At 61.5% G+C, this 57,671-nt stretch carries 43 protein-coding genes and 3 pseudogenes (2 of these 46 cut by a window edge); 10 read left to right on the top strand and 36 right to left on the bottom strand.

Annotated elements, in window-relative coordinates:
* Positions 1-177 carry the 3' portion of a hypothetical protein gene (locus RXV79_RS28040; protein WP_316704601.1) on the top strand. It extends 24 nt beyond the left edge of the window, so 177 of the gene's 201 nt are visible here — the last part of the coding sequence; its start codon lies beyond the left edge, outside the window; it ends in the stop codon at positions 175-177.
* Between the two features lie 15 nt (positions 178-192).
* On the opposite strand, the gene tnpC is transcribed toward RXV79_RS28040, so the two are convergent.
* The 3 genes from tnpC to tnpA form a co-directional block, all read right to left on the bottom strand.
* On the bottom strand, positions 193-1,716 hold the full coding sequence (gene tnpC / locus RXV79_RS28035; RefSeq protein WP_413816721.1) for an IS66 family transposase: 1,524 nt from the start codon (positions 1,714-1,716) through the stop codon (positions 193-195).
* Between the two features lie 62 nt (positions 1,717-1,778).
* On the bottom strand, positions 1,779-2,111 hold the full coding sequence (gene tnpB / locus RXV79_RS28030) for an IS66 family insertion sequence element accessory protein TnpB (RefSeq protein ID WP_316704599.1): 333 nt from the start codon (positions 2,109-2,111) through the stop codon (positions 1,779-1,781).
* Entirely contained in the window at positions 2,108-2,452 is a 345-nt protein-coding gene (tnpA, locus tag RXV79_RS28025) for an IS66-like element accessory protein TnpA (protein ID WP_316704596.1), read from the bottom strand. The genes tnpB and tnpA overlap by 4 nt, the downstream gene beginning before the upstream one ends.
* A 429-nt stretch (positions 2,453-2,881) precedes the next feature.
* Here tnpA and RXV79_RS28020 point away from each other — a divergent pair, with 429 nt between their 5' ends.
* Complete coding sequence (locus RXV79_RS28020; protein WP_316704594.1) at positions 2,882-5,104, top strand: UvrD-helicase domain-containing protein; 2,223 nt, start codon at positions 2,882-2,884, stop codon at positions 5,102-5,104.
* A 41-nt stretch (positions 5,105-5,145) separates the two neighbouring features.
* On the opposite strand, the gene RXV79_RS28015 is transcribed toward RXV79_RS28020, so the two are convergent.
* The 6 genes and pseudogenes from RXV79_RS28015 to RXV79_RS27990 form a co-directional block, all read right to left on the bottom strand.
* Positions 5,146-6,579, bottom strand: a complete 1,434-nt coding sequence (locus RXV79_RS28015; RefSeq protein WP_316704592.1) for a hypothetical protein — start codon at positions 6,577-6,579, stop codon at positions 5,146-5,148.
* 171 nt (positions 6,580-6,750) lie between these two features.
* Positions 6,751-7,437, bottom strand: a complete 687-nt coding sequence (locus tag RXV79_RS28010; protein ID WP_316704590.1) for a hypothetical protein — start codon at positions 7,435-7,437, stop codon at positions 6,751-6,753.
* A 65-nt stretch (positions 7,438-7,502) separates the two neighbouring features.
* Positions 7,503-7,940 carry a DUF7829 domain-containing protein gene (locus RXV79_RS28005; RefSeq protein ID WP_316704588.1) on the bottom strand — a complete coding sequence of 146 codons (438 nt, stop codon included), beginning with the start codon at positions 7,938-7,940 and terminating at the stop codon, positions 7,503-7,505.
* 254 nt (positions 7,941-8,194) lie between these two features.
* Positions 8,195-10,897 (bottom strand): Tn3 family transposase, encoded by a 2,703-nt coding sequence (locus RXV79_RS28000; RefSeq protein ID WP_196996221.1) that lies wholly within the window; start codon positions 10,895-10,897, stop codon positions 8,195-8,197.
* A 145-nt stretch (positions 10,898-11,042) separates the two neighbouring features.
* Positions 11,043-11,291, bottom strand: a pseudogene (locus RXV79_RS27995) (IS91 family transposase); the annotation flags it as partial.
* Positions 11,292-11,399: 108 nt separating this feature from the next.
* Positions 11,400-12,683: a dihydrolipoyl dehydrogenase family protein gene (locus tag RXV79_RS27990; protein ID WP_316704734.1), complete on the bottom strand. Its 1,284-nt coding sequence runs from the start codon at positions 12,681-12,683 to the stop codon at positions 11,400-11,402.
* Between RXV79_RS27990 and RXV79_RS27985 the strand changes: the two are divergent.
* Positions 12,573-13,562: pseudogene (locus tag RXV79_RS27985) on the top strand (NAD-binding protein); the annotation flags it as partial. The gene RXV79_RS27990 and the pseudogene RXV79_RS27985 overlap by 111 nt on opposite strands.
* 121 nt (positions 13,563-13,683) lie before the next feature.
* On the opposite strand, the gene RXV79_RS27980 reads toward RXV79_RS27985, so the two are convergent.
* The 9 genes and pseudogenes from RXV79_RS27980 to RXV79_RS27940 all read right to left on the bottom strand — a co-directional run bounded on the left by RXV79_RS27980 (position 13,684) and on the right by RXV79_RS27940 (position 27,586).
* Positions 13,684-14,676 (bottom strand): Bug family tripartite tricarboxylate transporter substrate binding protein, encoded by a 993-nt coding sequence (locus tag RXV79_RS27980; RefSeq protein WP_187723858.1) that lies wholly within the window; start codon positions 14,674-14,676, stop codon positions 13,684-13,686.
* 119 nt (positions 14,677-14,795) lie between these two features.
* Positions 14,796-16,445 (bottom strand): carboxylesterase/lipase family protein, encoded by a 1,650-nt coding sequence (locus RXV79_RS27975; protein ID WP_316704581.1) that lies wholly within the window; start codon positions 16,443-16,445, stop codon positions 14,796-14,798.
* A 269-nt stretch (positions 16,446-16,714) separates the two neighbouring features.
* Positions 16,715-17,869 (bottom strand): annotated as a pseudogene (locus RXV79_RS27970) (IS91-like element ISPps1 family transposase); the annotation flags it as partial.
* Between the two features lie 143 nt (positions 17,870-18,012).
* A complete protein-coding gene (locus RXV79_RS27965) occupies positions 18,013-20,928 on the bottom strand; it encodes a Tn3-like element IS1071 family transposase (protein WP_003049965.1) in 2,916 nt (971 codons plus the stop codon).
* A 302-nt stretch (positions 20,929-21,230) separates the two neighbouring features.
* Positions 21,231-23,783, bottom strand: coding sequence for a DNA phosphorothioation-associated putative methyltransferase (locus RXV79_RS27960; protein WP_316704580.1), 2,553 nt, complete (start codon positions 23,781-23,783; stop codon positions 21,231-21,233).
* A 17-nt stretch (positions 23,784-23,800) separates the two neighbouring features.
* The gene (locus RXV79_RS27955) at positions 23,801-24,157 is read right to left on the bottom strand and encodes a hypothetical protein (RefSeq protein ID WP_316704578.1); all 357 of its coding nucleotides are present in this window, start codon (positions 24,155-24,157) and stop codon (positions 23,801-23,803) included.
* A gap of 264 nt (positions 24,158-24,421) precedes the next feature.
* Positions 24,422-26,383, bottom strand: a complete 1,962-nt coding sequence (locus RXV79_RS27950) for a site-specific integrase (protein ID WP_316704577.1) — start codon at positions 26,381-26,383, stop codon at positions 24,422-24,424.
* Positions 26,384-26,429: 46 nt separating this feature from the next.
* Positions 26,430-26,906 (bottom strand): hypothetical protein, encoded by a 477-nt coding sequence (locus tag RXV79_RS27945; RefSeq protein WP_316704575.1) that lies wholly within the window; start codon positions 26,904-26,906, stop codon positions 26,430-26,432.
* A 5-nt stretch (positions 26,907-26,911) separates the two neighbouring features.
* Positions 26,912-27,586, bottom strand: a complete 675-nt coding sequence (locus tag RXV79_RS27940) for a DUF7673 family protein (RefSeq protein ID WP_316704573.1) — start codon at positions 27,584-27,586, stop codon at positions 26,912-26,914.
* Between the two features lie 438 nt (positions 27,587-28,024).
* Here RXV79_RS27940 and RXV79_RS27935 point away from each other — a divergent pair, with 438 nt between their 5' ends.
* Together RXV79_RS27935 and RXV79_RS27930 are read left to right on the top strand one after the other, a co-directional pair.
* Positions 28,025-28,453 carry a hypothetical protein gene (locus RXV79_RS27935; protein ID WP_316704571.1) on the top strand — a complete coding sequence of 143 codons (429 nt, stop codon included), beginning with the start codon at positions 28,025-28,027 and terminating at the stop codon, positions 28,451-28,453.
* A gap of 68 nt (positions 28,454-28,521) precedes the next feature.
* On the top strand, positions 28,522-29,232 hold the full coding sequence (locus RXV79_RS27930) for an NYN domain-containing protein (RefSeq protein ID WP_316704570.1): 711 nt from the start codon (positions 28,522-28,524) through the stop codon (positions 29,230-29,232).
* 139 nt (positions 29,233-29,371) lie between these two features.
* Here RXV79_RS27930 and RXV79_RS27925 read toward each other — a convergent pair whose 3' ends face one another.
* The 6 genes from RXV79_RS27925 to RXV79_RS27900 all read right to left on the bottom strand — a co-directional run bounded on the left by RXV79_RS27925 (position 29,372) and on the right by RXV79_RS27900 (position 34,375).
* The gene (locus RXV79_RS27925) at positions 29,372-29,629 is read right to left on the bottom strand and encodes a hypothetical protein (protein WP_316704568.1); all 258 of its coding nucleotides are present in this window, start codon (positions 29,627-29,629) and stop codon (positions 29,372-29,374) included.
* Between the two features lie 81 nt (positions 29,630-29,710).
* Positions 29,711-30,076 carry a hypothetical protein gene (locus RXV79_RS27920; RefSeq protein ID WP_316704566.1) on the bottom strand — a complete coding sequence of 122 codons (366 nt, stop codon included), beginning with the start codon at positions 30,074-30,076 and terminating at the stop codon, positions 29,711-29,713.
* A 3-nt stretch (positions 30,077-30,079) separates the two neighbouring features.
* Positions 30,080-30,436 carry a hypothetical protein gene (locus RXV79_RS27915; RefSeq protein ID WP_316704565.1) on the bottom strand — a complete coding sequence of 119 codons (357 nt, stop codon included), beginning with the start codon at positions 30,434-30,436 and terminating at the stop codon, positions 30,080-30,082.
* A gap of 33 nt (positions 30,437-30,469) precedes the next feature.
* The gene (locus RXV79_RS27910; protein WP_316704563.1) at positions 30,470-32,167 is read right to left on the bottom strand and encodes a phospholipase D-like domain-containing protein; all 1,698 of its coding nucleotides are present in this window, start codon (positions 32,165-32,167) and stop codon (positions 30,470-30,472) included.
* Positions 32,168-32,837: 670 nt separating this feature from the next.
* Entirely contained in the window at positions 32,838-33,830 is a 993-nt protein-coding gene (locus tag RXV79_RS27905) for an AAA family ATPase (RefSeq protein WP_316704562.1), read from the bottom strand.
* A gap of 167 nt (positions 33,831-33,997) precedes the next feature.
* The gene (locus tag RXV79_RS27900) at positions 33,998-34,375 is read right to left on the bottom strand and encodes a hypothetical protein (RefSeq protein WP_316704560.1); all 378 of its coding nucleotides are present in this window, start codon (positions 34,373-34,375) and stop codon (positions 33,998-34,000) included.
* A 164-nt stretch (positions 34,376-34,539) separates the two neighbouring features.
* Between RXV79_RS27900 and RXV79_RS27895 the strand changes: the two genes are divergently transcribed.
* Genes RXV79_RS27895 through RXV79_RS27880 form a run of 4 tightly spaced genes read left to right on the top strand, consistent with a single transcriptional unit; the run spans position 34,540 to position 40,193 of the window.
* On the top strand, positions 34,540-37,647 hold the full coding sequence (locus RXV79_RS27895) for a type VI secretion system Vgr family protein (protein WP_316704557.1): 3,108 nt from the start codon (positions 34,540-34,542) through the stop codon (positions 37,645-37,647).
* Complete coding sequence (locus tag RXV79_RS27890; protein WP_316704554.1) at positions 37,647-38,888, top strand: hypothetical protein; 1,242 nt, start codon at positions 37,647-37,649, stop codon at positions 38,886-38,888. The genes RXV79_RS27895 and RXV79_RS27890 overlap by 1 nt, the downstream gene beginning before the upstream one ends.
* Before the next feature lie 4 nt (positions 38,889-38,892).
* Positions 38,893-39,570 carry an AHH domain-containing protein gene (locus RXV79_RS27885; RefSeq protein ID WP_316704552.1) on the top strand — a complete coding sequence of 226 codons (678 nt, stop codon included), beginning with the start codon at positions 38,893-38,895 and terminating at the stop codon, positions 39,568-39,570.
* A gap of 2 nt (positions 39,571-39,572) precedes the next feature.
* Positions 39,573-40,193 carry an imm11 family protein gene (locus RXV79_RS27880; protein WP_316704551.1) on the top strand — a complete coding sequence of 207 codons (621 nt, stop codon included), beginning with the start codon at positions 39,573-39,575 and terminating at the stop codon, positions 40,191-40,193.
* A gap of 304 nt (positions 40,194-40,497) precedes the next feature.
* On the opposite strand, the gene RXV79_RS27875 is transcribed toward RXV79_RS27880, so the two are convergent.
* From RXV79_RS27875 to RXV79_RS27835, 10 genes are all read right to left on the bottom strand, one after another.
* Positions 40,498-41,394: a plasmid partitioning protein RepB C-terminal domain-containing protein gene (locus tag RXV79_RS27875; RefSeq protein WP_316704548.1), complete on the bottom strand. Its 897-nt coding sequence runs from the start codon at positions 41,392-41,394 to the stop codon at positions 40,498-40,500.
* A complete protein-coding gene (locus RXV79_RS27870) occupies positions 41,394-42,290 on the bottom strand; it encodes a plasmid partitioning protein RepB C-terminal domain-containing protein (RefSeq protein WP_316704546.1) in 897 nt (298 codons plus the stop codon). Before RXV79_RS27870 ends, RXV79_RS27875 begins: the two co-directional genes overlap by 1 nt.
* Positions 42,287-43,852 (bottom strand): recombinase family protein, encoded by a 1,566-nt coding sequence (locus RXV79_RS27865; protein ID WP_413816726.1) that lies wholly within the window; start codon positions 43,850-43,852, stop codon positions 42,287-42,289. Before RXV79_RS27865 ends, RXV79_RS27870 begins: the two co-directional genes overlap by 4 nt.
* 143 nt (positions 43,853-43,995) lie before the next feature.
* Complete coding sequence (locus RXV79_RS27860; RefSeq protein WP_316704725.1) at positions 43,996-44,787, bottom strand: TniQ family protein; 792 nt, start codon at positions 44,785-44,787, stop codon at positions 43,996-43,998.
* Positions 44,784-45,764 carry a TniQ family protein gene (locus RXV79_RS28230; protein ID WP_413816725.1) on the bottom strand — a complete coding sequence of 327 codons (981 nt, stop codon included), beginning with the start codon at positions 45,762-45,764 and terminating at the stop codon, positions 44,784-44,786. Before RXV79_RS28230 ends, RXV79_RS27860 begins: the two co-directional genes overlap by 4 nt.
* Before the next feature lie 2 nt (positions 45,765-45,766).
* A complete protein-coding gene (locus RXV79_RS27855) occupies positions 45,767-46,717 on the bottom strand; it encodes a TniB family NTP-binding protein (RefSeq protein WP_316704724.1) in 951 nt (316 codons plus the stop codon).
* A gap of 37 nt (positions 46,718-46,754) precedes the next feature.
* A complete protein-coding gene (locus RXV79_RS27850; RefSeq protein ID WP_316704722.1) occupies positions 46,755-48,719 on the bottom strand; it encodes an integrase catalytic domain-containing protein in 1,965 nt (654 codons plus the stop codon).
* On the bottom strand, positions 48,649-49,341 hold the full coding sequence (locus tag RXV79_RS27845) for a TnsA endonuclease N-terminal domain-containing protein (protein WP_316704721.1): 693 nt from the start codon (positions 49,339-49,341) through the stop codon (positions 48,649-48,651). Before RXV79_RS27845 ends, RXV79_RS27850 begins: the two co-directional genes overlap by 71 nt.
* Complete coding sequence (locus RXV79_RS27840; RefSeq protein ID WP_316704719.1) at positions 49,338-49,538, bottom strand: hypothetical protein; 201 nt, start codon at positions 49,536-49,538, stop codon at positions 49,338-49,340. The genes RXV79_RS27845 and RXV79_RS27840 overlap by 4 nt, the downstream gene beginning before the upstream one ends.
* A gap of 449 nt (positions 49,539-49,987) precedes the next feature.
* Entirely contained in the window at positions 49,988-50,395 is a 408-nt protein-coding gene (locus RXV79_RS27835) for a helix-turn-helix domain-containing protein (RefSeq protein ID WP_316704717.1), read from the bottom strand.
* A 217-nt stretch (positions 50,396-50,612) separates the two neighbouring features.
* On the opposite strand from RXV79_RS27835, the gene RXV79_RS28225 reads away from it, so the two are divergent.
* Positions 50,613-51,047: a helix-turn-helix domain-containing protein gene (locus RXV79_RS28225; RefSeq protein ID WP_413816724.1), complete on the top strand. Its 435-nt coding sequence runs from the start codon at positions 50,613-50,615 to the stop codon at positions 51,045-51,047.
* Between the two features lie 263 nt (positions 51,048-51,310).
* Here RXV79_RS28225 and mads8 read toward each other — a convergent pair whose 3' ends face one another.
* On the bottom strand, positions 51,311-56,887 hold the full coding sequence (gene mads8 / locus RXV79_RS27830; RefSeq protein WP_316704714.1) for a methylation-associated defense system ATP-binding protein MAD8: 5,577 nt from the start codon (positions 56,885-56,887) through the stop codon (positions 51,311-51,313).
* Positions 56,884-57,671, bottom strand: partial view of a methylation-associated defense system protein MAD7 gene (gene mads7 / locus RXV79_RS27825; protein WP_316704712.1) — the end only. Its footprint extends 886 nt past the window's final position; the window shows 788 of its 1,674 coding nt (coding positions 887-1,674); its start codon lies beyond the right edge, outside the window; the stop codon is at positions 56,884-56,886. The genes mads8 and mads7 overlap by 4 nt, the downstream gene beginning before the upstream one ends.

The raw sequence follows: 57,671 nt of genomic DNA, 5'->3' as shown, positions 1-57,671 counted from the left end.
TGGTCGCTCTATCTGGAAGGGGAGGTGTTGACCTTCGAAGCGAGCGAGTCTCACGGCAATCGATTGGAGATCGCTCCGGAAACGCTGACGGTCCGCTTAGGAGTTTTGTGGGCAACGGTTACTTTCACCGAAGCCAATCGTCATCAACACCGTAAGCGTCCGGCGAACCCGTCTTGACGACAGGCGCGGTGATCAGGCCGAAGCAGTCGGTCGCCAGTGATGCGGCAAGAGTTCGCCGATCCGGCTGGCCGGCTGCGCGGGTAGCCGATCGAGCACGTCTCGGATGTAGGCGTACGGGTCGATCTTGTTGAGCTTGGCCGAGTGGATCAGACTCATAGCGGCGGCGGCACGCTTACCCGCGCGCAGTGACCCAGCGAACAGCCAGTTCTGCCGCCCCAGTGCAATCGGCCGGATGCGGTTTTCCACCCAGTTGTTGTCGATCGGCAGATCACCGTCATCGAGGAAGCGCGTCAGCGCCTCCCAGCGGTTCAGGCTGTAGTCGATCGCACGCGCGGTAGCCGATCCATCGGGGATCTTCTGTCGCTGCTGCCGCAGCCACTGGTGTAGCGCGTCGGCCACCGGTCGTGACCGTCGTCGCGCTTCGAGCCTGGCCTTGCTGTCGCCGGTCGCTGCCTCGCGCTCCACCTCGTACAGCTGGCCGAAGAACTTCAGCGCCTGCTCGCCCACCTGGCTGCCATGGTTGGCCCACAGCTCGTGGAACTTGCGCCGTGCGTGCGCCATGCAGCCGACCTCGGTCACGCCCAGATCGAAGCAAGCCTTGTAGCCGCTGAAGTCGTCGCACACGAGTTGGCCGCGCCAGCCTTGTTCGCCCGGCAGGCCGAGGAAGGCTCTTGCATGTTGGCCGCCGCGGCTTTCAGCGAAGTCGAAGACGACCGCCTTCAGCGGATTGAACTGCGTGGAGCAGTAGCTCCACAGGTACGCCCGGTGCGTCTTGCCATGGCCAGGCTTGAGCATGGCCACCGGCGTCTCGTCAGCATGCAGCACCGGCTGGCGCAGCAGCTCAGCGGCCAAGGCGTCCACCAGCGGCTGCAACTGCACGCCGCACTCGCCCACCCATTGCGCCAGTGTCGAGCGGGCGATCACGTGCCCGGCGCGCTCGAAGATCGCCTCCTGGCGGTACAGCGGCAGGTGATCCAGGTACTTGGCCACCAACACCTGGGCGAGCAGGCCAGCCGTTGGCAACCCCTTGTCGATGACGTGTGGCGCCACCGGCGCCTGGATCAGCTTCTCGCAACACTTGCACGCCCACTTGCCGCGGATGTGGCGCTCCACCGAGAACACGCCGGGCTGGTAGTCCAGCTTCTCGGCCACGTCCTCGCCGATGCGCTGCATCGGCTTGCCGCAGCCGCAGGTGGTGCTCTCGGGCTCGTGGTGAATCTCGCGGCGCGGCAGGTTCGCCGGCAGCTTTTCGCGCCTGGGCACCTGCTTGTTGCCTGCGGGCTTGGTCGAGGGGTTCAGCGCCTCGATCTCGGCCGCCACCGCCGCCAGATCGCTGTCCAGCGTCTCTTCGAGCAGGCTCTTCTGTTCGGCGCTGTAGCGCTCGCTCTGCGCCGCGAACTTCAAGCGCTTGAGGATCGCGTTCTCGTGCGTGAGCTTGTCGATGACCGCCTGCTTGAATGCCACCTCGGCGCGCGAGGCGCGCAGCCGCTCGCGCAGTTGCTCAGGATCCAGCGTGTCGAGGTCGTCGGCGATCACGGAGCGTGATCGTGCCTGGGTCCACATTCGCCAGCACATCGGCAGATGCCGCAATGGACGCGCTACAGCAGCGTGATCACACCGGCCTCGCCGATGCGTTGCCAGGGCAGGCCCAGCACGAGCGCATCGAACTGGGCCTGGTTCAGCGTCAGCGTGCCGGTGATATCCCGGGGCCAGGCGAACTTGCCGCTGTTGAGCCGTCTGGCTGCCAGCCACACGCCGATGCCATCGTGCACGAGCACCTTCATGCGGTTGGCACGGCGGTTGGCGAAGAGGTAGGCGTGATGGGGGCGCGCGGCACCGAACACCGAGATCACACGGGCCAATGCGGCCTCGGTGCCGGCTCGCATGTCCAGCGGTTCGATCGCCAGCCACATCGCATCGATGCGGATCACTGGAGCAGCTCGCGCATCCAGGCCGACAGGTCCATCGCCGCGCTCATCGGCCAGCGCAGCTTGACCGTGATGCCGCCGCGGCGCAACTCGACCTCGATGGCGCGTTCTTCCGTTGGCCGGGGCGCCACCGGTGGCACGGCTACGGGAACGAACGACCCGGTCACCGAGATCGCCCCAGCCTCGCGTGCCAGCTTGCGCCAACCGTGCACGATGTTGGCGTTGATCCCATGCGCCATCGCCACCTTGGCCACTGACGCACCTGGCTGATCGCACTCGGCCAGGATCTGCGCCTTCAATTCCTGCCCGTAGCGTCGGCGCTTGCGACTGTTCTCCGTTCCCATCGTGTCCAGCTATTCGTTAACTGGACAGGATCGTTATCGCCGGCTCACCGCAATTCAAGACGGGTTCGGCGGACGCTTACTCAACACCTTCTTGACGGCCTTCCAAATGCGCAGGCCCGTAAGCTCAGGCAAGCGGTCGGACTGGTCGTCGCTGCGATACGGCGCCGAATTCGGACAGCCGAGCTGGCGAGCCAGTTTGCGCCCGCGCTCAACGAGGTCGTTCGATGGGCTGCTGACACCAAGGCAGCATGCCTTGAGCAACTGCGGCAGCGTGGCTGGCTCAGTGAAGAGTTCAAGAGCCGCGTCTCAGCAGGGCAGCCTTCTGCGCTTACACATCTCCTCATAGAGCCTGAGGTAGCCGGGTTTCTCAAGGCAGAGTCGAGTGGTGCCCAGGAGAGTGTTGCCTTTTGGCAGAAGCCATTCTCTACAGTGGCCGATGCGATCAACCAACGTCAGATGAGGCAAGAGCTCGTCGAGTCGAGAGCCTTCTTCGACTCTGTTGAGAAGTCGCCCTTGACGCAGGAGCAGGCCGAAGCCGTGATCTGCTTTGATAGTCGAGTGTTGCTGGTCGCGTCGGCCGGTTCAGGCAAGACATCGACGATGGTGGCCAAGGCGGGCTACGCACTAAAACGGAACTACTTTTCTCCCGATGAGATGCTGCTCCTGGCATTCAACAACGATGCTGCGGTGGAGATGCGGGAGCGAATCAAAGCGCGTTTGAAGCCTTTGGGCTTGCCGGCAGAGCGCGTCGCAGCAAAGACGTTTCATGCCTTCGGTCTGGAAGTCATCGGCAACTCCACCGGAAGACGTCCGTCTGTTGCTACATGGGTGCAGACCGGCCAAGAGCAGGAAGCACTCTTGGAAATGGTGGATGAACTTAAAAGCGTTGACCCTGTTTTCCGGACGCAATGGGATTTGTTCCGTCTCATCTTCGGCCAAGACCTGCCCCGCTTTGGAAGCGAGGCCTCGAACCCAGATGCTTGGGACAAGCAGGCGAGCAGAGATGGGTTTCGAACCTTGAACAACGAGGTCGTTCGCAGTCGCGGTGAACTCGTGATTGCGAACTGGCTGTTCTACAACGGCGTCCGCTACTTGTACGAGGCGCCCTACAGGGTGGACACCGCAGATGCATCGCATCGTCAGTATCAGCCAGATTTCTACCTGCCAGATGCCGATGCCTATCTCGAGCATTGGGCGCTCGATGCCAATGGTGAACCTCCGTCGGAGTTCGTCGGCTACAAGGAGGGCATGACCTGGAAGAAGCAGCTGCATGCGCTGCATGGCACCCGCCTTCTCGAAACGACGATGGCTGATCTTTGGTCCGGCCGGGCCTTCATCTACCTGGAGCACGAACTCAGGCGGCTGGGCGTCACCCTTGACGCCAACCCAGATCGGCCGATACCCGGGCGGCAGCCCGTAGAGAGCCCTCGACTTGTTGGGACGATTCGGTCATTCCTGACCCATGCGAAGAGCAACAGACTGTCGATCAGAGAGCTTCACCAGCGCCTCAATGCAGGCACGGCCGGGCACTTCAAGTACCGCCACGCGCTTTTCCTCAGCATCTTTGAGAAGCTTTGGGCACGCTGGGAGGAGCGGCTGCGTGCGCACAAGGCGATTGACTTCGAGGACATGCTGAATCTTGCATCGGAGTTCATCGAACAAGGTCGATGGGACAGCCCGTACAAGCTGGTGATGGTCGACGAGTTTCAGGATGTCAGTCATGCCCGGGCTCGCATCCTCTCTGCTTTGACTAGCAAGCCGTACACGCATCTCTTCGCGGTTGGAGACGATTGGCAGAGCATCAACCGGTTTGCGGGTGCGGATCTCTCGGTGATGACGGGGTTCGAGTCCATGTTTGGCAAGGCCGTCACGATGACTTTGGCGACGACCTTCCGATGCCCGCAGGCGCTTTGCGACATCAGCAGCCACTTCGTTCAGAAGAATCCTCGGCAACTACGCAAGAACGTGAAGTCGCCAAAGCCGAACGTGGTTGACCCGGTGCGCATCGTCCGCGCCCGTGATGAATCTGAAATGCGCTCGGCGATCGAGGCGGTGGTCGACAAGATCGCATGCGAGCAGTCCGACGGCACGAAAGCCTCTGTGTTGGTGCTCGGGCGCTATGGGCGCGATGCGGCCAATCTTCCATCGCGCTTTGATGCTGACAGGGTGGAGGTGAAGTTCCACACGGTGCACTCATCGAAAGGCCTAGAGAGGGATCATGTGATCGTGCCTCGAATGAGCTCGGAGACCCTCGGCTTCCCCAGCCAAGTGGTTGACGACCCTGTGCTGCAGCTGGCCATGCCCGGTGGTGATTCGTATGTGTTTGCCGAAGAGAGGCGTCTCTTCTACGTTGCGTTGACCCGCGCTCGGCAAACGGTGACGCTGGTGACGATCGCGCGCAAAGAGTCGGCTTTCATAACCGAGTTGATTCGAGACCACCGCATCAGAGTGCAAGACGTCGATGGAATGGAGAGTGACTCTGACTTGTGCCCAACGTGCGGTATCGGCTTTGTCATTCCAAAGACAGGACGCTATGGACGTTTCTTTGGTTGCTCAAACCATCCCAGATGCAAGTACTCCCGGAATGCCGAAACGAATAGCGGTCGACTTCCAGATGGAGCCGAGAGGACCACGCGGTTTAGTGGTCGGTAGACCGGTTTTGCAAGAGGCCGGTCCTCATACGGTCGATGTCGCTAGAGGTCAGAGCGGCCACGAGAGCAAATCACGCCTGCGCTGTAGAAGCAGCCCTCGGTTGCCGCAGGACTGAAGGACTCCCATGGGCGGCGTCCACAGATTTCGGGGCTCGCTGTGGCGAGAGGTGCTCGACAAGCTTTGAAAAACGGGCAGGCACGGCTGACAGCCGGAGGCGTCTCTGAGAACACTCCGTTGAAGGTATGGGCATCCGTTAGATGGAATAGTGCTTGTGCTGCTCCGATTTCTCGGGTCAGCTCGACCGGAACCTCAATCTCTGAAAAGTACAACAGCTCCTGCGAGTCCGTGCTGGTATCAATCTCCTGAACGACGGGGCAAGTAGGCAGCGAACGGAGCATCGCAACCATGGGTACTAAGTCCGGCATGGTTTCGACAGGGCCCAATTCAAAGAACTCGTCCTCCAGTCTCCTGTTGAACAAGTCGTTTGCCCAACCGGCCATCCGTTGAAGGCCCCGTCCGGCAAGGCCGCGCGTTGCAAAGGGTGCAACTTCTCGCTGTAAGCTCTCCTCGAGAATGAGTTGGACGGCCGAGCGGAAGAAGTCCTTGCTGTTTGCCAAGAAGATGCGGATGAGGTCGGACTCACGGACACTCAAGTCGGCTATCTTGCAGGCTTCAGCGAGCTGCACGAATGCAGCACCAGGATCTGTGCTTTGAAGCGCAAGAACACACACACGGCAGAGAAATCCGCTGGTAGGACTGAAGCCGGCAATGCCCTCGAATACCGCTCTAGCAGTTAGGTATGGGTAGGCAGGTAGCTGCTTTCTTACCTCACCTGCCGATGCTCCGAACTTCTCGTACAGAAGACACTCGGCCTCAATCGCGCAACCTTCCATTAAAACGTCGCCGCCAAGCTGGATCTCGATGCTCGCGAGTCCGACTCCAAGTTCGCTTGCATCAAAGATGGCACTGACGTGATGAGCATCAATCTTCTGGGGCCCGATCACTAGCTGAAAGTCGCTACTCTCTATTCGCATAAGCGGTGGATGTGCCTTCGCTCGGCGAAGCGCGTTCAACGCGTTGCCTCCGGCACTACCGCGGAGGTGCCGCCGCCATGCCAGCACGCTTCGCGACTCCTCCTGTTCCCCCGACGACAGAACCCGTTCTCCGTGTGACTTGCCTTCACTGTCGACCGTGCTGCAATAGAGGCGCACTAAGCGCAGCTGCACGAAGAAGTCATAGAGCCCTACAACGGTCGAATAGTTGTGGATAAAGTGCAAATATTCGTGCACAAACACCGCGAACCTATGCAGCGTAGGCTCGTTTTCTGGATGCCAGAACGACGCATCGCGACCAAGTCGAATAAGAGAGTGGTTTCGAGCGTAGCTCCCCAGCGCGACGCCACGGAGATACTCAGAGAACTCAGCCTCCTCTGCCCCTATGCGGGGTTGAGCAACTGCACGAGCCTCGAGGATCATGAACGTCTCCTATAGATTGCGCCTAGCGCTAAGTCGTTGGTCGATTTGAGGAGTGCGGATGGTGAGGCTTTGCGTAAACGACTAGCCTTCGTATTGCCGCTCTGGCACGCTCCGCAACTGTCTTGCGCGTGCAGGCGCAGAGCGCGGAGTTGGTGACCGTTGCGTTTCAGCCTAAAGCTCTTTGGCGCCGCGTGGAAACTTCTCGGCCACGAGCTTGTCGACGATCGGGTACAGGGCACTGAGCACAGCATCGATTGCGCCATAGAGGTTGTCTAGGCTGGCTTGGCCGATATCCCAGACTTGATCTGAATGCTCATAGTTGTCCCCCACGAACCCGAAAAAGATCTTCAGAGGCGATCCCCCAGGTGGCGTGACTTCCACCATCTTCCTTTCGTGCTCGCTGCCGCCAGGAAGGCGATCTGCGAAGTGCTCGAAACTGTGTCTCGCAGCTTTGTAGTGATGCCACATCTTGGCATTCTTCGTGTATGCCTTTCGAGCCTCCCGGAATGCGGGGTCTTTGGTGAGTGTCTCAAGCATCTCCGAGCAGTTGTGCCACGCAATAAAGTAGAAATGAGTCTCGTAGATGAGTGAGGCTGCGGCGTCGCGATATCCCTCAACGAAATTCTTCATTGCCAGCCAGCCATCAGCGGCCCTTGGCTCGTTCGCCACGATGTATCGCGCAGAAACGGCCTTTGCTTCTTGCATACGCTCAAGTTGCTTTGCGGCGGCCGCCTTATAGGTGAGCAGGCGGTTGTAGGCATAAGACGCAGCTTGAGCGTATTCGTCGGACGCGATGGCGTTGATCTTGTCGGCATAAGGTGCCTGTATCAATAACTCTGCGAAGCTCAGTTGTTCCATCGGATCCTTTCTTGCCCTTGAAACCTGGACTCGGACGTCTTGTTAGGTACTTAGGCGGCAATCATTTACGGCCACACAGGCAGCGGCACAAGTTCGGGGAATAGAAACTCAACCAGAAGTTGATGCGACTGATCTGACGCGAACTTCTCCGGGTCCTCTTTCATCTCAAACAAGTACGACCGTACCCGTTTTGCCCAGTTGCCACTTCGATCTTGTTCCTTTAGCAGGCCTGCGCGGCCATACACCTGCAACGCCCTACGGAACCACAAAAGGTATCGAGGGTGCGAAGCCGCAACGTAGTGCGCGACTTCGATAAAGTGCTTGCGATTGAGGCCGATTGGCTTACCCAGCTTCGCCGAATACATTGCGTTGAGGATGGCGACCGGAAGGCGAAACTCTTCGCCATAGAAGCGCAGGGGGGTGTCCACAAGCATGCCCCAATCTCCCCAGTGTTTGGGAGTGTCCGCAGGAAACGCCACAAGGGCGTCCTCTTGGTCATACATGGAAGAGTGTTCGGCCGCGATCTGCAAGAACCATCGCTCGAACTCCTGCGGCCAGCCATCCCGCCCAGCGGCTGCATCAAGAGCCTCCTGCTTAACAGCCTCGGAATAGTCGGGGTCTCCTCGTTTTCAGTGCAATAAGTGACGGTACGAAAAGCTAGCACTGGCGCGGAGGTGGTGTTGGTAGATCGTTGATTTCATTGACTTTCCTGTTCACTTTCAAATCTGCGATTCGTGGCGTCAAACCGTGGTCGGTTTCATCCATTGGTGCCAGTTATCGATGCATTTGGCCGCGAAGGCAGGATTTGGTCAGCATAGCGGTCAACCGGGAAGCGAAACACACCCCGCAAGTTGATGCTCTCCAGCCTGGTGGGCGCAATCTTCCCGATCAGTTCCGGTGGAATGACCTGGCGGCGGTTCGACCAGCGATCCAGGACCGCCTGCATCTGTGAGGTATTCCACGCCATCACGATGTTGGCCATCAGGCTCAACGCATCGGCCACAGCCTGCATTTCATCGACACGTTTGGCCTGCGCCGGGCTGATCCGGCCGGTATAAATGGCGCGCTTGAGGGCGTTAACAGCCTCGCCCCGATTGAGCACCCGGCGCAACTCGTTCCTGAAAGCGTCCTTGACAAAGTAGTCAGCCAAAAACGCCGTACGCAGCAACCGCCCCAATTGCACGCCAGCCTCATAGATTGGATCGCCCTGGGCGGCAGAACCGAACCGCGCAAGAGCTGCCACCGCACTGGCATGTCCGCTCATGACCGAGGCTGCCAGGTGCACCAGACTATCCCAATGCTTTTCGATCAAAGCGACGTCGACATTGGCTTCGCACACCGCAGCGATTTCTGCGGGCACTTTGGTGCCGCGTGGCACAAAGAGGTGGCGCTGTTTGAGTTCCTTCAACCGCGGGCAAAGATCAAAACCAAGCAAACGGGCATGTGACATGGCAAAGTCGGTGTAGCCATGGGTATCCACAGCAAGCTGGCTGGTCTCCAGCTTTTCTTGGCGGATGACACCTTCAATGGCCACGCCCGCCTGGCGCTCATTGAGCACAAAGGGCTGCGCATGGAAGATGCCCCACCGGTCTTTTACATGGGAGTAGATTCCAATGGAAGGTGTGTTGCGCCGAGGATCAAGCCGGGCTTGCCACACCCGTTTGGTGGTCTCCATGCTCATCATGTCAGAAGATGCCAAATCGGACCGCCCCCAGGTGGCGGCAATCGGGTGTCGCTGCATGAATTCCAGCACAGCCTGGCAGGCCTGGCTCAGACGCCGTTCGTCCCGCGCCCAGCGCATGGCCTGGCGAATGCTGGTGGCAGACAATTGCGGAATCATGCGCGCGCATTCGACCGCAGTCAGACTGGTGCCGTGGGCCATGATGCCGGCATAGACCATCAGCAGCTCGTCGGTAGAGCGCGGCTCACGTCCGAGCATGATCCAGCTAAAGCGCACCTGGGCGTCAACGGCCAGAATCACTTCCGGCAATTGAACCTCACCGATGCGGTGATCCAAAGCCGCGCGCAGCTTGGTCACTTCTGGGTCTTCGTCCTCTGCGGGCAATGGCGACAAATGGAGTTCATCATCCACGCGCAGTACGCCACTGCGGGCTGCAGCGGCCACCGCATCGACACCGGCAGTTACTCTGGCCAGCAAAGGCTTCAAGAAAGTGGCAGCCTTGCTGGGTAACGATAGACGGGCATAGTGTTTCTTGGACTCTGCCTGCCAACGCTCGTCCGTGAAGAACAAGCGCGCACGACCCCGAAAGCTCAGGCTGTGCTCAATCCAGACCGAGCCATTGCGCACCGCGCGGCGCAGGGCAAACAGGGTGGCCACCTCCAACGCCTGAAACGCCCGTTCCCGGTCTGGGCTGGAGATCGAAACCTGCCAGATCATTCCCAGACTTGGTGCCACCACTTCAACTGGCAGCTTTCTGGATCCTTTGAGATATAAAGCTTGCAGCTTGGCAAGGTACTCGATGGCAGGATGCTCGCCGGTGGCCTGCCAGGGCAGCTTTGCAATGGCGACGAGCAACGACCGCACGGGGCGAATTCCATCAATCAATCCCTCGCGGACCAGGGAGGCCCTGCTCGGTGGTTTGCGTTTCTGGGTTTCGGTGATCAAGGCTTCAAGACGGGCACGCAACTCAGCATCTGGCACCGCACCTTGCGCGCTCAAGGCAACAAGTTCGCCGAGCAGCGTTTTGTACATTGCGGCCCAATTGACGGTAGCGGGGACATCGGCGGCAGCCTGACGCCACAGATCGGCGATCCGGCGCTGCACCATAAGGATCAACTGGTCTGTGGTGGTGAACAGGCAATACCGAAGAAAGCATGCGACCTCCACGGTGCGCGCTGGCTCTTTGATCTTGGCTCCGGCTGAGGGCGGCCTGGAGACAAGTCGGCGCGCGTAGCGGCGCAAGATGAGATCGGGGATGTCTGCCAGGTGCTTATGAACGTCCAGCGTGTAAAGCAGGTCGATGCGCTCCAGTACCTCGCTGATTTGGCGGGTTGAGTGTTTCGCCGGTGCAGCCCATAGCCAACTCTGCTGGGTTTGTCCATCTGGGCGCAGCTCTGAAACTGAGGCTCGCCAGCGATCAAGTGTTGCTGGATCAACGCTGGCGGCGATGGCGGTGCCTGTTTCAACTTCAAGCTGGGCAAGTGCCGCCGCAATCAGTGTCCGAATTGCCCGCTCGTGCACGATCACCAGCTTGTTCTTGTACAGCCATTGACGCGCCCGCACGAGTACTGGAATTACCCGAAAGGCACCGAGCAAACGCCCACTCATGCGCAGGAAACCAATATGGAGCGCCAGACCAAGCTTGTGGGAATCACCTCGGCGTGCATTGATTGCGTCGCGCTCGGCACCATCGAAGGTGAAAAATGCCTTCATCTCGAAGTCGCTGATATCGCGGGGGAGCCCACGCATCCCCAAAAACGTTGTGTGCCAACCCTGCATCGTGAACCTCAAAAGTGGGAGGCCACCATACCCGTTTACAAAGCGAACAGGAAAGTCAATGAAATCAACGGTCTACCCAGACCACCCCCGCGCCAGTGCTAGCTTTGCGTACCGTCACTTATTGCACTGAAAACGAGGAGACCCCAAAGTAGTCGTGCCCACAGTCGCCGCAGCGAGCGCGGGCAAAGCCATGGGCAAAGATGCCGCACTCAAGATACTTGGCAAACGCTTTGCGCACGAAGGGCTTGGGGGTGTGGTGGTCGCCCTGGCCGTCGAACTGACCCGCGCTGGCCAACTCTAGCCAGGTCTCGTAGTGCTCGGCTACCATTTGGTAGAGCAGCGTGCGTTCGGGGTGGCGTGGGTTGTAGAGCTTGGGCTTGGAAGTGGCTGACATGAATACTGTACAAATGCACAGTATTCTGCGGCGATTGTTTGGGTACGCAAAGCACAAGGCCCGAACCGTCGCCAGTTCGGGCCTTGTCAGGGTAGCTTGGCTGCGGACTTACTTGCGCGCAGGCGGCACATCCGTGCAGCTGCCATGCGCCACTTCCGCCGCCATGCCGATGCTCTCGCCCAGCGTGGGGTGCGGGTGGATGGTCTTGCCGATGTCCACCGCGTCGGCGCCCATCTCGATGGCCAGGGCGATCTCGCCGATCATGTCGCCGGCGTGCGTGCCGACGATGCCGCCGCCCAGGATCTTGCCGTGGCCCCGGCCAGCATGGCCGTCTCCTGATCCTGCTTCGGGGCTGTCGTCGAACAGCAGCTTGGTGACGCCTTCGTCGCGGCCGTTGGCAATGGCGCGGCCCGAGGCCGCCCAGGGGAACAGGCCCTTCTTGACCTTGATGCCCTGCTGCTTGGCCTGGTCTTCGGTCAGGCCCACCCAGGCCACTTCGGGGTCGGTGTAGGCCACGCTGGGGATCACGCGGGCGTTGAAGGCGGCGCTGGCCAGTTCCTTGTTGCCCTGCAATTCGCCGGCGATCACTTCCGCCGCCACATGCGCCTCGTGCACCGCCTTGTGCGCCAGCATGGGCTGGCCCACGATGTCGCCGATGGCGAAGATGTGCGGCACATTGGTGCGCATCTGGATGTCCACGTTGATGAAACCGCGGTCCGTCACAGACACGCCGGCCTTGTCGGCAGCGATCTTCTTGCCGTTGGGGGTGCGGCCCACGGCCTGCAGCACCAGGTCGTAGGTGCCTTCGCTCTTCGTGCCGTCCAGGCCCTCGAACTGCACCTGGATGCCTTCGGGCGTGGCCTGGGCGCCCACGGTCTTGGTCTTGAGCAGGATGTTGTCGAAGCGGTGCTTGTTCATCTTCTCCCAGACCTTGACGAGGTCGCGGTCCGCGCCCTGCATCAGGCCGTCCATCATCTCGACCACGTCCAGGCGGGCGCCCAGCGTGCTGTACACCGTGCCCATTTCCAGGCCGATGATGCCGCCGCCGACGATGAGCATCTTTTGGGGCACGCCCTGCAGCGCCAGTGCGCCGGTGGAGTCCACCACGCGCGGATCGTCGGGCATGAAGGGCAGGCGCACGGCCTGGCTGCCAGCGGCGATGATGGCCTTCTTGAACGCCACCACCTTTTTGCTGCCGGTCTTGTCCTGGCCGGTGCCGGTGGTTTCGCGGGATCGGCGCTGTTGGTGAGCAGGGCGGCAGCGGAGGCTGCGGTGGCCGACAGCGTGATCCTGCGCACGCCCTGGGGCATGCTGGCGCTGCTGCTGGGCTTCCTGGGCATCAAGGCACTGGTGATCTGGACGCTGGCGCGCGTGACCGCCATGCCCTACCAGGAGCGGCCGGTGTTCACGCTGCTGCTGGCGCAGGGCGGCGAGTTCGCCTTCGTGGTGTTCCAGGCCGGCGCGGGCTTTCGCGCGATTCCGGCCGAGATGGCGTCGCTGCTGATCGGCGCGGTAGCCTTGTCCATGCTGATCAGCCCGCTGCTGCTGGTGCTGCTGGACCGGGTGCTGCTCAAGCGCTTTGCCACGCTGAAGACCGCCCCGCAGGCGCAGGAGATCTCCGAGCCGCAGTCGGCGCCGGTGATCATTGCCGGCTTCGGGCGCTATGGGCAGATCGTGGCGCGCATGATGCTGGCGCAGGGCGTGCCCGCCACGGTGCTGGACCACAGCGTGGAGATGCTGGAGGTGGCCCACACCTTTGGCTACCGCGTGTTCTATGGCGACGCCACGCGCGTGAACCTGCTGCGCATGGCCGGCGCCGAGCATGCGCGCATCCTGGTGGTGGCGGTGGACGCGCCGGAGCAGTCGCTCAAGATCGTGCAACTGGCGAAGAAGCACTTTCCCCAGTTGCAGATCGTGGCGCGCGCGCGCGACGTGACGCACTGGCACGCGCTGCGCGATCTGGGCGTGGAGCATGTGGAACGCGAGGTGTTCGAGTCCAGCCTGCGCACCGCACGCACGGTGCTGGAGCTCAACGGCCTGTCGCCGCAAGAGGCCGACACCTTGGCCGAGCGCTTCCGCGCGCACAACATGGCGCTGTCCAACCGCATGTACGAGCACCACAACGACCGCGAGGCCATGATCGCCGTCGCCAAGCAGGGCCGCGCCCAGCTGGTGGAGCAGATGGCCAAGGAGCGCCAGGAACGCATGGCCGCGGCGGAGGCTGGCGCCGGCCTGCCGCCCGATGTGCCCCAGGCACCCAAGGCTCCATAACAAAAGAGCCTGTAGCGCCCACCTATCAAGCGCTACAAGCTCTCGTATCAATAGCAGATTACCGCTACCCCTCCACACGCCGTGTGAGGGAGGGTAAGGGGCTGAACCGCTCAGCGAAGGGTCAGTCGGCCGTCGCGCCGGACTCCTTCACCACCTTGCCCCACTTCACGCTTTCGGCCTTGATGAAGGCGGCGAACTGCTCGGGTGTCTCGGCCACTACGTCACCGCCCTGCTCGGCGATCTTCTTCTTCACGTCGGCCTGGTTCAGCACCTTGATCAGCGCGGCGTGCAGCTTGTCCAGCACCGGCTTGGGCGTGCCGGCCGGCGCAAACATGCCGAACCAGGAGGTTGCCTCGTAGCCGGGCACGCCGGCTTCGGCGATGGTCGGCACGTCAGGCAGCTCGGGCGAGCGCTTGGCGGTGGTCACGGCGATGGGGCGCAGCTTGCCCGAGCGCACGTGCTGGATGGCCGAGGGCATGTTGTCGAACATGACGGAGGTCTGGCCGCCCAGCAGGTCGGTCATGGCGGGGGCGCTGCCCTTGTAGGGGATGTGCAGCAGATCGGTGCCGGTCATGCTCTTGAAGAGCTCGCCCGACACGTGGGGCGACGCGCCGCTGCCGGGCGAGCCATACGTGATCTTGCCGGGGTTGGCCTTGGCATAGGCGATCATTTCCTTCACGGTCTTGAACGGCTGGCTGGGGTGTGCGACCAACAGGTTGGGCACCGTGGCCACGCGCGACAGCGGCGCAAAGTCCTTCACCGGGTCGAAGGGCATCTTCTTGTACAGCGACTGGTTGATGGCGTGCGTGCCCACCGTGCCCATGAACAGGGTGTAGCCGTCGGCCGCGGCCTTGGCGGCCAGCGATCCGCCAATGTTGCCGCCCGCTCCGGGCTTGTTGTCCACCACGACGGACTGGCCCAGCTCGGTGGTGAGGCCCTGGCCCACGATGCGCGCCAGGATGTCGGTGGTGCCGCCGGCCGAGAACGGCACGATGATGGTGATGGGCTTGGTGGGGAAGTTCTGCGCCAGGGCGCCCAGGGGCAGCGCGCCGGCGGCGGCCACGGCCAGGGAGGCCAGCAGCGTGCGGCGGGTGGTGTGATGAAGGTTGGTCATGCTTGTTTCCTCTTTCTCTAGGATTGGATGAATGGAAGGAAGCGGCGTGGGCAGCGCAGCAAGCCGCACTGCATCGCCGCCCGCGGTCTCAGCCGCGCAGGAACTGCGCCAGGGCTTGATCAAAAAGTCAGTGATGTCCAGGCCGTGTTGCACTTGTGGTCGGTCTCGAACGTGGCCAGTTCCCTGATGCCGCCAGCGGAGGCGACGTCCAGTCCGAGCACCTTGGTCGGTCCCGTAAATGCAGGCCATGACGTCGCCACCGGGTCGCCATTATTCGGATTGCTGGTGCGGGCAAAGTTGGTCCAGTAGCGTGCCATGCTGGCCTGCAGGTCGCGGTGTTCCGCGGTCTCCAGGTCACGCAGGTTGAACAGGTACTGGAGCTCATACGTGTGACCTGCCCCCTGGTTGAAACTGATGGTGTTGCGGCCGATCGACGGGATCGCAGTCCGGTCCCGGAACTCGTACATGAAGATTGGCGTTGCCTGGCTCAGTACCCGCTTCGACAGGTTCAACGCCGGACAGGAAAAGCGCACGTCGGTGCCGGCCGCCGTCGCCGCGAGGCTGGGTTGCTGCGCGGTATTGGTGCCGTAATCCGTCAGTGGATATACCGTGGCGAGCGATGGTGGCAGACCGAGCGAGGTCTGCAGATAGGAAGGGTACTGGGCAGCGGTCAGCGGCCCCGCCACCAGTTCGCGCGATGCAACGAAGTACGACCACTCGTCTTGGTTGGAGCCATTGACCAGCGGCACCTTGTTGTTCTCCCCGGCGACGAAAGTCGCCTTGATGGACTTGGGCAAAACCTTGCCATCCACCGAAGGCACGGGGCTCCAGTTGGCCGTGGTGAAGGCGGTCGCGAGCTGGTTGTTGACAAGCTCGGCGGACAAGCCGCGCAAACATGCCGCGTCGACGGTGGGGCAGCTAACGCCGGCTGCGGCCAGCGCGCTGTTGACGATCGACGTGCTCTGCGCTTCAAGCTGCGCCTGTGTCAGCTGGCGATCGAATCCGTAGCCGCCGCTTTGGACGATGGCCTTGGCGAACAGACCCTTGGATAGCGGTGACGCCAGGTGTGTCATCACGCTGAAGCCGCCGGCGGATTCGCCGAAGATGGTGACATTGGACTTGTCGCCGCCGAACGCGGCGATATTGTCCTGCACCCAGCGCAGTGCTGCCTGCTGGTCCATGATGCCGTAGTTGCCGACCGTGCCGTCCGCGGCGCGCAGCGACGGATGGCCCAGGAAACCCATGGCGCCCATGCGGTAGGCGATGTTGACAACGATGACGCCCTTGCTGACCAGGGGCGACGGGTCGGCATAGGTGATGGTGCCGCCGATGCTGAAGGCGCCGCCGTGGATCCACACCATGACAGGGAAGGGGCCTTCGCCGGTGGCAGGGGCATGGACGTCGAGGTAGAGGCAGTCCTCGGTGCCGTTGGGCAGGCGGAGGGGATCGGTGGCGCCGCCGGTTTGCAGGCAGGGCGCATTAGACTGGGTCTTCGCCAGCGGGGCGGCCCAGGATTGAGGCGGCGCCGGCGGCATCCAGCGCAGGTTGCCCACCGGAGGCGCGGCAAAAGGTATCCCGAAATAGCTGCGCATGCCGAGGCGGTCCACAGCCTGGACCTGGCCTGCGACCGTAGTGGCAACGGCGGGTGCGCCCTGGTTGTTACTACTGCTGTCGTTGTCGCTGCCACCGTATGCAGCAAGTACGCTGAGGCCGGCGAGTGCAAGAATTGTGGGAAATCGGATCGCTTTAGTTAGGGAACGGCTATTCATTCAATGTCTCCTGAAGGATCTTGGTATGTGTTTTACCCTGCGAAATGTTGTTTTATTTATTTCCGCGCGAACGATGCTACCACGGATAGGAAATTCAACCGCATGAGGCCAAGTATGGCACGAGTTTTGGGCCTCGAAACACGTTCGGCCAAGGAAGGTTGAGCGCTCGCTTGCCGCTCAATGGCAAGAGCTTGGGAGGCAGTATGCATTTGGGCCTGGCGCGCGCGCAGCTGCTTCCCCGCAGCGATGGATACCGCCGCTTCACTGGGTCACCAATTGACGCGCTGGTCTACCTCGTCGGGTTGAGCTGCCAGATCCCAATCCGGCTCGCCTTGCGCACCATCATCCACCGGCGCGTCGCAGCCCTCCCACAGCGGTGGCCCGCGTGCCGGGGTGATGTGCGGGGGGGCAGACTCCACCCCGATGTGGTTCAGGATGTGGCGGATTTCGGCGCTGTGGGTGATGAAGGCAATGATGCGCATCTGCCCACCGCACATGGGGCACAGCAGCGGAAATGCCTCGTAGATGCGGGCAATCAGCACCGCCCACAAGTAATGCGCCGCTCGCTTCGGGCGTGCTTCAGGTTCGGGTGTGGGTGTGGCCGCGTTGCCCGGCGCCGCCACCCCAGGTACGCCCGCGCCAGGTTGTGCAGTCTCCACCGTGGCTGGTTGCGACGCAGCAGGCTGAGCCAGCGCCGTTACCGCCGCTCTCAGCGGCGAGTTTGGTGCCAGCACACCAAAGTAGCGGTGCCGGTGGGTGCGTGGCGGTGGCACCAGCGCGGCGATGCGGTCGATCAGTTCCAGCGGTGTGAGGTGCAGCTCATCTGCCTTGGCACCACGCTTGTCACTGGTGGGCTCGCTGCGCTGTTTGGCACAGCGGTACACCAGTTTGCTTCCCTCTTTGCGTAGGCGCTCCATGGAAAACGGTGGACGCGCGCAATAGCGCAGCAGCCGCTCCAGCGCAGCGCGGTCGTGGGCTTCGATGCAGACACCGGCGTCCACCGAGAAGCCGCTGTGTTTGTAGCCCAGCATGTCTTTGGCGTCACAGTTCTCCAGCAGGCCCCGAGCAACGAAGGCGCGCAGGATGCGTTTTTGCAGTGTGGTCTGCACTGGGGCCACGGTAGCCGCATCGATGCCGGTGGCCGCGTGAAAGATGACACCCGGCGATGAGATTCGAGGGGTCGCATCAGCATCGCCCTCGCCCTCCACTTCCTCAAACACCCCGTCCACCACACAAACGTGGAAGTGGACGTGTTCATTGAGGCTGGAGCCGAATCGGTGAATGAAGGCGATGGCACCGATGTGCAGGCCTGCCTTGTCCATATGGGCCGCACCGGGGCTGTGGGTCTGCAGAGTTTGTGCGATCACCCGCAGAAAGATGCGCAGCACCATGCTCAGCACCGCTCCGTCGCGTTGCATGAAGTAGGGGTCTCCTCGTTTTCAGTGCAATAAGTGACGGTACGAAAAGCTAGCACTGGCGCGGAGGTGGTGTTGGTAGATCGTTGATTTCATTGACTTTCCTGTTCACTTTCAAATCTGCGATTCGTGGCGTCAAACCGTGGTCGGTTTCATCCATTGGTGCCAGTTATCGATGCATTTGGCCGCGAAGGCAGGATTTGGTCAGCATAGCGGTCAACCGGGAAGCGAAACACACCCCGCAAGTTGATGCTCTCCAGCCTGGTGGGCGCAATCTTCCCGATCAGTTCCGGTGGAATGACCTGGCGGCGGTTCGACCAGCGATCCAGGACCGCCTGCATCTGTGAGGTATTCCACGCCATCACGATGTTGGCCATCAGGCTCAACGCATCGGCCACAGCCTGCATTTCATCGACACGTTTGGCCTGCGCCGGGCTGATCCGGCCGGTATAAATGGCGCGCTTGAGGGCGTTAACAGCCTCGCCCCGATTGAGCACCCGGCGCAACTCGTTCCTGAAAGCGTCCTTGACAAAGTAGTCAGCCAAAAACGCCGTACGCAGCAACCGCCCCAATTGCACGCCAGCCTCATAGATTGGATCGCCCTGGGCGGCAGAACCGAACCGCGCAAGAGCTGCCACCGCACTGGCATGTCCGCTCATGACCGAGGCTGCCAGGTGCACCAGACTATCCCAATGCTTTTCGATCAAAGCGACGTCGACATTGGCTTCGCACACCGCAGCGATTTCTGCGGGCACTTTGGTGCCGCGTGGCACAAAGAGGTGGCGCTGTTTGAGTTCCTTCAACCGCGGGCAAAGATCAAAACCAAGCAAACGGGCATGTGACATGGCAAAGTCGGTGTAGCCATGGGTATCCACAGCAAGCTGGCTGGTCTCCAGCTTTTCTTGGCGGATGACACCTTCAATGGCCACGCCCGCCTGGCGCTCATTGAGCACAAAGGGCTGCGCATGGAAGATGCCCCACCGGTCTTTTACATGGGAGTAGATTCCAATGGAAGGTGTGTTGCGCCGAGGATCAAGCCGGGCTTGCCACACCCGTTTGGTGGTCTCCATGCTCATCATGTCAGAAGATGCCAAATCGGACCGCCCCCAGGTGGCGGCAATCGGGTGTCGCTGCATGAATTCCAGCACAGCCTGGCAGGCCTGGCTCAGACGCCGTTCGTCCCGCGCCCAGCGCATGGCCTGGCGAATGCTGGTGGCAGACAATTGCGGAATCATGCGCGCGCATTCGACCGCAGTCAGACTGGTGCCGTGGGCCATGATGCCGGCATAGACCATCAGCAGCTCGTCGGTAGAGCGCGGCTCACGTCCGAGCATGATCCAGCTAAAGCGCACCTGGGCGTCAACGGCCAGAATCACTTCCGGCAATTGAACCTCACCGATGCGGTGATCCAAAGCCGCGCGCAGCTTGGTCACTTCTGGGTCTTCGTCCTCTGCGGGCAATGGCGACAAATGGAGTTCATCATCCACGCGCAGTACGCCACTGCGGGCTGCAGCGGCCACCGCATCGACACCGGCAGTTACTCTGGCCAGCAAAGGCTTCAAGAAAGTGGCAGCCTTGCTGGGTAACGATAGACGGGCATAGTGTTTCTTGGACTCTGCCTGCCAACGCTCGTCCGTGAAGAACAAGCGCGCACGACCCCGAAAGCTCAGGCTGTGCTCAATCCAGACCGAGCCATTGCGCACCGCGCGGCGCAGGGCAAACAGGGTGGCCACCTCCAACGCCTGAAACGCCCGTTCCCGGTCTGGGCTGGAGATCGAAACCTGCCAGATCATTCCCAGACTTGGTGCCACCACTTCAACTGGCAGCTTTCTGGATCCTTTGAGATATAAAGCTTGCAGCTTGGCAAGGTACTCGATGGCAGGATGCTCGCCGGTGGCCTGCCAGGGCAGCTTTGCAATGGCGACGAGCAACGACCGCACGGGGCGAATTCCATCAATCAATCCCTCGCGGACCAGGGAGGCCCTGCTCGGTGGTTTGCGTTTCTGGGTTTCGGTGATCAAGGCTTCAAGACGGGCACGCAACTCAGCATCTGGCACCGCACCTTGCGCGCTCAAGGCAACAAGTTCGCCGAGCAGCGTTTTGTACATTGCGGCCCAATTGACGGTAGCGGGGACATCGGCGGCAGCCTGACGCCACAGATCGGCGATCCGGCGCTGCACCATAAGGATCAACTGGTCTGTGGTGGTGAACAGGCAATACCGAAGAAAGCATGCGACCTCCACGGTGCGCGCTGGCTCTTTGATCTTGGCTCCGGCTGAGGGCGGCCTGGAGACAAGTCGGCGCGCGTAGCGGCGCAAGATGAGATCGGGGATGTCTGCCAGGTGCTTATGAACGTCCAGCGTGTAAAGCAGGTCGATGCGCTCCAGTACCTCGCTGATTTGGCGGGTTGAGTGTTTCGCCGGTGCAGCCCATAGCCAACTCTGCTGGGTTTGTCCATCTGGGCGCAGCTCTGAAACTGAGGCTCGCCAGCGATCAAGTGTTGCTGGATCAACGCTGGCGGCGATGGCGGTGCCTGTTTCAACTTCAAGCTGGGCAAGTGCCGCCGCAATCAGTGTCCGAATTGCCCGCTCGTGCACGATCACCAGCTTGTTCTTGTACAGCCATTGACGCGCCCGCACGAGTAGCTGATCGCGGTCGGCGCAGCGCGCCACTTCGTCGCGCAGTTCACGTACCAGTGAGCGGCGCTGGTGCTCGCTCATCCACTGGAATCCAAGGACCGTGCAGGCTACTTGTTGGTGATCGAATAGCGTGCGCCCGCGTTCATACATGGCTCTCAGCGAGGCGACTTCTGGTGCTGCAATGCCAAGCTCGTTGCCAAGGTGGCGCCACAAGGCTACTGGAATTACCCGAAAGGCACCGAGCAAACGCCCACTCATGCGCAGGAAACCAATATGGAGCGCCAGACCAAGCTTGTGGGAATCACCTCGGCGTGCATTGATTGCGTCGCGCTCGGCACCATCGAAGGTGAAAAATGCCTTCATCTCGAAGTCGCTGATATCGCGGGGGAGCCCACGCATCCCCAAAAACGTTGTGTGCCAACCCTGCATCGTGAACCTCAAAAGTGGGAGGCCACCATACCCGTTTACAAAGCGAACAGGAAAGTCAATGAAATCAACGGTCTACCCAGACCACCCCCGCGCCAGTGCTAGCTTTGCGTACCGTCACTTATTGCACTGAAAACGAGGAGACCCCAAGGTGAGTTGGCCGGACGGTTACGGTCTTCCTTCGACGCCCGGACCTCTGCGAGCAGCTTTCGACGAGGCCTTCGCGTCGAGACCGTGACGAGCCAGTGGCGGCCCGAGGCTCGCCGGCCCGTAGCATCGTCCAGCGCCAGTTTGCTCTCTGACGGTTACGCTGCACTTCCCCTCGGCTTGTATCGGCGCGGCACCAGGCGCCCGGAAGGACCCGCCCGCATCTCCGTCGCCTCTCTCAACTCACTAGGCGAATAGCTGAGGTGGATCGGCTTGTCCTTCCCGTAGAAGTAGAGCCGATCGAAGGGGAGATTCGTGATGATCCACTCGGCGACCTCCTCCATGTCTTCGTCGTCGACGACGAAGTCGCAGGCAGCGCCGCCCCGCGCACAAATGGGCTGGCCGCGCCGGTTTAACTCATGTGCTGCATGCTGATCCAACTCGGGCGCCACCCGGCCCTTGATCTGCGCGCCGAGCTTTGGAGAGCAGAAGCCATAGGTCAAGCGGATCGCTCCGAAGTACTCCACGATCGGGTCGAGAAGCTTCACCGCCAAGTCGTACATGGCGTTGTAGCTCTCAGGGTTCAACGGCGTGTTGGGCAGCCGAAGCCGCGCCTGGGTCTCGCCGCACTCGATGAAGCTGCGATACGTGAACGTCGCGCCGCACGGTTCGTCGAGCGCTGGGATGTTCGTGCTGCGACGTAGGGTGAAGCCGCTGACCTCCAGCCTTCGCCTTGCCAACCCCGTTTCCAGCTGCTCGTAGCTGGGTCCATGCTCGGAGCTGCCCAGGACGCCCGTTTCCTCCAGCGCCCTGTCGAAAGCTTCCTGCTCTTGATAGTGCGCCATTTCCTCGTGCATGTAGCGGCTCTTGAGATAGAGCGGCGGCTTTGGGTACTCAGTCCCGTACTCGAAGAGGTCGTAGTCGGCGCGGCGCACGTTGACCTTGATGCGCTTGGTCATCAGCGGAAGCGGCTCCTCGTCGAAGTTCTCGAACTGCATGAGCGTCAACTTCCCGGAGCCGCAATGCACCTTAACGAGGTCGACATCGCTCAGGTCTCCATAGACCAGGAGGCCGCAGGACACGAAAGCTCGCAGGACGATCGGTAGCCGCTCGACCAGCGAGACATGGAGCTGCAGGTGATCTCCTTCCAGCCAGCCGAGGCCGCTGGTCACCGCTTCTCGGCATGCCGCCAGCAGCGCGTCGCCGTCGGCCGCTCGCGTGAGCAGCTCCATGCCGGCCGCCTGGGCGCTCGAATAGTCACCGAAGAACGCCTTGACATCACGCTGTAGGCGAACCTCGAGCTGACGGTACCGCGGACGCTTGCTGAACTGCTGGATTGCGAAGTAGAGCCGCAGGTCGTCGGCGCGCGCAGTCTGAGCCTTGTCCAGCACCGCCGCGTCGAAGCTGCGCACCATCTTCCTGATGGCTCTGCCCAGGCTGCCAAAGACGTCGATAACCTCGGCCAGCCGGTCGACCTCGGCCTCTTCAGGGTATCGCCCCAAGTCCAGAGTGACATGCCATAGCTGCGCGAGCAGTGGATGTGGGGGCTCGGGTGCCCGTGGAGAGGCGATCTCGCGAACAGGTTTCTCGCTGGCCGGCTTGGGCAGCCTTGGCCTGACGGCGAGCATTCGCTCGGTCACGTCGCGTCGCCTGTATCGGCCGGCGAGGTATCGCTGCTCCCAATCCTTGTCCTTGAAGACCAAGGCCATGCCGGGCCCGACCAGGATTGCCTCTTGGTGCAGTGCCTGCTCGAGGTAGTCCTTCAGCTCCGCCTGCTGGAAGTACTTCTGAAAGGTGCCCCTCGACGTCATGAAGCCATCGCCGAACGGCTTCCCAGCGTTCCCCGGTCCGTACAGCATCACGGCCACGGACATCACGCGCTGCGCCAGGGAGAACGCGCGGTGCAGTACGTCGACTCGCTCTGCGGGATCTTCGATCACGTTGATCACGAAGCCGACATTCACGACGTCGGCAGCCGAGAGCGGCCTTTCCGGCGCGTAGTGCGGATCCCAGCCGTTGGCTGAAAAGCCATCGGCGCTGAGCGTGGCCAGGTCGTCGCCTCGCCCGCATCCGTAGTCGAAGAAGGAAGTCTCGCGGTTGAGCACACCGAGCCGCAGCAGCATCTGAACCGGTGCCGAGAGGACTGAGCGTCCAAGGGCGGTCAGGTGCCTCCGGACAGACCGCCCTGCCAGCTGCTGCTCGCCTTCGATTTCTCCGTCGGCATTGCCCAGCGGCGCAAAACGCCCGCCAACGAGTTGAAAGCCTTTGGCGGCTATGAGCCGCAGCCAGTTCATGCGGAACCCGATGGAGAGCGGGTCGTCGAAAAGCCCCAGGGCCTCGGCTTGTGCCGTCAGTGCGCCCCAGCTGTCTCGGTCGGGATGCTCCGAAACCAGCAGTTCCTTGCGGTGCAGGATTGGAGGGTTCAGCGAGTCGATGTAGGACCGCATCACCAGTTCGCCGCTGCCATTCTTCGGCGGCGACCAGCTGAAAGCGAGGGCTGGAAACGGGTCCTCTTCGAAGTCTGGATACGAGAGCAAGCCAACCCGCTGCGAGCGGGTGTTGATCTTGACGACGTTCACCGCCTCGCGAGCGCGTTCATCGAGGCGTTCCAGAGCCTGTTCGATCGCTGGATGCAGCGACGCATCGGCGAGATCCCGGACCGAGGACCTGTGCACATAGATCTCGTCACCGACCCGCTTTCCCACTCCCATGCGTCAGTCCTCGCAGCTCAGTGCGAAAGGTCGCACCGCAGGCCGCTCATGTCCTGCCGCCTGCGGTTTGCCGGTCGCAGGTCCTCGATGCGCGCGACGGCCGCGGCGCGGATGACGGACGCCACCTCCGCCTGTGCCAACGGCTCGCGCAGCTGCACCTTCCGACGTCCGACACTGACCACCGAGCCTGTCGGCGATGTGGCCACCTTCCACTCCTCAGCCGCCGCGCCAGCCAGTGTCGCGAGCGCCGCTTCCAGCCGGCAAATCGTTGCGAAGGGGGCGCTGGTGGCCAGCGTCCGCCCATCGGGATCTCGGACCTCGAAGCCCACCGTCCCCCCTTCTCCGCTGCGGATCACCACGGCCGCCACTTTCATTCAACCGCCTCAACGACCCGTCGCGTGACTCGCTGCACGACCGGCACTGCGCGAGCCGGCTCTTGTCCTTCGTCAGCTCCGTCGATACGACCTGATGGCACAGCAGGCTCGTAGCGCGCCTGGCGCGGGCCAAGGTGACCGTCTATGGGAGCCACAGTGAGGTAACCGAAGGCGCAGGTCAGACGATGCCTGCGCCTTGGACGGTGCTGCTGCTCGCTCATGGTCGTCTCCCTCTGCATCGCCATCGTATTGCGTCGCCTGGCCTCAGCGCTGATAGAACGAGGCGATTGCCTTCATTCGACGCTTCCCCTCCGTCGTGACGTACACCGTGGTGGTGGCCAGCGACGCGTGCCCGAGGATCTGCTGTTCGATCTCGACGCGCGTACCACGCGCTATCGAATGCGAGGCATGGGTGTGCCGCAGCCAGTGCGTGCTCGCCTTGGCGAAGCGGGCCGCACCCTTGGTGTCTCCTTGCACGCTGAGCACGCCCGCACAGTCTTCGAAGAACCGCTTGAGCTGGTCGTAGAGCGTGTTCGTCGCGATGCCGGCCTTCGGGTCCACCCCCGCGGCCGGCTGCAAGCTCGGAGCGAGTTCGGAGATGTCGGTCGCCTTGCCCAGCAGAAAGGTGCCGGCGTTCGACGCGTCCTCAGGGTCCGGGTCGAGTCCTCGCGACTGCAGGTACTCGGAGAGTTCGGACACCACCTCGAGCGGAACGGGAACTTGCCGAAGCCGACCACCCTTGCCGACCACGTTCAGCAGCCATCCTTCGACATGGTCCTGGTCGTCCTCGTCCGGTGGGTACTCCACCCACTCGAGCTCGTCGACTTTCGAGGCGACCGCTTCTGAAAGCCGCAAGCCGGTCGCGTACAGCAGCGACATGGCGAACCGCAGGCGCTTTCCGGTCGAGGTGTCGGGCAGCTGGGCGGCCTGATCGAGCGCGAAGCGCCACTGCGCCATCGTGAGGCTTCGCCCGGTGTTGATGCGCGGCTTGGAAGAGCGCGGCACCGTGACGCCCGTCCAGGGGTTGCCCATCACATAGTTCTTGTCGACCCAGAAGGCGTAGAGGTTCTTGAGTACGGTCACGGCGAACCGCTGAGAAGGCGCATCCAACGGCTTCTCGAACGGTCGCCACAGCGGCGACCAGCGCTCGCGGTTGCGCGGCGCGCACCAGCGGCTGTGAGGCTGCGGGTCGGCAATGAAGTCGCGGTAAGCAACGCAGTCTTCCGTCGTCATCGACGACAGCGGTTTGCGGCGCTCGACGATGGCCCACAACAGGAAGCGCTCCGCCTCCTTGCGGTACGCGCGTTGGGTGTGCGACAGGTAGTTCAGCCAGTCGTTGGGACCTTCGATGCCGGTGTCACGGCCGCGCCGTCGGGCCTTTGCGGCATTTCGCTGCTCGATGCTCAGGCCAGTTTTGGACTGCAGCCATGCGAGCAGCGCCGCGTAGTCGTTGTTCGCGGACATCAGGCAGTGCTGCTGCGGTCGGCGGAACAGCCCGTGCGTGCCGCTCAGTTCAGCGGGGACCACCAGCTTCTCCAGCGGGCGGACGTCGGTGGCCGGCGCCACCACTTGGGCCAGCTCGTGGCGGAACAACGCCGCTCGCCGGTGCTCGACGTGCCGGCCGACAACCATCCCGATCGTCGCTTGGTTGTCTCGTAGCCACGCCAGTACGCGGTCGCCCTTGGCCTTGCCAATGCCTGCAATCGAGGCGGCCCAGCCCTGACCCAGGCCGTTCACGCGCTCCATCAGTTGCGCCAAGGTGAAGACGCCAGCGGCTTCCAACTTCGTGGCGATCGACGGGTTCAGCCAAGATGCCACCGCATCGCCGGCGCCGGGCGGTTGCGAGACAAGGCCTTCCAGCCAGCGGAGCGCCTCAAGCTGCTTCTGAACGAGCCGAGCGCGCCTGGACTGCCGTTGGCTGGCCTTGCCGTACTCATCCTCGTAGGCGGCGATCTGCTCGGCCTGCGAGAAGTCCTCCAGCCCGCGGCTCTCGGCGAACTCCTCCAGCGACGGCAGCGCCGGCTGATCCTCCGGCAGCTTGCTGACGTCGATCAGCACCAGGCGTGCCGTGCCGAAGCGATCCTCTCGGCGCGCAGCTGCCGCGAAGGCATCGCGTATCCACGCGATCGTCGACCGGACCACCCGCAAGTCCGACGAGCTGCCTTCGACCTGCAGGTACCGCTCCCACATGTTGCGCAGCGGCAGGCCCTGCACCAGCCCTCGCATGAAGGCGAAGTGAGCCGCGCTGAGCTTGCGTTCTCGACTGGGCCTGTTAGACATGCCCGTAGGCTCCCCGCAACGCAGGAGGTGCATGGTCCATGACGGCCAGCAGCAGGGTCAGGGCGGACCGCACCAGCTGCTCGTCGCGCCCTGGGGCCGCCTCCGCGGTGTGCTTGCCGCCATGGAAGAGGTTGTTGCGCACCCTTGTCGCGGCGTTCACCGCCTGCGCAACACGTCCTGCGCCCGGGAGCGGTTCGGCGACCCACGCCCCGCCGAGCAGTTGCACACGCGGCGGGTTCAGCGTCAGTGCGTCGATCGCGTGGTCCAGGTCGGATCCGGGGGCCACGGGCAGCCAGCCGGCAGCGTCATTCGCCAGCGCTCGCCAGGCTGGTGCTGCCCGGCCTCCGTCGGCACGCTCATAGAGACGGGTGTCCTTCATCGCAAACTCGCAGCGCGCGAACACCCCAAAGAAGTCGGCGACGAGGTCCTTGGGCACCGCCAGCGTGGCGTAGGGGTCGATGAGGGGCATGGCGGTCAAGGCGCCCGGTAGGACGGCGCATGGTCCAGCCACGAAGGACGGCGCTCGCCCTCGCGCCTGTCCAAGGGCCCGCGTTCGGCGTCGCGCCACGCGAAGACGTTGACGCGCTGGACGTGCTGCATGACCGCCACGCCGTCCTCGGCGCCAAGCCTCACGTCCAGCCGTACGGTGCCCACGGCCTGACGCTGCTCGCCCACCACCTCGCAATCCAAGGTCAGCGAAACGTCGCGGTACCCTGGCGCGTCGCCATAGGTGACAAGCGTTGCAGCCACGGTGTCGCCATCGCACAGCGTCCCTTTCTGCGCTGGCGGCCGAGGCTCGCCGTCGTGGCCCTCACGCAGTCGCTGCACGTCGACGACACGGTAGTCGCTGACCAGGTCCTCGAACTTTTTGGACCCCTGCGAGAAGTACTGGTGAACCTCCTGCCGTGTCAGGCGAGCGTCCATGCGGATGAGCTGCATGGCGTCCTCGAACAGCTCTGTGGGCAGCAGGCGCAGGTCGGTGAGATCGAACGGGAAGCGGCTTCCGTTGTACAGGGCCAGGAGCAGTCGGGCGCAGACGCTGCCCTTCTCCTGCTCATCACCGACCGCTTCCGCGTAGAGGCGCTGGAGTGCTTCAAAGCCGGCCTCCTCGAGCGCCGCGCGCGAGTTCTTGCTGTGGTGATCGGTCATGGACGCTTCCTCATCGAATTAGCACCAAGCGAGCTTAGGCAGGTCGCCGCTGTCGCCAAACTCACGCGCTCCAAGCCAGCGATCGGCTCCGCCATCCGCGGCGCAGACCTTCGTGCTGGCCGCGCCGCGCACGATCGGTCATCGTTGGCACGTACGCCCTGCTCCAGCTGTCGAAAACCGTTCAACGTTGAACTCGCTGGCAAGGGGAATCAACGACTTACGCGTTTTTGAATCATCCATTTTGGTCGCCATGATTCATTCAACTCTGAACTTTGCACGACAGTAAGCGCTGAAGTTTGAACTTTTCCAAGTGGTTTCACGGCTGTGAAATCCGTTTGCTCTTTGGGTCTCCGAGCATTGCAGACCCACGGATAGGATTGAATTTGTAGGTTTATATTGCCAGGCGGTCAACGCGTGGATCGCGGAGTGATTGGCCGAATGAACACTGACCTTTTGTCGCTCGAAGAACTATCGACGCAAGAGATGGCTACTCGAATGGGCATCGATGCGGACGAGCTGTCATGCCGGGAACAAGCCGGTGATCTGTTCTCCTACGTCAAGCCTCGTCGAAGCAGCGAACGGATGTACCCAGCGTATCAACTCGCGCCCGAAATCTATCCTGAACTGCTCCGGACGGCGATGGAAGTACTAGGTACCGACGGGCCGCTTCTCGAAACATTCTTTAGTTGGCGAGACCGAGACCTGGGCGGCTTGAATGTGCGGGAAGTTCTAGCTGGACGACCGTTCGAAGGGTTCGAGCCCGACGAAGAGGCGGCGTGGCTTCTTTCGCTGCCCGCCCCACGTCGAAAGGAGGCTGTAATGGGCGCGTTGGAGCGAATGCGAGCGGTCGCGCAAGACTGGGGCTAGGCGCTCTTCCGGCGTGACTCTAAAGTTGTGAGGCGCAGGCTAGATCCGACGACAACAGGGAGGAATGAGTGGCGACCACTGAAATCACGAGACTCGCGGTCCTGATTGACGCCGACAACGCCTCTGCAACCCGCGTTAAAGAGATTCTCGAGGAGGTGGCCAAGTACGGCACCGCCACTGTCAAGCGGGCCTACGGCGACTGGACCACGCAGAACCTGGCGGGGTGGAAGGAACACCTGCACCGCCATGCCATCCAACCGATCCAGCAGTTTGCCTACACCAAGGGCAAGAACTCGACGGACTCGGCATTCATCATCGATGCGATGGACTTGCTATACGCCGGCCACTTGGATGGCTTCTGCCTCATTTCGAGCGACAGCGACTTCACTCGCCTGGCGACCCGAATGAGAGAGGCGGGGAAGGTGGTCTACGGCATGGGCGAACGCAAGACACCGGAGCCCTTCATGGCTGCGTGCGACAAGTTCATCTTCTTCGAGGTGCTGGGCCGTTCGCTTGAAGATGCTGCGCGGCAGCAGGTGGAGGACTTGCCGGATCTGAAGGGTCTCCTCGTTCACGCTGTCATCGAGACCTCGCGCGACAACGGATGGGCGTCGCTTTCTGCGGTCGGCTCATTCATCAGTAAGAACATCACATCGTTCGACGCGCGAAACTACGGATTCACCAAGCTGAGCGAGCTTGTGCGTAAACAAGGCTTCCTGGAAGTCAAAGAGTCGCAAGACTCTGGAGGCGCCACTCACCTATCAGTCAGACTTAGATAACAGTCGACCGGGGTGCATGACAGGTAGGGTCAACCGTTGAACGGGACACGCCATGCTGAGCGGCGCGGACAATCATCCGTGTCCTGAGAATATGCTTCAGAGACTAGTTGATCAAATCGTTGGCTCCGTACATGGCTTGTTAGCCCTCTTTAAGGCACGCAAGCAATCTGTCTCCCACCGCGTCGACCGCGACGGTGTCCTGGTCGTGCATCACTGCTTCCTCGATCGCGTCGCTGACGGCCCTGGCGACTTCCGCATGGCTGAGCCCGGTGGCCACCTCGGCGAGCTCAGCAAGCGCCTTGGGCGACTTGAGGTAGCCCGATGCGGCAGCCGGTGCCGTGGCGACTTGAGCCACGGGATAGAGAAACGGCCGCTCTCTGGTGGAGATCTTGGTCAACGCAGCGGTATCGGGCCCTGCTGCACAAGCGTCGCTTGACGGCCCTCTAGGTCAACCGAAGGCGATGTCGCTCTAAACGTTCTAACGCGCCAAGATTAACGTTGCCGCGAAATACGCCACCAGCAGCCCCAGTCCTGTCACGAATCCACGGATCTGCTCGGTCGCTGGGTCTCGAATCATCGGTGTCCAAACGATGGAAGGCTCCTCGTCGGCCTTGACGTCCTCAAGGACTCGCGCAACTCCGTAAAGGGTCCGAATGCCTTTGAAGGCGGAGAAGACGAAGGCGCATAAAGCAAGCACGAGCACCCAAGCGGCGTCAGCAGCCGAGCTCGGCAGGATCTTGTCCTTGAATGTCACTGTTACTCCGATGATGGCGGTGGACAGAGTGATGAGCTGCTTGACCGCTTCCTGCGTAAAGGCGAACTTCTGCTTGGTGTGCTCCTGCATTGGCTACCTCACGGGGTATTCGCAGCTCTTTGATGTGAAGACCACTTCTTCGGTGATGCCCGAGTAAGGCCGTCTCACCTTGAACGCAATAGAGCGAAAGTCCTTGCGAAGATCGCCTGGTCCCAACTTTGCCAGGGGCGTTCCGTGGAATTTCAGGGCGCCGTGACGATCCTGCTCGAACTTTCCAGAGTCGGTTTTCTTGAGACGACGCTCCCAGTATGTGTAGTCAAACTCCAGCTTCGGAATTCGAAGTGTTATCTGTTCCGCATAGGGCATCCTGCAGAACTGCAATATCTGATCAGCAGCGCTCGCGCTTAGCGGAAGCACACCGAGCAATGCTGCAAGAACAAGTCGCTTCATTGATCCTCCCGCTTGGAATTGGCGGCTGAAGGGCTACTCGACAAAGTAGCGCCGCCTCTTGCTCTTGCGATCGTCTTCCTCGAGGTGCGGCGGCAGCCACTCTTCCATCTTGACCTTCAGATAGCCGCCCCCGCCATCCAGGCCCTTCTTGGCTCGCCGCATCTTCTTCACCACATACCGCGCATAGTGGTGGTCGAAGGTCCGCAGGAACTCCCCGAAGTAAATGTCAGCCACGCGGGTGTCGCCACGGATGACCAGCATGTTCTCGTCGTTGTTGCGCTGCGAAGCATTGCTGAAGTTGGCCGACCCCGTGACGACCAACGGGTTGTCGCTCAGGGGGTCCACCAGCATGTACTTGGTGTGGATGTAGTCGTTGCTGTTGAGCGGGTTGTCGCGCTCCTTTAGGAAGTTGACCAACGCCCCGTCATCCAGGAACCCGCCGGCAGCGAACACGACATCCTTGTCGGTGCCGATGTTTTCGCTCGTGCTCAGGTCATCGTCCTTCACAACGTACCGCAGCACGTCGTTGTTTTCCTGAAGCACCGCCTGGAAGAGCGGATCGATGGTGAAGGCGACGGTGAAGCAGACGATACGTTCAGCTTCGGCCATCCGGTTGGCGTACCACTCAAGCGTCGACGGCGAGTCGTTGTCGTCGCGAGGGCTGAACACAGCGACAGTCCCGGCCTTCCAAGGCGGCCCCTTAGGGAGCGTCGTCGCGTCGCGGTTAGGCTTGCGAAGCTTGGTCGAGGTCAGGTTCTCGGCTAGGCGATCCCAATATGCCAGGTAGTCGTTCGCGATGTCGGGATCATGAACGACATGCCCGACGTTCGAGTGGCCGAAGATGCCACCCGGCGAAATGTTGGTCGACCCGGTCCAGACAGCGACGGGCTCGTCGTTCTTCAGCAAGACGATGAACTTATTGTGTCGGATGCCTTCGGACACCGTACGAGGAACGACGTATTTGCGGAGCCCGGCCGTGTCGATGGTCTCGTTGTTCGTGGCCTTGTACGAGCTTTCAGCGTCGTAGACGATTTTGACGTCTGCCGACCGCTCCACCGCTGCGCGGAATGCCCGCGCCACATGCGGGTAGTGAAACTCATAGAAGGCAGCTCGCAAGCTGTACTCAGGACCAGTAGCCTGTTCGATGAACTCGATGAGCGCTTCGAAGAGGCCGCGCGACAGCCACTTCATCTCTTCCGAATGCGGGTCAAGCTTGTCGGGCTCAGCGTTGTCAAACCGGCGGGCGTAGGCTTGCGACCCGATGACGCCACGGTTGAAGAACACATCGTGGCGCACGCCGTCTCCTAAGGCGGCTCGTGGCTCGGTCTTGACCTCCACCTCGACCCCTTCGTCTTCAGCCAGGGTGAGAAGCTTCGGCTTGCCGTAAACCGGTACGACTCGGTAGGTATAGCCCTGCCCGGCATCGACGGTGTAGTCAGCCCATTGGAACGACTGGATCGGGTGCTCCGACGTAGGCATCAATGTGCCCGGCGCTGTACCAGGGTCCTTCTTTTCAAAGCGCTTGATGCCGCGCAGCCAGCCGCGCTCCTCGAGCTCGCCGTTCTCGCCGAGGCACGCGCGCTCGACTGCAAAGCCCAGCAGGTTCTGGTCTTCTGCGCGTTGAGCCATTAGGTTGAACCGGTCTGGTGCGAAATCCCATGCCAGCACCACCACGTCGGTGCCGGCGATCGCCTTGGCCACCAGGAATTCGCCTTCCACTTTTGAGCGCATGTTGACCTCCCTAGAATTTGCCCGTGAACCCTGGAAGCGACGCAGCCTCCTTCCTATAGGAAACGCCGTCGACTCTTAGGCCTTCTGCGTTGAGAAGCGTGATCAACCCGCCTTTGTTGGACAGCGTCATTGCAGCGACTACTCGCATCCGGGTTGTGATGCCCGCTGCGAGCCTGCCCTCGAGGGCCGAGGAGATTGGCCCGCACCGAGCTGGCGATCAATGGCGCGGCCCTTCAGGACGCCATATTGCTTGAGTGGCATGACTTTCCCCCTGAACGCTGCGATTCACGCCCGCAGGACCTCTCGTGGGCCTGCATGGCGTGCGAAGCCAACGGCACAAGTGTGAGGATGTAGAGACTACAAGCGAACCGCCATCGCACTATCCCTAGTTTGTATGACGCGAAATCGTCACGGATCTGAACTACATCCCCGCCGGCTTTTTCTTAGTGGGTCGACAGCCAACTGCACCACTCGCGGGCGGTGCTGCGCGCGCTCATGGTTCCAGCGCAGACCCGACTTAGGCGACATGAAGTTGTCAATGTCAGCTTACGGTCGCCACCGACATTCGAAGTCAATATTCGATCGACAGCACGCAGCCTGAAGCCGACGTTGGAGCTCGTCTCCATAGAGACGAGCTTGTTGACCGGATCTCAGAATACGGCGCGATGCCTCACCTATCCATGCGACGCATCACAGCCTGGCGCTGCTGCAGAAGGCTGCGCACGGCGTCGACCGCGACGGCGTCCTGGTCGTGCATCACGGCTTCCTTGATCGCGTCGCCGACGGCCCTGGCGACTTCCGCATGGCTGAGCCCTGTGGCCACCTCGGCGAGCTCAGCCAGCGCCTTGGGCGACTTGAGGTAGTTGGCCAGGCGCATGCGCAGCAAGGCCTTGACCTCGTCCGCCGACGGCACGTGGTACTGCACCACATCGTCGAAGCGCCGGAAGAGCGCCTCGTCCAGGATGTCGGGGTGGTTGGTGGCGGCCACGATCACGCTGCTGGACTCGTCCTGCTCGATCATCAGCAGGAAGCTGTTCAGGATACGGCGGGTCTCGCCCACGTCGTTGGCCATGCCACGTTGGCTGCCGATGGCATCGAACTCGTCGAACAGGTACACACCGCGCGTCGACGCGACGGCATCAAACACCTGGCGCAGCTTGGCCGCGGTCTCGCCCATGAACTTGGTGATGAACGAGTCCAGGCGCACCACGAACAACGGGATGCCCAGCTCGCCGGCGAGCGCCGCCGCTGTCATCGTCTTGCCGGTGCCGGAAGGACCGACCAGCAGCAGCTTTCGGCGGGGGTGCAGGCCGTGGCTGCGCAGCTTGCTCAAGTGCCGCTGTTCCTTCAGGACCTGCTGCAGGCTCTCGAGCACCGGCGGCGCCAGCACCATGTCCGACAGCCGCCGCGAAGGGTATGAGACGCTTAGAAGGGAGGCGAGCTCGCCCTTGGGCCGGGTGATGGGGATCGCGGCGCCTTCGAGCGGCGCACCGTGCCGGCGGGACTTGGCGGCATCGATCAGCTCGCGCAGCTCTTCGGCGAGCTTGCCGTGGCCCTGCTTGGCCTCGTGCGCAGCCATCTGCATGGCGACAGAATAGAAATGGCGATCGTCGCCCTCTGCGTGGGAGCGCAGAAGTGCCTTGAGTTGATCGCCGTTCGCCATGATGCCCGCCATTGTCATCGCACTGTTGCGGCGGATGTCAGCACTTCAATCGAGATTTGCGCGGCAGTTCGCTTAAGTGGTACCTGGGTACCGTCGGTACGACTTATCGACTGCAGTTGATCCCCCCGGCGCCGCACTCCGTATTGCAAGCGGAAGGAATCGCTCCTTCAACACCGCTGGTCTTTGACGTTGATTTCAATCCAGCGGCCTAGCTCCGTGAGCATCTTCGGCCCGACGCCTGGAGCTTCGCTGCTCAGAACCCCTTCAGTTAGTGCTCGAGCGACCTCCGCCGCGTTCTTGTAGCCCTGCGTAAGCAAGGTACGAGCGGTGCGGTGAGACAGCCCCGTGAGCCATCTCGTGTCTTGAGCTTCAAGCCGCTTGTCGTTCGCCCTGTTGAGAAGCGTCTGAGCCACGTAGGGCGAGCATCCGAGTGTCCGCGCGACTTCCCATACTTTCAGGCCTGACGCCCGAAGCGCTTCGGCTCGCTTTTGTCGCTCGAGGATTTCCGCCGAGTTCGATGGCAGGTGAGGAATCTGATGTTCCATTTGTAAGGAGTCTGGCCTGAATCGCGGGCGATGCTAGTCGACCGCAAATCCCCTCCGCAACCGCACCCCCTTAGGAGTGGATCGATGTAAGCGCCTGTTGCAACCGCTTGTCCCAAGGGCAACTACCTCCAAAATCGCCCCGCTAGCAAGGGACGTACAAAAACATGATGGACCGACTCAGCGACGCCATGAGCGGCGCCGCAGGACGCATGCTCAGTGGGCTCGACAGCGCACTGAGCTCACTGCTCGCAAGCTGGACCAGCGCACAACGCCTCTACAACCTCGAAGGTGCAGGCCCGGTCAGTGACCTGATGGTCGAGCGCTTCAGCGTGGTCGACACCATCAGCGAGCCCTTCCATCTGCAGCTGCACACCCTGTGCGTGCACAACCGCACCCCGCTGCAAGCGCTGCTCGGACAGCGCATCACCCTGCTGAGCACCCTGGCCGATGGCAGCCGCCACCGCCGCAGCGGCCTCGTCTTCGAGGCCCGTGATGCCGGCGCCGACGGCGGCCTCGTGCGCCACCAGTTGCTCATCCAGCCGTGGCTCGCCCTGCTCGGCCACACACGCAACAGCCGCGTCTGGCAAGACAAGACCATCATCCAGATCCTCGACGACGTGCTGGGCGCCGACGCCTACAAGGCCCACGCCGCCTGGCGGTGGGGCGAGACCGATGCCGAGGGCAACACCGAAGACCTCGCCGCATTCATCGCACAGGGCCCCAACGCCGGCGTGCGCTCCTACTGCGTCCAATACCGCGAGAGCGACCTCGCCTTCCTGCAGCGCTTGCTGGCCGAAGAAGGCCTCGGCTGGCGCGTGGAAGAAGCCGACGACGCACCAAGCGGCCACCGCATCGTCTTCTTCGCCGACAGCGCCCGCTGGCCCGAGAACACCACCTCCCGCAGCGCGCTCGGTGGTGCCGGCATCCGCTTCCATCGCGGCTCGGCCGCCGAAGAGCAAGACGCCATCCAGAGCTTCGGCGGCTGGCGCCAGCTCACGCCGGCCGCGAGTGCTGTGCTGCAGTGGGACTACCAGGCCAAGCGCGCGATCGCCGCCGAGTCCCCCACCGCCTACGACTACACCAGCGAGTCGATGCGCGACATGGCGCCGTGGCTGCAGCAGTACGAGCCCATCGGCGCCACCGCCGACACCGGCACCTGTAGCAGCGCCCAGCTGCAGCACCGCGCCACCTGCCGCCAGCAGGCCCACGAAGCACGCCACAAGACCTGGCTCGGCCGCAGCACCGTGCGCAGCCTGCGCGCCGGCGAGCACTTCGGCCTCACGCAGAGCACGCTGGATGCGCTCTCGGAGCTGCAAAGCACCGCCGATCGCGAGTTCTGTGTGCACAGCGTGCATGCCCTGGGCGTCAACAACCTGCCCAAGGAACTGAGCGACCGGCTGATGCAGCAGCCGGCATCCGATCCTTTTGCCGAACTCGATGGCGAGCCCTCCAACTCGGCAACGCATGCATTGCTCGAGACCCTGGAGCACGACCCCGCCCTGAGTCTCACGGCCGCCGAGCTTGGCTACGCCAACCGCTTCGAAGCCCTGCGCCGCCTCATCCCGTGGCGCCCCCTGCCGCCCACCACGCGCACCGCGCTCGGCGCCCAGACCGCCATCGTGGTCGGGCCCGGCGGCATCACCAGCCCGAACGGCGCCGACGAGCTCTACACCGATGCGCTCGGCCGCATCCGGGTGCAGTTCCACTGGCAGTCTGCCCCGGGCGCGGACGCGAGGCCTGACAACCGCAGCAGCTGCTGGGTGCGCGTGGCGCAGCGCTGGGCCGGCGCCGGCATGGGGTGGCAGCACATCCCGCGCATCGGCCAGGAGGTGCTGCTCGACTTCATCGAGGGCGACATCGAGCGGCCCGTCGTGCTCGGCAGCCTGTACAACGGCCGCGGCGAAGCCGACTTGCCGCCAACACCGGGCGGGGCGGCCGCGGAAGCTGACACCAGCGCCTACAAGGCCAGCCACAACCACGGCCCGAGCGCCCAGGGCAACCTCGTCGGCGGTGGCTCGGGCGGCCACAGCCCGGCGTGGCACGGCGGCGCCCCTGGCCCGGCCGGCCAAGACGCCGCCGCGCAGAACAACACCGCTGCGCTCAGCGGCTTCAAGAGCAAGGAGTTCGGCGGAGAGGGCTTCAACCAGCTGGTCTTCGACGACACGCCCGGCGAGCTGCGCGTGCAACTCGCCACCACGCAGCACGCCACCCAGCTCAACCTCGGTCACCTGATCCACCAGGCCGACAACCACCGCGGCCACTACCGCGGCCGAGGCTTCGAACTGAGGACCGACGCGTATGGCGCCGTGCGCGCCACCAACGGCTTGCTCATCACGACTTTCGGCACCCGCGAGGCCGACCCCGCCGGCGACAACGCTGCCGGCATGGCGCTCCTGAAGCAGGCCGCAACACTCGCCGACAGCTTCAGCAATGCCGCCAAGACCCATCAGACAACGGCTCTTGCGAGCGCCATCGGCACGCTGAAGGCCGGCCAGAGCAACCTCTCCGACAAGCTCGCGCCGATGAAGGCGCTGCATCAGTCCGCGAGCGGCATGGTGAGCCACGCATCGCTCGATGCCGCCATCGCCGACGCCGGCAAGAAGAGCACGCAGGCGAGCAACGGCAAGGTGCCGCACACCACCGACCCCATCGTCGCCATCACCGCCAAGGCGGGCCTGGCGACGGTGGCCGGTCAAGACATCCAGCTCGCCAGCGGCGAAGCCATCAGCTGGCAGGCCGGGCAGGACCTGCAGCTCGCGAGCGGGCAACAGCTCCGGCTGCACACCGGCCAGAGCATCGGGATCCTCGCCGGCGCAGTCCAGGCAGGCCAGGGTGCCAAGGGCACCGGCCTGACCATGATCGCCCGGAAGGGGCCCGTAGAGATGCAAGCCCAAGCCGATCAAGCCGAGGTCGCCGCCAAGAACCTCGTCAACATCCAGACTGCCAGCGCACACATCGATTGGGCGGCGGCTAAAAAGATCACGCTGACGACCTCGGGCGGCGCTCAAATCGTGATCGAAGGGGCCGGCATCACGGTGCAGTGTCCGGGGAAGATCAGCGTCAAGGCGGCCAGCAAGAGCTTCATTGGCGGAGCCAATGAAGAGTATGTCCGACCGGTCCTCCCGAAAGCAGACATCTCCTGGGTCAACCTGGAAGGTCGCTACGAGGACGCTTGGAATACCGCTTGGCCGCTCGAGGACCTCAAGGTCGACATCAACGGCAGCACCGTCGCGAAGTCCGTCACCGTCGACATGACCCAGGAGATTGCCTGATGGCAGAGCCTCAGTACGGGCGCCACGTGCTGGCGCCGAACGACGGTTCAGTGCTGGTCACGGCGCAACCGACCGTCACCGAGAAAGAGATTCATGACGACCGCCAGCTGATACAGCAGCGTTTGGATGCGGCGTACCTGAACCTCACGGACCGGATGGCGCCGTTCCAGAAGGAGTGGGACGCCGGGCCACTCACGGCGTTAATTTCAAGCGTTCGTGCCGGAGCTGCGGCCGGTGCGTCCGAGTGGGGCGACGACTTCACCGAGATGTTCAGTAAGGAGATGTGGACCAACCTCGGGGTGAAGATCAAGGACCTGGCCGGCAGCGCTCTTGATGCGGCCGGAAACTACAGCAAGGGCGTCTACAACGACATCGCAGCCAGCACCGAAGCGGCCGCGACGCGCGCCGGCAAGGTGCTGGAGAACCCCGACAAGACGATCTACAACTGGGGCTGGTGGCAGCGCAACTTCGAGGAAGCGATTGACGATGCTGAGAAGGCTGTAGGGCAGCAGGTCGACGACTACGTCCATTCGGCGCAAGCTACAGCGAATGCACTGTCGGAGGCAGCGAAGAAGGCTCAGAAAGCCTACAAGCATCGCGAGGCCATTCTTGGCCTGCCTGAGCTGCTGGTGAAGGGCGACCCCAAGCCGGTCCAGGCCTTCGTCGACAACGTTCTGATGGACATCGATCCGCAGCTCGCCAAAGAGATCAAGAGCGATCCGAACTTCTACATGGTCCTGGAGCTTATCTCGGACCACGACAGCATCCTTGGATACCTCGCATATGTCGGGCTGATGATCGAGTCAGTCCCCCCGAATTTCCTGGGCTATGCGGCTGCGAAAGGCGGGGTCTACCTGTTGATTGAGTTGCTTTTGCTGCTCGTCACGGCGATCCTTTCTGCCGGCGCAGCCGCGGCTGCTCGTGTGGCTTCTCTGATTGCGCGCCTGGCCGCCAGTAGCGCGAAGCTTGCGAAGGCGGCGAAGAAGATCGAACGCGCCAAGGAAGCGCTTGATGCACTGATTCGTGTGATCGAGGACTTCTGCCAGGCTGCGACCGACTTGCGCATGCTTGGCGACAAGCTGAGGCAAGCAAGGCAGCGAGGACTTGTTCTGCGCGGGAACACCAGGTCAACGGTGGTAGCGCGTAAGCAAGCGATCAAGCGCGATCGCAAATGCCAAGTGTGCGGCAGCACGCAACACACGACTCCGCGGCATCGGCTAGGCACAGTGGTCTACGAGTAAGGCGATGGATATTCCAGTGGGCAATGTCCTGAAGGACGACAAGTACCTGGGCGCGATCACCCGGGCGATCAAGAACTATCCAGATCATCCTCGCCATCACGGCGTCAAGATGCAGGCCCATCACATCATCTCGGCAAAGGGCGTGTCCTTGTCGGGACGAGGCAAGAACCTCGTGCAGATTGGCTATGACATCAACGATCTGCCGAATCTCGTCTTCATACCCTGCACGCTTCAGGGAGCGTGTCACCTAGGCATTCAGGTCCACCGGGGGAACCACACCGCGCCGGTAGACCAAAACAAGCCCGACCGAGACGCTGACAAGTCGATCACGTATCACGACATGGTTCGCACGCAAATCCTTGACTTGGCGCTGCCGCTGGCGAAGGCCTGTACGTCCACGTCCGCCGCGAATGCAGTCACTGAGATCAACAAGGTCGGAAAGCGCATCCTGCGTTGGATTCAAGACAGCCCTGGCAAGGCGCCATTGACAGCCGCTGCCAAGTCCTTTCAGCCGGGTAATCCCATTGGTTGCGGCGGTGTTGATGCAATAGGAAGCCTGAAAGGCTCGGTGAAGCCTTGCCCTAAGGAACGCAACCACTTTCGCCGGCAGGGAAGAGGTCAAACGTCTGAGAACATCACGTATCAGAGCGACAAACCCTACCGATTGGTTCCAGGAAGATAAGCATGACGGACTACAACAACGAATACTTCTTCTTGCGCCGGCCCGCGGACGAAGGGCTTCCTTATCCCCAACCCGATGAGGACACTGCTGAACTGAACTACATGTTCGAGGTGTTGCCGCTCGGCTCACGGCCACTGAAGTTCTTCAATGGCATGGCGGACATGCAGAAAGAGCAGGGCATTCGTCCCTATAAGGGCGCCCCCGAGGTCATGTTCGTTGGAAGCGATTTGCTCGTGTCAGATCGCGTGCGAGAAAAGCTGCTTCCACTCGAGGTGCCAAGGTTGGCTCTGCAACCGGCCATCTACGTGGACGACGACGGGAAGTGGCATGAGACCTTCTGGTACTTGACCTTCATTGATCGGTTCGACTGTTGGGATCGGGATCAATCAGATTACGACCGGGACGATCCAATCGACATTGGCGGAACCCAACTGTTTGACGTCTACTCGTTCAAGTTGAACGAGAAGTTGCTCGACAAAACGCCTCTGCAAGAACGCTTGCTGTTCAAGATGGGCGGCGTCAACCCAGCCCCGGTGACGGTTCACAAATCGCTTGCAGGAGTGTTCCGGTCCGCAGGGCAGGGGGCTTGCGAATTGCAAGCGGTCGCAGATTTCGAGGGGTGACGCCCGGACGCGCGCAGCTCTGCCTATATGTGCCCCCGAGCGGTGTTCCAACTCTTGTGTAGCTTCCGAACGGGCGTGACAACCATTGCATGCTTCGGACCGAGAACGGATCGGGCAAGCGGTTCTCTTCGAGACTGAGCTCCAAGATCTCGGTACTTTGTCAGAAGATCGCGTAGCGAACTCCGGCGTTGTCCGATCACACCTTCGCAGTGCAACTGGATCCTTCGCGGCAGCCCGCGCAACGAAGCAAACAGCCAACAATCCCGCGGGGGTGTGCCCTCCTGTGGTTGTTTCGCCGAGTCGCTTATCCGCTGGGAAGCTCTTTGATGTCCGCGATGAGTTGCAATTGCTGCAAATACTCGCGCTGAAACTTCGCGAGCCATCGCACGATGCGGACATTGTCGAGCAAGCTCTTGATATAGGTCTTGATGATCACGAGCTGAAGGTTTGCCGGCCCGTAGCTTTCCTCGAGCAGTTTCGTATCCGATTGCACGGCCGCAAGTTCACGCTGAAGACGCTGTAGTGTTTCGGACGGGCCGCCCTTGTGGACTTTGACCCGAGCCTCATCTGCGAGCTGATCTGGCGGTGTGGCCTGAAGCATCGCCAGCGACAATTTCACCGAGTAGTTGTTGAGGCCGATCATCGATTGAACGGCATCGATTTGGCGAAATGGCTTCATTTGGCGAAGCGAGTTGAACAGGCCATGGGTTGCCGGCTTGTCTGCAAGGAGGCGAACGGCCTCGTCGCAGATCCCATCAAGAAGCTTGAACCGCGCCTTGATGGAGTATTCGGAGACTCCCAGTGCGGCTGCGAGTCTTTGTACCGACACTCCACGCTCCGCAGCGCGAACGATCATTCGGTGCTCTTGAACGACCGACAGGCGATTGACGCGCTTGTTGTACGTGAACGACTCGTCGTCCGTGGAGATGAGGCAGAGCGCTCGCGCGACCGACAGCTCCCTTAAGGCTTCCGCCCGGACATGGCCGTCCAGGATCATGTAGTCCCCTTGGTGGGCGGGATGAGGGATGACGACGAGTGGCTCGACGAGTCCGATAGCTTGAACCGACGCTTTGATTTGCTGGAACTTGACGCTTTGCTTGATGGCCAGTGGCAAGACCTTGGAGCCATGGAGGCTCGGAAGCTCGATCTCGAAGCAGTCTCGCTCGAAGGCCAGACGGATCGGCTTGGGCGGTTTTTCCATCAGACCAACCCTGCTTTCCGCGCACTTTCCACCAGCGGTTGAGGAATGCTTTCCATCTGCTCTGCGGCCAAGAGCGTTCGGAAGTCCGGGTTGGCGAATAGATCCTTGAACATCTCTTGCGCTAGCAGCAGCATCGTTTGCGTCTGCTCGGAGCGCTTCTGGATCCTCCGGTGCTCCTCGGCGTTTCGCTGATAGAGCTTCGCAAGGTCTTCGGGTGTCATTTGACGGGACGGATTGACCTTTCCAACCACCATCGTGCTGCTGCGATGTTTACCGCTCGTTCTCCGTTGCTCGAGGATTCGACGAGCAACGCTGATCTTCTTGCCCTTCAATTCGCCACTGTTGTAGGCATCGAGCAGGAGCCGCTGGGCGTCAGCGTCGCTCGCCCGCGAAATGCTGACCGCCAGGTGAAGCGGAATGTGCCCCGCTTCCGCGGCAGCCAGGAGACGCTTCTCACCCTTTTCCAGGAGATTGGCCACGTTGTTGACCCAAGAGGCGGTGCATCCGATCTTCTTGCCGATCTCGGCATCGCTATAACCACGTGCCTTCAGTGCTGCGACGTGCTCCATGGTCTCGCTGGTCCGCGGCATTCGCCTGGCGATGTTCTCCACCAAGCTCATGACGTGCCCAGTCTCCTCATCGGTGTCGAGGACGATCGCTGGAACCGTGGCCTGTCCAAGAGCCTTGCACGATTCCAGTCGCCCCTGGCCGCAGACCAGCGCGAACGTGCGCTCTGAGGAGGGCGCATTGCGCCGGACGGTGATAGGGCGCTTGAGCCCGACGTTTGCGATGTTTTCGGTGATCTCCTGATGGATGCGACCCACACGCGTCCGCGGATTGGGCACCTCGATCGAATCGATCGAAATCATCTCGATGCGAACCGGTTGGTCACTCATGCTGCCTCCAGCAGGGAACGGCCACTCAGCGCGTAAAACTCCTGGAGAGAATCCACGCGATATGCGTCGAGGGTGAATCCGTTGTTCTCCCGGATCGGGAGCGAGTCGATGCAAAAGTCGATCGAAGGGAAGACGTAGTAGTCGAACGGATGTTTGTTGGCATGGTCCATGCGGACCACGACCGTGACGTCGGGCTGCAGACTTGCGTCGAGTCGAATGCGCCAGCGATATGTTCCAGCGGGAGTAGGTTTGCACCGTGCGATGACGAGAGAAGTGGTGAACTCGCCGTTCACGGTCACCAGGTCGGTCGCTGCATCCCTGGCGGTTGTTCCTCCCCATGCGTCAATGCCAGCGGATATCTCTGCCAGGACCTCCGGGTGGCGCCGACGCAAGGCTCTATTGATCTCGAGATACGCATAGTCGCGCTTCGGTGTGAAGCCGATGAGGCTGTATGCGCGAAGCAGGCTTCCAAATCGGCTCCGGTATGCCGAACTTGAAGGAACGCCGTCCTCTTCATCAATGAGCAAACCTGATACGACGCCATGCTGCTCCAGAAGATGCTTGAGCAACGCAAGCATGTGATCGGAGTCGATATGTGCCGATCGAGCAACAATCACCGATTGCACCTGGGCGAACCTGTCCGGAGGCACGATGGCTTCGAAGGCGCCATCGCGCCGAATCCACTCCGAAGGTTCGTTTTGTTTGTGCGCGATCTTCAGCTTGAACGACGTCCGGTTGTAGACGTTGTTGCCGATGTACTTTTCGTTGGTGAGCACCTGGTGCACCGTGCCTCGCGTCCACGGTCGACCCAGGTCAGTGAAGATCTGCTGACGATTCAGGTTCGAGGCAATCACCCGTTCCGGCATTCCGTCTTCCAGGAAATGCTTGTAGATGCGGCGGACCGTTTCGACTTCATCCGCTGGCCCCGGCACCAACACCACCCGGTCGGTCTGGATGCTTTTCTTTTCCCCTCGGGTCAGCTGTCCCTTGACGACGTTGTTCTCATCGACGAGTTGCCGCCGGAGCCCCAGACCGGGTGCACCTCCTTGGCGGAATCCTCGCTGCACGAGGTTGCGATGACCGGCGAACACCTTCACCGATAACTCACGGCTGTACTCCGCGGCCATGCTGCGTTTGATGCCCACGAGAACAGTGGACGAGAGCGAGCCATCGTTGGTGAACGGCTCAGCGCAATAGATCACTTTGATCCCGCGCCGTTTGCACGTCTGCTCATAGACGGCCGCCTCGTCCGGGTCTGGGAAGCGCCCCCAGCGACTGACGTCGTAGACGAGGACTGCACGGAAAGGGACGGCGGGTTGCTGCACGTCTCGCAAGAGGCTTTGCAGTCCGGTTCTTCCTCTGATGTTCAGCCCACTCTTCCCGGAATCCTCGTAGGTGCGAACGATGTGCATGCCATGCCGCTCGGCGTACTCGGTGATGGCCAGGGTCTGGTTCTCGGTCGAATATCGCTGGTGCTCGGTGGACATTCGCACGTACTGCGCAACGGGAACTAATTCCTGGGCTGTCGAGGCGCTCTCGCTGTTGCCGTGCTCTTTCGCCATGGCCGCATCCGGATAAGACAAAACGATGAATGCATCGTCAGCTCCGTACATGACGATTTGATGATCAGCGAAGCGAACAAGGGCGTTGATGGCGCTGCATCCTCCATCGCCATTTCGCACTCATGGATTCACGTTCTCACGTGTCAAGAAGACGCTTGTATCGCCTCGGCAGTTACGAAGCGCTCGATCAGCCTTTCGGGGGCCAGGAAGCGTGGGTTGTTGGGAATCACACCTCGTCGCTCCAGCTCGGCGAGCTTGCGTAATGGCCTGGAAGGCCCGTCGGCTGAAACGTACACGAAGCCGGTATAGAGCGCTGCGAGGACAGCCCGACCGTTGCTCGCAAGCTCGCGCTCCCACGCCGCTAGAACCACGCCTGGGAACGAGTCGACGGGTGTGGTTTTGATTGCAGCGAGAGATGTGCCGCACGTCAGGCACTTGGACAGGTAAGCAACGCCTTCACCCTTCGGACCCGCATGAATCATGCTCCGAGGCAGCGAGACGCGCATTCCACAGCTTTCACATGAGTCGCACATCACGCAGCGGTGCAGCGGGCACACTCGCCAACAGGCGAAGCGCCAATGCACCGGGAAGTAGGGCTCCGATCGGGCTTTCAGGCAGTGCGGACAAAAGCGATAGCTTGGCCTCTGGCCCTCATAGAGAAGAAACCGTCGGGGTTCCAAGCCAGCCCTGAGGAAGTTGTGGAAGACGCGGCAGGCTACTTTGAGATCACGCAGATCGATCCCGAGCGCCATTGCGGCTTCCTGAGTTTCTTGGGACAGGAACGCAAAGTCCGCATCTCGCGCCTTCATCCGCAGCATTGCCAAGAGCTCACCGACCGTCGCTCCTTGGGACAGAGCGATTCGAGAGAACCACGAGTTTGGCGCCTCGAAGATATTCGCGGACGGCACGAAGACAAGGCGTGAAGCAGTGGTCATGCGGTCTCCAAATCGCTGAAGAGATCCGGCTGCACGTCCAAGTCACGGTGCCTCCTAAGTGGCGCCCGATGCCCCTTCAGCCGCCTGAGTACCCAGGCCGCCCTTGCGCGATCGACCTCGGTGTGGCCAAGAGCCGCCATGCGAAGGATGTCTTCCACCCCCACGACAGGGAGAGCCGACGATTGAGAGTTGGTCTGCGTGAAAGCAGTCAACTGCCGCATTCCTTGGTGGACGATTTCAGCAATCGCAGCTGTCGGCAGCCAGGGCTGTACGGCGTGCTGCCTAGTCGATGAGAGGACGCGTGTGCCGCCCGCGAATGCAAGCAAGATCCGACTGGCGCCGTCGACGCTCATGCCGCTCAAAAAGTTGGCGAGCGGCCGCGGCAAGTGGGGGCTTGGGTGCTCAGCAGGGTTCAGGGCATGTGATATCCAGCGGCACCAGTCCAAGACCTCCTGGGACGCAGCAGGCGGTCTCGAACCCACAGTGACAAGGTAGTGCCTGCAATTGCAGACATCCCAGGACGGCCGATTGACCTGGAGGCTCTGCCCACAGTGGCCGCAATGGTCCTGAAGCAGGATGCCGTGGTCAGGGCACGCGCAGTAGAGCGTGAGGTCCCACACATACTGGCTAAGCCCTTCGCTGCGGAGGCACTCATGACACATCTGCTGGCGACTTCGTCGGAGCGACCAATCGGCGTTCCACGCCTGCCCGAACAGGCGCAGTTCTCGGTATCCGTCGCGCCACACGATGTCTGGCATCCGCCATTCGAACCAGGACGGCGAAGCTTGTGTCAGCCCTGCCAGAAGCGGGATCTCCGATCTGCCCAGGGTGCGGCGAGCGGGCAGTCCCAGCGCGGCATGAATGCCGGACGTCCTCATGCCATTCGATCGGGCGGCTCTCAGGATGAATCCCGAAGCTGACTCGAACTCTCGAGGCGACACGACGACGGGGAGGGGTTGTAGGTCCACTGGCGCCATGCTCAGGGTGCCACTCGTGCCGTCGCGAACGGGTTGGTGGCCATCGTCGCTGTGCCGTTGACGAGTCTGAAGGCCTGCTCCAGGATTTCACGGTCGAGTGCCTTGGCATCCTTGTCGATTGCGACCAGGACAGCTTCTATGGCCAGGGCTTTGAACCGCCGGGCGTTTCCCCCGGTCGCTGCGTGAAGCAGGGCTGGAACCCCCTCGCTACAGAAGAACGACAGGTCGAACGCCTTGCATTGATCCTTGAAGGCTTTGAGGAAACCGTGCCAGATGCCGTCCAGGTCAAAGTCCCTGAAACGCTCGCGCGTCACGACACGAGCGGCGAGCGCGGGGTCGATCCGATCCAGGGCCTCCAGTTGCGAGTTGCCGCTCAGCCCAAGCGCGACGTGGGCCTCGTCCATCAACTCGCAGAAGAATTCAGTGATCTCGTTGCCTGTCTTGGCCGCATGCGCTTTGCGAACGCCAGGGCCGCACATGTGACCCGCCTCATCGACCAGGATCAACCTCGTTCCCTTGGCGTTCAGTGATTCGATGAGGATGGAGCGCTTCGCACTCACAGTCTGATCGCTGACTTTGGGGAAGGGATACCTGAGCTTCGTGAGCGCCGTGCTGACCAAGCGCCCAAGTACCGGCCGCTCCTGCAGACGCAGCGTGATGGCGCCCAGACCCTGCTCAAACAGCGTGGAAGGTGGCAAGGACGCGAGGAAGTACTTGTTGAGGGTCGTCTTGCCGGAGCCCGTCGGCCCGATCACCATGACCCCCTGTGGAACGGACAACTCGCGTCCAAGCTGGAACGCACGGTCTAGTGCCGTGAGCCCATTGCTGAAGGCCGTGTGTGCCACGAAGGTGTTGTCCACTTCCTTAGCGACCAACAGCGCGTGCGCGGAGTACATCGACATGCGACGCTGGTTGGTCTTCCTCTGATCCTCGTCAAAGTCGTCGGGGTCCATGGCGGTGAATTGATAGTGCATGACTGTTCGTGGGTCGTTACATCGCGAAGCCTTCGAAGGCGGGGATATCTCGAGGCGACGGCGCCATCTCCTCCGGCGTGACGATGCGTTTCGAGTCCTGCGCCGGCGGGGAAGCCTCGTCGTCATCGAAGCGCAGCGCGTGGCTCGAAGTGAAGCCCGACAAAGCGCGGAGGTGCGCGCTCTTGAGACGGCGGCCATGGATGGTCCGGCTGTTCCACATCTCCATCAGTTCCACCTTGCCGCGCATGAGGGTCTCATCAGCCCCCTTGCGCGACAACTCCGCCTTCTTGAACGAGCGGATCGCGCGATGCTGAACGATTGAGAGGCCGCGGGTGTACTCCGGTTGGCAGCTGGGAACCATGAGCCAACCCTTGCTGGTCGGGTCTTGCACCCAGATGTATTCGAGGTTCTCCGGGTTCGGCTTGGTGGTCGTCTTGAAGGTGTGCCCGGTCTTGCGTCGCAGGGCCTGCAGTTCGTCGCTGTTGAAGCGGAGATACTCGGTGACGATGCCTTCGTTGCCAACGGTTCGAACGTCTGAAGGCGCCACGATGATCTCGAGCTCCTTCGTGCCCATGGGGAGGGTTGCGGGCGGCAGCAGCTCCAGGCTCTCCGCGAACAGATCGTAGGGTCGGGAAAGCCGCCGCTGGTTGATCTCGAAGGGATGGACGTCCAAGAACGCGATCAGCAGGCCGCGCACGAGGTCCCCAAAGGTGACTGCTGCCGTTTCGGCTGGATCCAGGGGGAGCTCATTGGTGAGCCCTTTGCGAACTCGACCTGCCGCGGGCAAATACCCGAGGATCTTGCCCAGGGCACGTTCGACAAAGGGCTTGAGCCAAGGCTGGCGAACGGCGCAGTACTGCAGATCGATGGACAGCTGGAGCGCCATCTGCCGAAACTGCGGCGAATGGAACTCCAGGCCGTTGTCGAGCACCAGTTCCTCGGGAAGGCCCATGCCGAGCCACTCGTGCTCAAGGCCCTTGATGACGCTGCGCAAATCCTCCTTCGGTGCGATGGCCACACGCAGGCCGCAGAAGGTTGCGGCAAGACCAGTTCCCCAGAAGCTGATGAAGAAGCCGACGACGTAGCCGCTGTATGCATCGACGACCACTGTGAGGGTAGGGCGCCCGAGGGGCATGCCGGTTTTGTCGCAGATCACGACGATGTCCAGCACCGTGTGATCGACTTCATAGCGTTGGAGCGCGCGCGTGCAGCCAGCCCCCGACTTCGAGTAGCGCCAGCGGTTGTTGGCATAGGCCGCTCCGTAGCGCTTCACGTCGAGGACGTAGGGATCAATCTCGCCCTTCAGGCGCTGCAACAGCGAATAGGTGGGCGTGCCATCTGCGGGGTCTAGCCTTCCCTGTTTGACCGCGGCGGGGATGCCCTTCTCGATGAAGACCTGGGTGTCTCGCAAAGATGGGCGTTTGCGAGTGCAGTAGAAGGTTCGCAAGCCTTCCCTGCAGAACGCGAGTAGCTTGAGCGATGTGCGTTTCGATTGTTTCCGATTGGCGTACCCACTGAGCTGCGATGCTGGCGTTCCTCCGCCAAGGTCGAACTTGCGCATCCATGCCATGAGGGTGGATTCGCTTGGAGGAGACACATCGCCTCGCTTCTTTGCGACTTCTTTTATCACTTCCTCCATGGCGGTTCTCATGCCACGCGTGAGTCCCTTGCGCCGAGCGGCCTTGATGTACTCCAGCCTTCGCTCAATCTCCTTCCTCCATTTCTCGGGAGATGAGGTCCATGTGAACAACAGATTTGATGGGGCGTCTGGCGGCTTGGCAGCATCGGGCGTGTCGCCCAAGACGACAGACAAATCTCCCTTGTCTAGTTCGCGCCAAAGCGCCGCTCTTGTGGTGCTCCAAGGCCGGCCCGAAACGCGATCCTGGAATACGAGCGTGCCGTCCTCAAGCTCACGTTCCAGCTGATAGGTCCGATTCCCACGGCGCACAACCAAACCAACGGTCAAACTGAAGACGGTCATCTTGTTCTTTCTCCGGGAAATTGAGGGTCGTCGTGTCTTTGAGCAGCAGGTCGCGGCCCACTGTCAGGACCCGGCGGCCGAGTAGGTGGTACATGGTTTGGAGGGACACGCCCGCAGCGCTCAGTTGCGCGCCCGTCTGGCCACCCTGGTTCTCGCGAACAAGTTGGAGCGCGCGCTCAATCTGATCGGCCGGAGCCGGCGCGCGGGCATAGCGGCGCCAAATCTCGGCACGCTCTTCGCGCTCCGTGTTCAGCTCTTTCTCGGTCACCACGTAGTACCAACCGCCCTTGTCTCGCATCTGCGCGGCGGATCGATCGAACTTCTCTTGGTGCTCGGGGATGTATGGGGTCGTTTTGATTTCGACCACCACGCGTGTACCGCTTCGCAGCGTTACCAGGAAGTCGGGTGTGTGCTTTCTCGTCTGGCCTTCAGCGTCGACATAGTGGATCTGGAATGGTTGGTGCTGGATGTGCGCGATAGCTGTGCACGTGAGGGCCAACCGAATGAAAGAACGTTCCCGGAAAGACTCCCAGTCGATTGGTGCGCCTTGGATGTGCGGCGCGTGCACGACCCCTACGTTGCGGTGAGGCGACCGCGTAACGATTGCTCTTGCCGGCTTCATTTGCGCTCCGGCTGATGAGGCAAAGACTCGTTTTCCGTTTTTGTAAGCGACGGATCGCAAGGCCGGGCTCGCTCGGCCTGTCGGCGTCGGACCACGATCTTGCGGACGGTGCGGCTCGCGATGAAGTCCGAAATGCTGTTGAGCAGATCGTCAAAAGGGTCGTCACGATCGACCCGCTGGTTGGGTTTCTTGGACATGGTTCCTCCTCGGCGCCCGAAACTGGGCGCAGGGTTGCTTCCTTGCGTCCCTCAGCGACATGAGCTGCCGCGAAACTGAGGCAAGAGTTGACCCCTGCGCATCAATTAGTTGACGCGTTCTTGGTCAATCGAGGGAGGGCAACAAGGCAGGCGGCGGCGTCCTGCCTTGACCGAGGGAGTTCCGGCCAGGGATACTTGCGTTACTGTGTTTTGGGTCTTTGGGCCTGGAACTTCCACGGCGAGTTGCTTCCCGAGCACTCGCCGTTTTCTTTATGTGATCACGGTCTGCCCTCCGGCAATGGTCCTTGCACGCCCGTCGACGAGCAAGACGAATCCAGTCCGAGACTGGCCTGATGGAGATACCTCATTCCCGTCTCCCGACGGAATCGAAGGTCGGCCCCCAGTACGCGCGTTGCCTTCGGCCCGACATTGAAGTCGCTCATGTCCGTTTAGGCCCTGGCTACGAATGCCTGCAGGCGGACTTTGGCCTGGACCATTTGTCGCAGACCGCGCTCCGCCTCGGCCACGTCTTCAGCCGCAAGGACCTGAGCCGCATCCAATGCAGCGTCTAGGAACGCGTGTGCAGCGGGCGGAAAGTTTCGAATCACTTCGCGCATGACTCGATCTCGCGCGGCCAGCTCAGCCAGGAGGTCCGCCTCGTCCGGCGTCATCTCTATGGTTCGAATCAACCGCTCGACAAAGTCTTTACCCGGCCCGACCACACGACCACGCTCAATCGCGCTAAGGCGCGTCGCATCAATACCGGCGGCAAGCGCCGCAGCCTTCTGCGAGACGCCGCGTTGTTTGCGAAAACGCTCCAGTGCCGGTGCGAGCCTGAAAAAGTTCTTCGTGTCCACGAGTCAACTTTCCAACCTCGACACGTCAAGCGTCAAGTTCGAAGAACTCGACTTGCTGACATTGATCACCCACCATGGCGCGGTGGATTCATTGCACGCCAGCGAACTTCGTAGGTGGTGGCAGGTTTCCTCCTTGCTGAAAATCTGCCCGTGACATTGCGCGTCGCACCCCGGCTACGCCAAAATCTCGACGCAGCTACGTCGAGTTATCCGATAAATGATGGAAAACCCCAACACAGCGCCTGCGGCTTTCACGATGAACGAACTGTGCGAGGCGTCCGGGGCGTCGCCTCGACGAATCCGCTACTACGTTCAGCAAGCGCTCTTGCCACCACCGGTCGGGAAGGGGCGTGCTGCCCGCTACAGCGAGGAGCATCTATTTCGCCTCCAACAGCTCCTCCCCCTATCCGAGCAGGGCATGTCGGCCAAGGCTCTCGTCAAAGCTAGAGCAATCCCGTTGCAGTCGCCGCTTCGAAGCGACACGCCAACAGGATCAGTCGAAATCCTGGCGCGCCAAAGAGTCGGCGACTTTTTGCAGATCCTGATTGACAGATCTATGTCACCGCTCAGCCTTCAGCAAGAACGTGAACTCCTTGATCAGCTATCACTGCGCGCGAGGAAGTTCATTTCTCGAAAGACGAACGGCCGCTAGTCAAGCCACACGCACGTCGATGATGCCTACGAGAACTGGTGCGCTGCAGTGCCGCCTTCGACGGTTGCTCAGGCCAGCCTCAATAACAAACGTTCATCTGCTGGGTGCTTCCCTATCTCCTCGGGGGCCCGGCACGGACGGCTGAATAGAGGAGCTGCTTCCTCACCACTGCCGACTCGCATCGGTCTGACCAGCGCGCATCGTGAAGATGGGCCGACCCGCTTCTCGGCGAAGAGGCAGTGGAGTGCGACGTTTGCAAATGCTTAGCCGCTGACCGCAACTCGCGTCGCGCCGCCGTGTTGGGTAACGCGAGGTCTACACCTAAGCTTGACAGCTCCTTTGGAAAACGACTCGTCGGTCGCCTTGCTTGACCAGACGTATGCCTCCCCAGCATTCAGCAACGCCATGCGCTCTGGTGTCAGGTTGCCGAGCGCAGCGTTGGCCTTCTGAATATGCTTCAACCAAGCAGGCGAGTTGAACTTGTGCATGATGATTTGGCTAGACAGCTCAATCAGGCTCACTGGTACAGATGGCGGGTCCTGGCTTGCAACCATGATGCTGACGCCCTTGTGTCGCATTTCTCGGACGACTTCGATCAGCCCGGCAACCAAGTCGGGGCTCTCGATGTATTTGTGGGCCTCGTCGAACACCACAAGCTTGTTGAAGCTGCGCCCATCGATCCGCGCATCAGCGAATAGCTGCAGGAGAACCACGAACAATCCGAGTGCTTCATCCTTCTCGATGAACTCGTCTCGCAGGTCCACGATGATCAGTCGGCCCGGTCTCACCGCCTCAGTGAGCGACATGCCGTCTTTGATGTACTCTGCAGCCAGGTCGAGTCGCATCCGCGCCAGTTCCTTGAGGTGATCGGGAACCGACGATGCGTCAATGCCCGCGCGCAGGCCGTCAAGGGTGATGTCGTCGCGCATGGTCTTCATGATGCGCATGATCTGGCGGATATACGTAGCTTGATTGCCTACGGCGCCCATCAAGAACTTCCAGTGCGAAGCCTTCAGCTCTGATGCCGAAAACTGCAAAGGGCGCACTTCGATACCCGGGTACTCGGTCCGACGCTCTTCAACCTTATCTGCCGGCGCGAGGAGCAAGACATCTGCGATTGCCTTCGGCTCGGCGCCGTAGGTTGCCTTTAACGCTCGAACCTGCTCTTCCACCGAGTTTGCTCCCACCATCGATGTGAACTCGGGCTTGTAGTCCATCGTTGGGCTGTAGTGGAAGATCACCGTGGACAGCGGCTCGGGCAGGCAGTTGATACCAGGGATCCGCAGCGAAGCCATCTCTGCCACGCTGCCCAAGGTGTAGCTCTTGCCGCCACCCTGAACGCCGAACAGGCTGATGGTGTGGGTCTGATTGAGATCAAGTGCCACCTTGCGCCCAGACACTTCACCAATCAGGCCGTACTGCGGTGTTGCTCCCGTGGCGCCGAGCATGATGTCGTAAACCACGCGGCTATCGGCAGCCTCGCCATCTTGAGTCTGCAGCTGTATAACGGACGTCCTCTGGGGAGCCTCGTCCTCTGCAACAAGAACCGATGCGGGCGTTTGTCCCGTGGTCGCATCCGCACCCGACTTGTCTGTTGACGGTGGTGGCGTGTCAGTGCCTGCAAACGGCACGGTGCCAACTGGCCGAAGAGCCACGTGCGCCGAGGCGGAAGGTTCCGGCTCCCGCAAGGGCACGCTGGAAACCCCCTCATATTGCATGTATCTGACCTTCGGACTGTCGTCCCACGCGAGTGTTCGATCACGTGGCGGGCTAAGGAAGGCTGCGGTTTCAAATGTAGGAACCGCCGGCGCCAACTCCCTGCGACGGAGCAGTTCCTGCGTGACCTCTCGCGCTGTGTCGGCAGAGCGAGCGTACTGAACGCTGGCCACCGTTTCGGTGTCCGTCACCGCCGATTCCACCAATTGCCGGATCAAATCACTACCGATCCGATAGAACTCGATGCCGTTTTCGTGCTCGGGTAGTTCGGTACCTGGCTTGCTGAAGTCAAACACCACGGCACTTCGTGTGAACTGCAGGGTGTAAGGGCGCTCATCGAGACGCCGAAGGAAGTAGTGAGCCTCTTCAGCTGCTTCTGGCAACACCACGCCGTAGCGCTCGGATCGGTCTAGGTAAAAGCCTAGCAGTGCAGCAAGATCGCGATTCTTGATGGGGCGGTCAGGCCGATCTACGTCAGCCATCCTGGGGTCGAAGTGATAGGCCACGACGTGCTCGGACTGAGCGATCTGATCAGCGATGGACGCCTTCAACCGTGCGTAGGCAGCCACATCGCCCACTTGGCTGTAGCACTTCACTTCGACCAGCCGACATGTCACAACCCGGCGGGCTGGGTCGAGGTCGAACAGGGCAAGGTCAGTCCGTCGGAAGCTGACCTCATCGCCCATTTCCTCCGCGCTTTGCTTCAACGCCTTGTACAACTCCAAGTGCGCGTCCAACGGCACGACGACTTGGTTCTGGAAAACACCTTGGTGTTCGAGGAACAAACGTGAGAGCGCCAAGCCCATCGCCTCGGCTCTCTGGGACGAGGAGGACAGTAGCTTCAAGGCCAACCGGCCGGACAACGATCGAAGCTGATCCAACATCACCAACGCATGTCGGCCCGTATTGGGCAGTCCGTACTCACCCAAGATGGGGATCAGCAAAGACTCAAGCTCAGCGACAGACCGCGAGGTGATCGCCAACCGATGGCTCATCGCGTTCGCCATGTCGGGCGAGTGGTCGATCAGATAGTCTGGCCGTGTGGCATGGCGACGATGGTCGAAGAACTCGATCCCCAAGTTTCGATCAATCGTAAGCACCCAATCACTGACCTCGTGAACCTGATGGAGCATGGCACGCTCATCAGCGGACAGGCTCAAGGCAACAACAGGGCGCGCATGTGGAAGGTATTGACTGCGAGCAACCGTCGCCACTGCGATCGAGACAGCACGGGAAATGCCTCCCATGAGGTCGGATAACGCCTCCGCCCCTTCCAACGGGTGCGCGGCGCCATGAAGTGGACGACGCAGCCAAGTGATGGACTGCTCGTCTTCCAGATAGTCCACGTCGAAAGGCTGAACCAGACCATGGACAAACGAAGAGTCGTCACTGTCCTGAACATCAACAGCTCGGATTTCCTCTGCAGGGAACAAGTCAAATAAGAAGGAGAGGTGCGCCGCATGCAAATCCGGATCCTCACGGAATTCCTTGATCGCACGAATGGCCAATCGCAGCTTGGGGTGCAAATGACTGTTGGTTGGCGTCGAAAAGGCGTCTGCCTCCTTGGCGCTGGTTCCCGAATCTGGCGACAAGAGTTCCAGCAACGCTTCCCCAGTCGAAGGCGCTGCAGGATCAAGCACGAAGAGCCGGATGTCGTAACGCAGATCGGCGAAATCAGGACGTCGTTGGAGTGCCAGCAGTACCTCGGCCATTGCGCCTGCGCGCCCCACGTTGAAAGCGTTGATCGTCAACGTTTCCACATACGGGTGCTGGACCAGATAACGCTGCACGCGCGCGGCAAGATAAGCACTATCGATGGTTGCACCGCCGATGGCTGGCTCTGGCAAGCCCAAGGCAGCACAAACCTCCCCAATCAGGCCACGAGGGTCCTTCTCATCGGTCGCTGCGTACAAAGACCAGAACGGGTTGATGTTGTCGACAGCCAGCGCTGTCCGTCCCAGCTCCTCACCGAAGGGAACGACCGGCGGAAATGCCGCTGGCGCCAGCTGCTTGATCACCGCGTCACGTGTAGGGACCACAAACTCTTTGTTGCTAGCCCGGCTCCGCTCCATCCAGGCCTGTCCAAGATGGCTCCATGCGACATGCCAGTTGGCACGCAACGGATGCGTCGGCCCTAGCAGCACAGCATCTCGTCGCCTGCCTTGGTAGTCTTCCAGCACGAGAGCCACTGAATCGATGGTGAGCGCGTAGCGAAGCTCATCCATTGCTTGCCGCGCAACGGCCGTCTCTGTGGAGCTGGCACGTGCAAGTACTGCGTCGATCCAAGCCAAGTAGGCGGAGGCATAGTTCTGAGCCGATTCCTGAAGGGACAGAAGATCGCTGGCCTGCATGATCAGCCGCCGGTGCCCCTTCAGCACGGCGGCGAAAAACGTCTGCCGTGCCTCTCGGAACCGAGTTACCTCATCCGAGACTGGCCACTTGAAGGACGTCGTGGATCGCGTGGAAACACCCGAAGCGCTGATTGAAAGTCTCAAGCGGTTTAGGCCTTCGGGGTCTTCAAGAAACGCCCGCTCCAGGTTCGCCAAAAGGCTGGACACCAAGACGTTCGCCTTACCCTCCTTACCCAGGCGAATCTCCAAGGTCTCGCTGCCGGCTGTGGCCTTGTTACTGCGTTCCACCCAGCCGCAGCTGGTCACAGTAACGGTTCCAGGGTCACGATCCTGAGTCACGGCCGCAAAACGTGCACGCAGCAACGCATGCATCAAGCTCGCCTCACGCGGGACCGCACGCTGTGGTGGTTCTACCTCGACCTCGTCGTCGGTGACCACGTAAAAGAGGTCGCTTTCGTTGGGGCCGGCGTGTGTCTCCGCTGCATCAGTGTTGAACCGGGTGGGATTGCCCTCTCCGTCCGCGAGAGGGATGCGATCACCGTCCTCGGTCTCTGCATACACCCGCACGTAGTGCCAGCCTTCCTCCCAATCGATCTTGCCAATTGACGAGAAAGCAATCGCACCGGAGTCGGTTCCTTTGCTCCATGCGGCTTTACGCCTACGCAGACCGGTCGGCCCGTTGTCGCGCGACACAACTTCTGCCACAAACCGCGACAACCCTTCGACCTTGGACGGCACGGGGTCAACACGGAAAGAGACACTGAACTTCTTGAGCCCGGTTTTTGAGATGGGCAGCACCTTGTGCCCGATCAATTCAGCCAACCGGGGGTCTTCGTTGTCATCCTTCACCACGGGCAAGTCAGGCAGTGCAACATCGCCGATATAGATGGCATCGGGGTTGACTCCACCGTCCTCGAACAACCACTTGTTGAACGCAAGCGGCCAATTCACACGGTCACGAACGATGGCTTGCGTCCACTCCTTGGGGTTGGAGACGCCGATGCGAGAGAAGAACTCGCCAAGCTGCTTGCAGAACACAGGGTCTAGCAAGCCCAGCTCAAGCGCGCGAACGCGCTCCGTCCTGGTCGACCAGGTCACACGCTCAACACACTCTCGGTTGCGCGCCACCCGCGCAGGTGCGCGCTCGGCCTGCTGGAACAACTCAAAGTCCGGCACCAGAGCAAGCTCAAACAGCGCTGCCCCCATGGCGTCCGGATCAAACTCATTGATCTGGCAGGTGAGCAGGTAACGAGCCACAGCAGCGTCATCGGCATACCTCCACCGGCCGTCACGCCGCCGCGACTCGCTCAAGCAGGCCTCTACAGCCATCCGCAAGTTGGCAGGAACTTGAGCCAGCAACTGCCCATTCAGCTCCGCATACGCGCCATCGATGGAGACCTCTTCGAACGTCGCGACGCCAAAAGAGTCTTCCGCTGAAGCGCGCAGGTCATTCGGCACGAAGACCAGCAACGGGGGCCGAAGCTCATCGTTCGGTAGCGGATTCCGCAACTCAACCAGCTTGGTGCTGCTGACAGCCATGTCCGGTGCCATCGCGCGCAATCCTTCGTCCGCCAGTACCACGACGCTCGCTGCCGGCACGGCAGCCCGCAGGCCACCTGCCAAGCGAACCATCAGCTCCCGATCCAAGTCTGTGACCCGCATGCAATGCCCAAGCCCGCGGGCGGCAAGTAGCTGGGATAGCTTTGGGAGCAGGACCGATTCCAGCGCGGCGTTCAGTTCTTGATTGGTGAGTTCACGCAGTCCCTGACTCATGCGCGCGCTCCTTCGTTTCGTTCTGCAATCGTGTAGCGCGGCACCACGGTCTGGGTCACGTAGGCATCAGACAAATCTCGATAGAAGCCAATCTCGCGCAGGCGTCCGGTAAATGCCTGCACATTGCTGCGCAGTGCCTTGCGTTCGTCGATGGTCGCAGCGCTGAACCCCTCACCGGGCGGCAGCTGATCGATGTAGAGGCCATAGCGTTCGCGCAAGAACGACAGCAAGTCGTCGATCCGCATCTCGCCGGTGAAGTAGCCCTGGTCCCCCCCGGGTCGCAACACCGCGATCTGCAGCAACACTTCCAGCAGGCGACTCTCCAGCGCAAATCGGCGAGGTGCGTTCCGCGCGCGGGTCTGCGCAAGCAGCGCCCCCGACTTGTTCTTCAACATCGTCGCGTCCAAAGACTCGATGATGTACTTCCGATGGAAGGCACCACGCAGAGCCACCAAAATCTCGATGTAGGTGTCGAAGTCCGAGAGCCCCATCTTTGTGATGGCCTCGACCTCTGCGTCAAGGCCCGCATCACCCTCAGACAAGGATTCCAGCAGTCCGGCCAGCCGCTCACCAAAGAACTTGTCTCGCTCTTCCGCGAATGGTTCCCCTTGCAGACCGTAGAGTTCGCCGACCGAGAACACGGAATTCAAGGGCCGAATCAGTTTCCCTCTCCGAACGAGATGCTCAGAAAACTCGTCAAGCTTCTTGGCGACGAAGTACGCTCGCACAAAGCTAGGAACTCGCCGGTAGTAGCCATCTGCGCTGCGCTCTGCCAGCGCTGCAG

This window comes from Piscinibacter gummiphilus, assembly GCF_032681285.1.
In the GTDB taxonomy this organism is placed as follows: domain Bacteria; phylum Pseudomonadota; class Gammaproteobacteria; order Burkholderiales; family Burkholderiaceae_C; genus Rhizobacter; species Rhizobacter gummiphilus_A.
The sequence above is the reverse complement of the archived record's forward strand: the minus strand, read 5'-3'. Positions and strand labels throughout refer to the sequence as shown.

Coding starts and splice junctions, on each gene's coding strand:
- RXV79_RS27890 (WP_316704554.1), top strand. CDS start 37,647: ATGGCAGAGCCTCAGTACGGGCGCCACGTGCTGGCGCCGAACGACGGT.
- RXV79_RS27965 (WP_003049965.1), bottom strand. CDS start 20,928: ATGCAGGGTTGGCACACAACGTTTTTGGGGATGCGTGGGCTCCCCCGC.
- RXV79_RS28230 (WP_413816725.1), bottom strand. CDS start 45,764: ATGGCGCCAGTGGACCTACAACCCCTCCCCGTCGTCGTGTCGCCTCGA.
- RXV79_RS28225 (WP_413816724.1), top strand. CDS start 50,613: ATGATGGAAAACCCCAACACAGCGCCTGCGGCTTTCACGATGAACGAA.
- RXV79_RS27940 (WP_316704573.1), bottom strand. CDS start 27,586: ATGACCGATCACCACAGCAAGAACTCGCGCGCGGCGCTCGAGGAGGCC.
- RXV79_RS27900 (WP_316704560.1), bottom strand. CDS start 34,375: ATGGAACATCAGATTCCTCACCTGCCATCGAACTCGGCGGAAATCCTC.
- RXV79_RS27945 (WP_316704575.1), bottom strand. CDS start 26,906: ATGCCCCTCATCGACCCCTACGCCACGCTGGCGGTGCCCAAGGACCTC.
- RXV79_RS28005 (WP_316704588.1), bottom strand. CDS start 7,940: ATGTATGACCAAGAGGACGCCCTTGTGGCGTTTCCTGCGGACACTCCC.
- mads8 (WP_316704714.1), bottom strand. CDS start 56,887: ATGAGTCAGGGACTGCGTGAACTCACCAATCAAGAACTGAACGCCGCG.
- RXV79_RS27950 (WP_316704577.1), bottom strand. CDS start 26,383: ATGCGAGGGCTGGTGCAGGGCCTGCCGCTGCGCAACATGTGGGAGCGG.
- RXV79_RS27980 (WP_187723858.1), bottom strand. CDS start 14,676: ATGACCAACCTTCATCACACCACCCGCCGCACGCTGCTGGCCTCCCTG.
- RXV79_RS28000 (WP_196996221.1), bottom strand. CDS start 10,897: ATGCAGGGTTGGCACACAACGTTTTTGGGGATGCGTGGGCTCCCCCGC.
- RXV79_RS27850 (WP_316704722.1), bottom strand. CDS start 48,719: ATGACCGTCTTCAGTTTGACCGTTGGTTTGGTTGTGCGCCGTGGGAAT.
- RXV79_RS27960 (WP_316704580.1), bottom strand. CDS start 23,783: ATGGGAGTGGGAAAGCGGGTCGGTGACGAGATCTATGTGCACAGGTCC.
- RXV79_RS27955 (WP_316704578.1), bottom strand. CDS start 24,157: ATGAAAGTGGCGGCCGTGGTGATCCGCAGCGGAGAAGGGGGGACGGTG.
- RXV79_RS27920 (WP_316704566.1), bottom strand. CDS start 30,076: ATGCAGGAGCACACCAAGCAGAAGTTCGCCTTTACGCAGGAAGCGGTC.
- RXV79_RS27865 (WP_413816726.1), bottom strand. CDS start 43,852: ATGGCGAAAGAGCACGGCAACAGCGAGAGCGCCTCGACAGCCCAGGAA.
- RXV79_RS27895 (WP_316704557.1), top strand. CDS start 34,540: ATGATGGACCGACTCAGCGACGCCATGAGCGGCGCCGCAGGACGCATG.
- RXV79_RS28010 (WP_316704590.1), bottom strand. CDS start 7,437: ATGGAACAACTGAGCTTCGCAGAGTTATTGATACAGGCACCTTATGCC.
- RXV79_RS27935 (WP_316704571.1), top strand. CDS start 28,025: ATGAACACTGACCTTTTGTCGCTCGAAGAACTATCGACGCAAGAGATG.
- RXV79_RS27875 (WP_316704548.1), bottom strand. CDS start 41,394: ATGGAAAAACCGCCCAAGCCGATCCGTCTGGCCTTCGAGCGAGACTGC.
- RXV79_RS27915 (WP_316704565.1), bottom strand. CDS start 30,436: ATGAAGCGACTTGTTCTTGCAGCATTGCTCGGTGTGCTTCCGCTAAGC.
- RXV79_RS27975 (WP_316704581.1), bottom strand. CDS start 16,445: ATGAATAGCCGTTCCCTAACTAAAGCGATCCGATTTCCCACAATTCTT.
- RXV79_RS27910 (WP_316704563.1), bottom strand. CDS start 32,167: ATGCGCTCAAAAGTGGAAGGCGAATTCCTGGTGGCCAAGGCGATCGCC.
- RXV79_RS27885 (WP_316704552.1), top strand. CDS start 38,893: ATGGATATTCCAGTGGGCAATGTCCTGAAGGACGACAAGTACCTGGGC.
- RXV79_RS27905 (WP_316704562.1), bottom strand. CDS start 33,830: ATGGCGAACGGCGATCAACTCAAGGCACTTCTGCGCTCCCACGCAGAG.
- RXV79_RS27840 (WP_316704719.1), bottom strand. CDS start 49,538: ATGTCCAAGAAACCCAACCAGCGGGTCGATCGTGACGACCCTTTTGAC.
- RXV79_RS27845 (WP_316704721.1), bottom strand. CDS start 49,341: ATGAAGCCGGCAAGAGCAATCGTTACGCGGTCGCCTCACCGCAACGTA.
- RXV79_RS27860 (WP_316704725.1), bottom strand. CDS start 44,787: ATGACCACTGCTTCACGCCTTGTCTTCGTGCCGTCCGCGAATATCTTC.
- RXV79_RS27870 (WP_316704546.1), bottom strand. CDS start 42,290: ATGAGTGACCAACCGGTTCGCATCGAGATGATTTCGATCGATTCGATC.
- RXV79_RS28015 (WP_316704592.1), bottom strand. CDS start 6,579: ATGATCCTCGAGGCTCGTGCAGTTGCTCAACCCCGCATAGGGGCAGAG.
- RXV79_RS27855 (WP_316704724.1), bottom strand. CDS start 46,717: ATGGACCCCGACGACTTTGACGAGGATCAGAGGAAGACCAACCAGCGT.
- tnpA (WP_316704596.1), bottom strand. CDS start 2,452: ATGGGAACGGAGAACAGTCGCAAGCGCCGACGCTACGGGCAGGAATTG.
- RXV79_RS27880 (WP_316704551.1), top strand. CDS start 39,573: ATGACGGACTACAACAACGAATACTTCTTCTTGCGCCGGCCCGCGGAC.